Source organism: Campylobacter sp. CNRCH_2013_0671h, from assembly GCF_025773055.1.
In the GTDB taxonomy this organism is placed as follows: Bacteria; Campylobacterota; Campylobacteria; order Campylobacterales; family Campylobacteraceae; genus Campylobacter_D; species Campylobacter_D lari_D.
Genome location: NZ_JAKMTG010000006.1, coordinates 1 through 57,671 on the forward strand (window position 1 = coordinate 1; position 57,671 = coordinate 57,671).

At 30.2% G+C, this 57,671-nt stretch carries 51 protein-coding genes (1 of these 51 running past the window's edge); 38 read left to right on the forward strand and 13 right to left on the reverse strand.

Going from position 1 to position 57,671, the window contains the following annotated elements; all coding sequences use genetic code 11:
- Positions 1-35 precede the first annotated feature (35 nt).
- Both L8X97_RS05215 and L8X97_RS05220 read left to right on the forward strand, forming a co-directional pair.
- On the forward strand, positions 36-2,063 hold the full coding sequence (locus L8X97_RS05215) for a capsular polysaccharide biosynthesis protein (protein WP_263662799.1): 2,028 nt from the start codon (positions 36-38) through the stop codon (positions 2,061-2,063).
- Positions 2,060-3,238 (forward strand): capsule biosynthesis protein, encoded by a 1,179-nt coding sequence (locus L8X97_RS05220; RefSeq protein ID WP_263662800.1) that lies wholly within the window; start codon positions 2,060-2,062, stop codon positions 3,236-3,238. Before L8X97_RS05215 ends, L8X97_RS05220 begins: the two co-directional genes overlap by 4 nt.
- Here L8X97_RS05220 and L8X97_RS05225 read toward each other — a convergent pair.
- The gene (locus L8X97_RS05225; protein WP_263662801.1) at positions 3,235-4,743 is read right to left on the reverse strand and encodes an SGNH/GDSL hydrolase family protein; all 1,509 of its coding nucleotides are present in this window, start codon (positions 4,741-4,743) and stop codon (positions 3,235-3,237) included. The two genes, L8X97_RS05220 and L8X97_RS05225, sit on opposite strands and share 4 nt — an antisense overlap.
- Before the next feature lie 164 nt (positions 4,744-4,907).
- Between L8X97_RS05225 and L8X97_RS05230 the strand changes: the two genes are divergently transcribed.
- From L8X97_RS05230 to L8X97_RS05240, 3 genes are read left to right on the forward strand one after another with little or no spacing between them, the layout of a single operon-like run.
- On the forward strand, positions 4,908-6,038 hold the full coding sequence (locus L8X97_RS05230) for a DUF829 domain-containing protein (RefSeq protein WP_263662802.1): 1,131 nt from the start codon (positions 4,908-4,910) through the stop codon (positions 6,036-6,038).
- Positions 6,039-6,047: 9 nt separating this feature from the next.
- Positions 6,048-7,421 carry a cytochrome P450 gene (locus L8X97_RS05235; protein WP_263662803.1) on the forward strand — a complete coding sequence of 458 codons (1,374 nt, stop codon included), beginning with the start codon at positions 6,048-6,050 and terminating at the stop codon, positions 7,419-7,421.
- Positions 7,418-7,771: a membrane protein gene (locus L8X97_RS05240; protein WP_039627957.1), complete on the forward strand. Its 354-nt coding sequence runs from the start codon at positions 7,418-7,420 to the stop codon at positions 7,769-7,771. Before L8X97_RS05235 ends, L8X97_RS05240 begins: the two co-directional genes overlap by 4 nt.
- Here L8X97_RS05240 and nusA read toward each other — a convergent pair.
- The gene (nusA, locus tag L8X97_RS05245; RefSeq protein WP_039617565.1) at positions 7,768-8,859 is read right to left on the reverse strand and encodes a transcription termination factor NusA; all 1,092 of its coding nucleotides are present in this window, start codon (positions 8,857-8,859) and stop codon (positions 7,768-7,770) included. The genes L8X97_RS05240 and nusA overlap by 4 nt on opposite strands.
- A gap of 123 nt (positions 8,860-8,982) precedes the next feature.
- On the opposite strand from nusA, the gene L8X97_RS05250 reads away from it, so the two are divergent.
- The 6 genes from L8X97_RS05250 to L8X97_RS05275 are packed head-to-tail and all read left to right on the forward strand — an operon-like array spanning position 8,983 to position 13,172.
- Positions 8,983-9,225, forward strand: a complete 243-nt coding sequence (locus L8X97_RS05250) for an HP0268 family nuclease (RefSeq protein ID WP_070255886.1) — start codon at positions 8,983-8,985, stop codon at positions 9,223-9,225.
- Positions 9,222-10,520, forward strand: coding sequence for a tRNA (N6-isopentenyl adenosine(37)-C2)-methylthiotransferase MiaB (gene miaB / locus L8X97_RS05255; RefSeq protein ID WP_133319442.1), 1,299 nt, complete (start codon positions 9,222-9,224; stop codon positions 10,518-10,520). The genes L8X97_RS05250 and miaB overlap by 4 nt, the downstream gene beginning before the upstream one ends.
- Positions 10,504-11,127 (forward strand): lysophospholipid acyltransferase family protein, encoded by a 624-nt coding sequence (locus tag L8X97_RS05260; RefSeq protein WP_039617569.1) that lies wholly within the window; start codon positions 10,504-10,506, stop codon positions 11,125-11,127. The genes miaB and L8X97_RS05260 overlap by 17 nt, the downstream gene beginning before the upstream one ends.
- 5 nt (positions 11,128-11,132) lie before the next feature.
- Positions 11,133-12,098, forward strand: coding sequence for a hypothetical protein (locus L8X97_RS05265; RefSeq protein ID WP_263662804.1), 966 nt, complete (start codon positions 11,133-11,135; stop codon positions 12,096-12,098).
- Positions 12,095-12,649, forward strand: coding sequence for a hypothetical protein (locus tag L8X97_RS05270; RefSeq protein WP_220566268.1), 555 nt, complete (start codon positions 12,095-12,097; stop codon positions 12,647-12,649). The genes L8X97_RS05265 and L8X97_RS05270 overlap by 4 nt, the downstream gene beginning before the upstream one ends.
- Positions 12,633-13,172: a hypothetical protein gene (locus L8X97_RS05275; RefSeq protein WP_070255897.1), complete on the forward strand. Its 540-nt coding sequence runs from the start codon at positions 12,633-12,635 to the stop codon at positions 13,170-13,172. The genes L8X97_RS05270 and L8X97_RS05275 overlap by 17 nt, the downstream gene beginning before the upstream one ends.
- Here the strand turns inward: L8X97_RS05275 and L8X97_RS05280 are convergent.
- Positions 13,159-13,956: a membrane lipoprotein lipid attachment site-containing protein gene (locus L8X97_RS05280; protein WP_070255900.1), complete on the reverse strand. Its 798-nt coding sequence runs from the start codon at positions 13,954-13,956 to the stop codon at positions 13,159-13,161. The two genes, L8X97_RS05275 and L8X97_RS05280, sit on opposite strands and share 14 nt — an antisense overlap.
- Positions 13,957-14,028: 72 nt before the next feature.
- On the opposite strand from L8X97_RS05280, the gene lgt reads away from it, so the two are divergent.
- The 6 genes from lgt (at position 14,029) to L8X97_RS05310 (ending at position 22,404) form a co-directional block, all read left to right on the forward strand.
- A complete protein-coding gene (gene lgt, locus L8X97_RS05285) occupies positions 14,029-14,844 on the forward strand; it encodes a prolipoprotein diacylglyceryl transferase (RefSeq protein ID WP_133319437.1) in 816 nt (271 codons plus the stop codon).
- 77 nt (positions 14,845-14,921) lie between these two features.
- The gene (locus tag L8X97_RS05290) at positions 14,922-15,701 is read left to right on the forward strand and encodes a fumarate reductase cytochrome b subunit (protein WP_070255907.1); all 780 of its coding nucleotides are present in this window, start codon (positions 14,922-14,924) and stop codon (positions 15,699-15,701) included.
- The gene (locus tag L8X97_RS05295; protein WP_220566271.1) at positions 15,685-17,676 is read left to right on the forward strand and encodes a fumarate reductase flavoprotein subunit; all 1,992 of its coding nucleotides are present in this window, start codon (positions 15,685-15,687) and stop codon (positions 17,674-17,676) included. Before L8X97_RS05290 ends, L8X97_RS05295 begins: the two co-directional genes overlap by 17 nt.
- A complete protein-coding gene (locus L8X97_RS05300; RefSeq protein ID WP_012661078.1) occupies positions 17,669-18,394 on the forward strand; it encodes a fumarate reductase iron-sulfur subunit in 726 nt (241 codons plus the stop codon). Before L8X97_RS05295 ends, L8X97_RS05300 begins: the two co-directional genes overlap by 8 nt.
- Complete coding sequence (locus L8X97_RS05305; RefSeq protein ID WP_263662805.1) at positions 18,372-20,597, forward strand: dynamin family protein; 2,226 nt, start codon at positions 18,372-18,374, stop codon at positions 20,595-20,597. Before L8X97_RS05300 ends, L8X97_RS05305 begins: the two co-directional genes overlap by 23 nt.
- Positions 20,587-22,404 (forward strand): dynamin family protein, encoded by a 1,818-nt coding sequence (locus L8X97_RS05310; protein WP_263662806.1) that lies wholly within the window; start codon positions 20,587-20,589, stop codon positions 22,402-22,404. The genes L8X97_RS05305 and L8X97_RS05310 overlap by 11 nt, the downstream gene beginning before the upstream one ends.
- On the opposite strand, the gene L8X97_RS05315 is transcribed toward L8X97_RS05310, so the two are convergent.
- Positions 22,394-22,978 (reverse strand): NAD(P)H-dependent oxidoreductase, encoded by a 585-nt coding sequence (locus tag L8X97_RS05315; protein ID WP_263662807.1) that lies wholly within the window; start codon positions 22,976-22,978, stop codon positions 22,394-22,396. The genes L8X97_RS05310 and L8X97_RS05315 overlap by 11 nt on opposite strands.
- 94 nt (positions 22,979-23,072) lie before the next feature.
- Here L8X97_RS05315 and rrpA point away from each other — a divergent pair, with 94 nt between their 5' ends.
- Positions 23,073-23,402: a MarR family transcription factor RrpA gene (gene rrpA, locus L8X97_RS05320; protein WP_263662808.1), complete on the forward strand. Its 330-nt coding sequence runs from the start codon at positions 23,073-23,075 to the stop codon at positions 23,400-23,402.
- Entirely contained in the window at positions 23,399-23,851 is a 453-nt protein-coding gene (locus tag L8X97_RS05325) for a lipocalin family protein (RefSeq protein WP_263661085.1), read from the forward strand. The genes rrpA and L8X97_RS05325 overlap by 4 nt, the downstream gene beginning before the upstream one ends.
- Here L8X97_RS05325 and L8X97_RS05330 read toward each other — a convergent pair.
- Complete coding sequence (locus L8X97_RS05330; RefSeq protein ID WP_263662809.1) at positions 23,848-24,930, reverse strand: NAD(P)-dependent alcohol dehydrogenase; 1,083 nt, start codon at positions 24,928-24,930, stop codon at positions 23,848-23,850. The genes L8X97_RS05325 and L8X97_RS05330 overlap by 4 nt on opposite strands.
- Before the next feature lie 153 nt (positions 24,931-25,083).
- Here L8X97_RS05330 and hsdR point away from each other — a divergent pair, with 153 nt between their 5' ends.
- From hsdR to L8X97_RS05360, 6 genes are all read left to right on the forward strand, one after another.
- A complete protein-coding gene (hsdR, locus tag L8X97_RS05335; RefSeq protein WP_263662810.1) occupies positions 25,084-27,396 on the forward strand; it encodes an EcoAI/FtnUII family type I restriction enzme subunit R in 2,313 nt (770 codons plus the stop codon).
- Positions 27,397-27,406: 10 nt separating this feature from the next.
- Positions 27,407-29,071 carry a DUF262 domain-containing protein gene (locus L8X97_RS05340; RefSeq protein ID WP_263662811.1) on the forward strand — a complete coding sequence of 555 codons (1,665 nt, stop codon included), beginning with the start codon at positions 27,407-27,409 and terminating at the stop codon, positions 29,069-29,071.
- Positions 29,071-30,318 carry a restriction endonuclease subunit S gene (locus L8X97_RS05345; protein ID WP_263662812.1) on the forward strand — a complete coding sequence of 416 codons (1,248 nt, stop codon included), beginning with the start codon at positions 29,071-29,073 and terminating at the stop codon, positions 30,316-30,318. The genes L8X97_RS05340 and L8X97_RS05345 overlap by 1 nt, the downstream gene beginning before the upstream one ends.
- Before the next feature lie 87 nt (positions 30,319-30,405).
- The gene (locus L8X97_RS05350; RefSeq protein WP_263662813.1) at positions 30,406-31,434 is read left to right on the forward strand and encodes a virulence RhuM family protein; all 1,029 of its coding nucleotides are present in this window, start codon (positions 30,406-30,408) and stop codon (positions 31,432-31,434) included.
- Positions 31,424-32,926, forward strand: coding sequence for a type I restriction-modification system subunit M (locus L8X97_RS05355; RefSeq protein WP_263662814.1), 1,503 nt, complete (start codon positions 31,424-31,426; stop codon positions 32,924-32,926). The genes L8X97_RS05350 and L8X97_RS05355 overlap by 11 nt, the downstream gene beginning before the upstream one ends.
- The gene (locus L8X97_RS05360; protein ID WP_220566418.1) at positions 32,923-33,471 is read left to right on the forward strand and encodes a hypothetical protein; all 549 of its coding nucleotides are present in this window, start codon (positions 32,923-32,925) and stop codon (positions 33,469-33,471) included. Before L8X97_RS05355 ends, L8X97_RS05360 begins: the two co-directional genes overlap by 4 nt.
- Before the next feature lie 602 nt (positions 33,472-34,073).
- Here the strand turns inward: L8X97_RS05360 and L8X97_RS05365 are convergent.
- From L8X97_RS05365 to L8X97_RS05380, 4 genes are read right to left on the reverse strand one after another with little or no spacing between them, the layout of a single operon-like run.
- The gene (locus L8X97_RS05365) at positions 34,074-35,255 is read right to left on the reverse strand and encodes a molybdopterin molybdotransferase MoeA (protein ID WP_263662815.1); all 1,182 of its coding nucleotides are present in this window, start codon (positions 35,253-35,255) and stop codon (positions 34,074-34,076) included.
- A 1-nt stretch (position 35,256) separates the two neighbouring features.
- Entirely contained in the window at positions 35,257-35,703 is a 447-nt protein-coding gene (locus tag L8X97_RS05370) for a molybdopterin synthase catalytic subunit (RefSeq protein WP_263660539.1), read from the reverse strand.
- 3 nt (positions 35,704-35,706) lie between these two features.
- The gene (locus L8X97_RS05375) at positions 35,707-35,928 is read right to left on the reverse strand and encodes a molybdopterin synthase, small subunit (protein WP_039617593.1); all 222 of its coding nucleotides are present in this window, start codon (positions 35,926-35,928) and stop codon (positions 35,707-35,709) included.
- 10 nt (positions 35,929-35,938) lie between these two features.
- Positions 35,939-37,483, reverse strand: a complete 1,545-nt coding sequence (locus tag L8X97_RS05380) for a multicopper oxidase family protein (RefSeq protein WP_263662816.1) — start codon at positions 37,481-37,483, stop codon at positions 35,939-35,941.
- A 146-nt stretch (positions 37,484-37,629) separates the two neighbouring features.
- On the opposite strand from L8X97_RS05380, the gene nspC reads away from it, so the two are divergent.
- The 11 genes from nspC (at position 37,630) to putP (ending at position 51,970) form a co-directional block, all read left to right on the forward strand.
- Positions 37,630-38,793 carry a carboxynorspermidine decarboxylase gene (gene nspC / locus L8X97_RS05385; protein ID WP_263662817.1) on the forward strand — a complete coding sequence of 388 codons (1,164 nt, stop codon included), beginning with the start codon at positions 37,630-37,632 and terminating at the stop codon, positions 38,791-38,793.
- Between the two features lie 136 nt (positions 38,794-38,929).
- Entirely contained in the window at positions 38,930-39,859 is a 930-nt protein-coding gene (locus L8X97_RS05390) for a formate dehydrogenase subunit gamma (protein WP_039627999.1), read from the forward strand.
- 63 nt (positions 39,860-39,922) lie between these two features.
- Positions 39,923-40,603 (forward strand): molecular chaperone, encoded by a 681-nt coding sequence (locus L8X97_RS05395; RefSeq protein ID WP_263662818.1) that lies wholly within the window; start codon positions 39,923-39,925, stop codon positions 40,601-40,603.
- 175 nt (positions 40,604-40,778) lie between these two features.
- Positions 40,779-40,982 carry a twin-arginine translocation signal domain-containing protein gene (locus L8X97_RS05400; RefSeq protein WP_012661099.1) on the forward strand — a complete coding sequence of 68 codons (204 nt, stop codon included), beginning with the start codon at positions 40,779-40,781 and terminating at the stop codon, positions 40,980-40,982.
- A gap of 16 nt (positions 40,983-40,998) precedes the next feature.
- Positions 40,999-43,821: a formate dehydrogenase subunit alpha gene (locus L8X97_RS05405; protein WP_133319415.1), complete on the forward strand. Its 2,823-nt coding sequence runs from the start codon at positions 40,999-41,001 to the stop codon at positions 43,819-43,821.
- Between the two features lie 10 nt (positions 43,822-43,831).
- Positions 43,832-44,401, forward strand: coding sequence for a formate dehydrogenase FDH3 subunit beta (gene fdh3B / locus L8X97_RS05410; RefSeq protein ID WP_133319414.1), 570 nt, complete (start codon positions 43,832-43,834; stop codon positions 44,399-44,401).
- 55 nt (positions 44,402-44,456) lie between these two features.
- On the forward strand, positions 44,457-45,185 hold the full coding sequence (locus L8X97_RS05415) for a winged helix-turn-helix domain-containing protein (protein ID WP_263662819.1): 729 nt from the start codon (positions 44,457-44,459) through the stop codon (positions 45,183-45,185).
- A 48-nt stretch (positions 45,186-45,233) separates the two neighbouring features.
- Positions 45,234-45,812: a sulfurtransferase-like selenium metabolism protein YedF gene (gene yedF, locus L8X97_RS05420; protein ID WP_263662820.1), complete on the forward strand. Its 579-nt coding sequence runs from the start codon at positions 45,234-45,236 to the stop codon at positions 45,810-45,812.
- Complete coding sequence (gene selD / locus L8X97_RS05425) at positions 45,809-46,840, forward strand: selenide, water dikinase SelD (RefSeq protein ID WP_263661073.1); 1,032 nt, start codon at positions 45,809-45,811, stop codon at positions 46,838-46,840. The genes yedF (L8X97_RS05420) and selD overlap by 4 nt, the downstream gene beginning before the upstream one ends.
- 138 nt (positions 46,841-46,978) lie before the next feature.
- Positions 46,979-50,476: a bifunctional proline dehydrogenase/L-glutamate gamma-semialdehyde dehydrogenase gene (locus L8X97_RS05430; RefSeq protein WP_263662821.1), complete on the forward strand. Its 3,498-nt coding sequence runs from the start codon at positions 46,979-46,981 to the stop codon at positions 50,474-50,476.
- Positions 50,477-50,488: 12 nt separating this feature from the next.
- Positions 50,489-51,970 carry a sodium/proline symporter PutP gene (gene putP / locus L8X97_RS05435; protein WP_220566430.1) on the forward strand — a complete coding sequence of 494 codons (1,482 nt, stop codon included), beginning with the start codon at positions 50,489-50,491 and terminating at the stop codon, positions 51,968-51,970.
- 24 nt (positions 51,971-51,994) lie between these two features.
- Here the strand turns inward: putP and gltS are convergent, their stop codons facing one another.
- Positions 51,995-53,185, reverse strand: coding sequence for a sodium/glutamate symporter (gene gltS / locus L8X97_RS05440; protein WP_133319408.1), 1,191 nt, complete (start codon positions 53,183-53,185; stop codon positions 51,995-51,997).
- Entirely contained in the window at positions 53,182-54,054 is an 873-nt protein-coding gene (locus L8X97_RS05445; RefSeq protein WP_263661071.1) for a formimidoylglutamase, read from the reverse strand. Before L8X97_RS05445 ends, gltS begins: the two co-directional genes overlap by 4 nt.
- A 255-nt stretch (positions 54,055-54,309) precedes the next feature.
- Here L8X97_RS05445 and L8X97_RS05450 point away from each other — a divergent pair, with 255 nt between their 5' ends.
- Together L8X97_RS05450 and L8X97_RS05455 are read left to right on the forward strand one after the other, a co-directional pair.
- The gene (locus L8X97_RS05450) at positions 54,310-55,821 is read left to right on the forward strand and encodes a BCCT family transporter (RefSeq protein WP_220566432.1); all 1,512 of its coding nucleotides are present in this window, start codon (positions 54,310-54,312) and stop codon (positions 55,819-55,821) included.
- Positions 55,808-56,935 (forward strand): mandelate racemase/muconate lactonizing enzyme family protein, encoded by a 1,128-nt coding sequence (locus L8X97_RS05455; protein WP_263662080.1) that lies wholly within the window; start codon positions 55,808-55,810, stop codon positions 56,933-56,935. Before L8X97_RS05450 ends, L8X97_RS05455 begins: the two co-directional genes overlap by 14 nt.
- A gap of 21 nt (positions 56,936-56,956) precedes the next feature.
- On the opposite strand, the gene yedF (L8X97_RS05460) is transcribed toward L8X97_RS05455, so the two are convergent.
- Together yedF (L8X97_RS05460) and yedE are read right to left on the reverse strand one after the other, a co-directional pair.
- Positions 56,957-57,184 carry a sulfurtransferase-like selenium metabolism protein YedF gene (gene yedF, locus L8X97_RS05460; protein WP_133319404.1) on the reverse strand — a complete coding sequence of 76 codons (228 nt, stop codon included), beginning with the start codon at positions 57,182-57,184 and terminating at the stop codon, positions 56,957-56,959.
- Positions 57,181-57,671, reverse strand: the end of a protein-coding gene (gene yedE / locus L8X97_RS05465) for a selenium metabolism membrane protein YedE/FdhT (RefSeq protein ID WP_263662822.1). The gene runs 718 nt beyond the window's last position; 491 of the gene's 1,209 nt are visible here — the last part of the coding sequence; its start codon lies off the right edge, out of view; it ends in the stop codon at positions 57,181-57,183. The genes yedF (L8X97_RS05460) and yedE overlap by 4 nt, the downstream gene beginning before the upstream one ends.

The window sequence follows — 57,671 nt, forward strand, 5'->3', positions numbered from 1 at the left end:
AATGAAAAAGTTAATATGATTGTAAAACAGTTGTTATGAAATTTTACACTATATCAAAAAAACTAAAAGAAAATGTCAAAAATTTTTACAAAATAACTCTGTATTATGCCCATAAAAACATCACAAAAGAAGATGTTTTTATAGGTTGGGGTAGAAAAAAGTCAGGTTTAAAAGCTGTAGAACTAGCTAAAAAATATAATGCAAGATTTTTGCTTTTGGAAGATGGCTTTTTGCGTTCATTAAATTTAGGTGTAGAAAATAGCCCAAGTTTTTCTATCGTCAAAGACGATATAGGAATTTATTACGATGCGACTGCACCATCTAAGCTTGAAAAGATTTTAAATACTTATGAATTTAATTCCAAAGAGCTAGAGCAAGCAAAAAAAGCCATAGAGCTTATAAAAAAAGAAAAACTTAGCAAGTATAATAATAATCTTTGCGTGCCAAAAGATCTTTTTAGTACTAACGAAGAACGCGTATTGATTATCACTCAGGTAGCAAATGATGCTTCATTAAAATTTGGTTTAGCTGATAGTTTTTCAACTCAAGATATTATAAATGAAGCTATCAAAGAAAATCCAAATGCTAAAATATACATTAAAATTCATCCTGATGTATTAAGTGGTAAAAAACAGAGTGATTTTGATGTACAAGATTTACCAAGCAAATGTGTAGTTATAAAAGAAAATTATAATCCTATAGAATTATTAAGCTATTTTAAAAAAGTTTACACTAAGACTTCTGGTATGGGTTTTGAAGCTTTGATGTTAGGGTGCGAATGTGTGTGTTATGGCGTGCCATTTTATGCAGGTTGGGGTTTAACTCAAGATAAGTTAGAGTGCAAAAGAAGGCTTAAAAAAAGAACTTTGGAAGAGGTTTTTTATGCTACTTATATTTTATATAGTGAGTATTTTAATCCTTATTTAAATCAAAAAAGTGATATTTTTGACACTATTCATACTTTAGCAAAATATAAAAAGATAGAACAAGCTAATTCAAATACTTTGTATTTTTTAGGTTTTTCTAAATGGAAAAGAGAGTTTGTAAGACCTTTTTTTGAAGCTAAAAATAATAAAATCATTTTTTTAAACTCACTTGATGAACTTTATGAAGCGAATTTAAATCCTGAAGATAAAATTTTCATTTGGGGTAAAAAGTATGATAAAACTTTACTAGCTAAAGATTTTAATAATGAAATTTTCTTAGTAGAAGATGGCTTTTTACGCTCGGTTTTTTTAGGTTCAGATCTTACACGCCCTTTTTCTTTGATAATAGATTGCAAAGGCTTGTATGTTGATCCAAACAAGCCAAGTGATTTAGAAGATATTTTGCAAAATCATGAATTTGATGAGAGTTTAAAACAAAGAGCTAAAAAGCTCATCTCTACCATTACACACAATAAATTTTCAAAGTATAATGGTTTAAAACATGAAAAATTAAATTTTAATACCAACAAAAAAATCATCTTAATCCCAGCTCAAGTAGAAGATGATGCTTCTATGATCTTAGGTGGTGCAGGCTTTGATACCTTAAAACTTTTACAAAGTGTAAGAAAGGCCAATGAAAACGCCTTCTTAGTTTTTAAACCTCATCCTGATGTTTTAAGCGGTAATCGTAAGGGTTTAAAAGATAAAAGTATTATTTTAAAATATTGCGATGAGATTATAGAAAATGTCAGTATAGATAGTGCTATCAATGCGAGTGATGAAGTACATACTATAACCTCCACAAGTGGTTTTGACGCTCTTTTGCGTGGTAAAAAAGTAGTGGTGTATGGTAAGCCTTTTTATGCAGGTTGGGGTTTGACAAGCGATTTACATGAAATTCCAAGACGCACAAGAGTGCTTAGCTTAGAAGAGCTTGTTGCTGGGGTTTTAATCCTTTATCCAAGATATATCCACCCAAAAAGTAAAAATTTATGTGAAGTTGAGCTTGCATTAGATATAATGCTAAAAATGCAAAAAGATTATTTTTCTAAATTTTATTTGCGTTGGTTTATAGATATAAGAATTTATATATTAAGAAAAATAAGAAGATTGATAGAATTTATTTTGATTAGATGAATTTAAGTAAAAAGTTAAAAAAATTTTCTGGTAAAAATGTTTTATTGCTCCAAGGGCCTGTGGGAGGATTTTTTCGTAAAATTGCTACAAAAATTCCAAAAGCTAAGGTTTATAAAGTAAATTTTAATGGTGGAGATTTTTTCTTTTATCCTTTTAAAAGCATTAATTACGCTAAAAGTTTAGCTGATCTTGAAGACTTTTATAAAAAGCTTTTTGAAGAAAAACAAATTCAAGTTATCATTATGTATAATGATTGTAGAAAAGTTCATGAAGTAGCCATTAATGTTGCTAAGCAAATGGGTATTGAAGTATGGATTTTTGAAGAAGGTTATATAAGACCAAACTTCATTACTTTTGAAAAAGATGGAGTAAATGCAAACTCCACTTTACCAAGAGAAAAAGAATTTTATCTAAGTCAGAAAAAATTTGATAAAGATTTTAAATTTAAAACTTTCTCAAGCACTTTTAAAAATATGGCCTTTGCTTCATTTTTATACTGGCTTTTTGCTTTTTTATTTTCTTGGTATTTTAATAATTCTTTACATCATAGAAGTTTAAAACTATTTGACTTTTTACCTTGGCTTTGCTCAGTATATAGAAAAAACAAATACAAAATCACAGAAAAAAGTTTAAACGAAAAAATTCTTTCCCTAAAGCAAAAGTATTTTTTGGCTATTTTACAAGTGCATAATGATACTCAACTCTCCCATCATTATAAAAAAACTACAGAAAAATTTATAGAAGAGGTGATTATCTCTTTTGCTAATCATGCCAAAGCAAAGTCTTATCTAGTTTTTAAGCACCATCCTATGGATCGTGGCTATAGGGACTATACTAAACTTATAGAAGATTTGAGCTTAAAATACAATGTCGAGGGTAGAATTTTATATGTACATGACTTACACTTACCTACACTCTTAATCAATGCAAGAGGCACTATAGTGATAAATAGCACAGTAGGACTTTCTGCTTTATATCATAATAGTCCTTTAAAAGTTATGGGAAAAGCCTTTTATGATGTTGAAGGTTTGACTTATCAAAAAAGCTTGCATACTTTTTGGAAAGAATGCAGGGCATATAAGCCTGATGCTGTTTTGCACGCTAAATTTAGAAATTATGTGATATATAAAACCCAAGTCAATGGGAATTTTTTCAAAAATACTAGTTTAGATTAAATTTTCTTTTTATAGTTTTTTGCAATTTTTTTTAGTTTAAAAGGTAAGCTTAAATAGCCTATTTTAAAGGGAGTTCTTGAAGCTTGCAAAAGCGCATTGCCTAAAAGATAAGGCAAGTGTGTTTTGGCTATTTGAGCGTGTTTATAGTCTACATAAGCTTTTAGTGGCGGTAGATTTTTTTGATCTTTTTGATTTTTAAAATGCTCTTTTTTGATTTTTCTTAGTTCAAAAGGTATTTTAAAGCAATCTAAATAACTTTTGCTATTTTTCATGATAGCTTCTCCAAGCTTATAGCTTAATCTTTCTTTTATCCTTAAACTAGCTCCATAAAGTTTATTGTTTTGGTGGATAAATATCTCATATTCATTTTTTAAGTCTTTGTGGTCTAAAAAACGCAAAAGATTATGATTTTGACTTTGTAAAAATGTTTGCATATCAAGTTTTTTTAGTTCATGGTATTCTAGCACTAATTCTTTATAAAATGCTATAGGTGGTATCAAAAGCTCACAAGCATTTGTAAGTTGAATTTTACATTCAATTTTTTTATTATTATCATTTTCTAAAAGTAAAATTCCTATTAAGTCCACATAATCAAGTCTTGGTGTTTTTTCATTTGCTATGCTTAAGCCCGAACTTTCCTCACTTTGCTTGATAATTTGTGTATTAACATACAAAAAGGTTTGCTCATCGCAAATTGCTTTTTCATTTTGTATATCTTGAAAAGTATTGATAAGTCCAAAATTTTTTACTAATTTAAAAGATGAGTTTTCAATGCTTATAGATGATATAGCATGGGTTGATAAACTGGCGTGATTCCAAGTGTGTATGCCTAAGATTTGATAGTTTTTTAACTCTTTTGGAAAAATGATTTTTTCATTAGCTTTGATCTTTGTAGTTTTTTCACAAAAAAATGAGTTTTTATGCTCTATTTTAGTTGAATTTGAGGGCGTAAAGATATGAAATTTTCTTTTTGAGCAAATGATATTTTCTTTAGATTTTTTAAAGCTGTGTAAATTTTTAATGATGTTTTTACCAAGCTCTTGCATAGCTAGTGGCATAGGGTGGAATTTATAGTTTTGATCAAAATCATAAAGATTATTTTTTTGGTAGTAAAGATCTACATCGATTAGATTAAAACCATAGTGAGTACAATTTTTCCTATGAGCTTCATTGATAGCTTTTGATTTATCATTACAAGCTGGTATGGGGAGTATAAGCACTATAGTAATTTTGTTTGCTTTGTAAAGTTCTTCGTAAAAATAATCAATATTTCTAAGTATAATATTTAAACTCATAGGGCTTAAATAATCATTGATATTTGATTCACTGATGAGAAAATCACTTTTATTTATAGTTTTTTCATGGCGTATTAATTCATAAAGATTTTGTAAAGAAGTACTAAGTCCTAAAGCGTAATTATGTAATGTAATGTCTTTATTTTCAAGACCTATCCTAAGACCATTTTTAACTACACTATTACTACCACCTAGTAAGATTACATCCATAAGTTCTTTCTTTATTTTTTTAATTTTTATTTATTTTATAAAATATTTTTTAATGAATAATTTCAGAGTAAAAACCCCTCATTTTATCTTTAAATAGGTATTTGACAAAGATAACAACTTTAGCTATATTTTTAAATTCAGTATTAAAATTACTTAGGATGTTGATGGAAAAAATATGCCAAAAAAGAGATGTTTTTTATATAGCTGGTTATGATCCTAGAGGATATAGGCATTATTATGCTATGTTTAAAAAAAATTTAGCCGAGCAAAATAAACTTTTAAATTATGATTATACTTTATCAAAAGCTCAAGTTAATATTTATCCTTTTTGGCAAATTCAAACCCCATATACAAGTACTTCTTACACCTTTTTAAGCTGGAATGATATAGTCAAAAAAAACTGGTCAGAGGGTATAAAAGATGCCTTGAGTGATTGTTATAGTTTTTTTAGAATTTATACCATCACAGGGCTTTTTTTAAAATTTGGTAAAGAATCCCCGCACCAACTTATCACAGGTTATTATCCATTTTTTTATGTGCTTTTGAGTTTGATTTTTACTTTAGTTTGTGCTTTTGGAAGCTTATTTTATTTGCAAAATTTTCATATTATTTTAGGAATTTTAGCTTTTGTTTTATCGTTAGTGTTTTTACCAAAAATGCTTTATAAATTAGGCAAGAAATTAGCTGTTTTTTGGATAGCTAGAATTTGTTCTTTTTGTGCAAACTGGGAGAAAAATTCCCAAGGTGAGCTTGAGTTAAGAATGGATGATTTTGCTAGGGTTATCTTTGAAAAACTAAAAGAAAATGTAAATGATAAAAACTATGAGCTCATCTTAAGCGCACATAGTGTAGGAACAGTACTTTGTATAAATGTTTTAGCAAAAGTGCTTAGAAAATGTGAAAAAGAAAATATTTCTTTTGAAAATTTAAAGGTTTTAACTTTAGGCGAGTGTATACCTTTGGTAAGCTATCAAAAAAGATCTTTTGAGTTTAGAAAAGACTTAGAGTATTTGGGAAGTAAGAATTTAATATGGTATGATTTTACTTCTATTATTGATGGGGCTTGTTTTGCACAAGTTGATTTTATACGCACAAGCGGAGTGAAAACACAATTTAGCCCAAAATACCTTTCGGCTAAATTTCATACCTTATATAAAAACAAAGATTATAAAAAAATCAAAAAAGACAAATATAACGCACATTTTTTATATTTATTTGCCACACAAATTCAAGGAGTATATAACTTTTTTGAATTTATTATAGGTAAAAATAAATTAGAAGAAAAAATCAAATAGGAGGAAAACATGGGTCAGTGTCCTTTTCATCCAAAGCCTTATAAAAATAAAGCTTCTACATTAACTACTTTTTTACTAAAAAGAAGATCTTGGCTTGATGGGCTTTATGAGCGAAGCTATAAAATGATGATGGGTAGAGTAAAAATGCCCGGATTTGATCTATATGTAGTAAATGATCCAAAAGAAGTTAGACGCATTATGGTAGATGAGGTTAGAGAATATCCAAAAAGTCAACTTTTGCATGAGCTTTTGGAGCCACTTTTGGGTATAAGTATTTTTACAACTAATGATAGAGTATGGGAAAAGCAAAGAGAACTTTTAAGACCTTCTTTTGAAATGACAAGGATTTCTAAGGTTTTTAATTTGATGAGTGAAGCAGCTTCTGATATGATGGCAAGATTTGCAAGGTATGAAGATAAAGCGATTATAGAAGTAGATGAAGCTATGACTTTTGTGACTGCAGATGTGATTTTTAGAACTATTATGTCATCAAAACTTGATGAGCAAAAAGGTAAACTTGTTTTGGATGCTTTTGTAACTGTGCAAGAAGAAACAGTTAAAACAGCTATGCGAAGAATGTTTCGTTTCCCAACTTGGCTTTCAAATCTTTTAGGTGAGAGAAAAAGACTTAAAGCAGGTGGAGTTATACGCAAGGTTTTATCAGATATTATAAAGCCAAGATATGATAATGCCCTAAATGATCAAGGAAAATATGAAGATATTTTATCATCATTGCTTATGGTGGTAGATGCAGATACTAATGAGAGATTTTCTTTTAATGAAATTTTAGACCAAGTTGCCATGCTTTTCTTAGCAGGCCATGAAACCACTGCAAGTTCACTAACTTGGACACTATATATTTTAAGTATTTCTCCAAATGAGCAACAAAAAGCCTATGAAGAAATCATGCAAGTTGCGGGTGATGAAGAGTTTAAAATAGAACATATTAGAGCAATGAAATATCTTACAAATGTGTTTAAAGAAAGTTTAAGACTTTATCCACCAGTTGGCTTTTTTGCTAGAGAAGCAAGAAATGATAACAAAATGAGAGATAAGCTTATTAAAAAAGGTTCAGGTGTAGTGGTAGCTCCATGGCTTATTCATAGACATGATAGTTTTTGGGAAAATCCACATGAGTTTGATCCAAGTCGCCATGAAGATAAAAGCAAGATTAAAAAAGACACTTATATGCCTTTTGGTATGGGAGAGCGTGTGTGTATAGGGCAGGGTTTTGCTATGCAAGAGGCTATTTTGATTTTAGCTAATATTTTAAGGACTTATAAGTTAGAATTAGAAGAAAAATTTGTACCTGATATAGTAGGAAGACTAACTATAAGATCAGCAAATGGTATGAATATAAGATTTATAAAAAGGCAAAAATGAAAGAAAAATTAGCAGGAACTATACTACTTTGCGCTATCGTTCCTTTAGCGGTGATTAGTTATCTTTTTATTGTTATAGTGGGTACTTTTGGTAATCCTGCTAGGGTTAGACAAGGTGTGAGAGCGCTTGATCATTTTGTCAATGCTACTTTGTTTAATGGTTATGCTTGGGAGTCTTTATCGTCTCATGCTTGGAGAGAGCGTGATAAAAGATGGGCTAAAATAGTTATTAAAATCACAGATTTTTTTGATAAAAATCACTGCCAAAAGGCAAATAAAAGAGAACAACCTATAGTGGATTTAGTTTTAGAAAGAAAGCTTACCGAACAAACTGTCGGTAAGCAGCTTTAATTTTCTCCAAATAAAGCTTTAAGGTTTTTAAACGCTTCTTCTTGGTTATTAGTTTTATCTTCATTATTTACTTCATTAAGTTCTATCTCATATCCAAGAAGCATGCTAGCTAGGCGTATATTGATACCACTTTTTCCTATGGCTTTGCTTTTTTGCTCGCTATTTAGCGTTACAATAGCCTTTTTATCTTCAATACTAACTGAGTTTATAATGGCTGGAGCTAAGCTTCTTGTGATTAAAATTGCCATTTCATTAGAATACTCAATGCAGTCAATATTTTCATTTTTTAATTCTTTGCTTACAGCATTGATTCTAACTCCTTTTATACCCACAGTTGCTCCTACTGCATCAACACTCGGGCTATTAGCTTGCAAGATGATTTTTGCTCTCTCGCCTGGAATTCTTGCACTTGCATAAATATTTATAAGACCATCTTTGATTTCAGGAACTTCAGCTTTTAATAAAGCTTCTAAAAATTTAGGGCTAGTTCTACTAAGCTCCATTCTCATACCCGATTTATCAATATATACATGTCTAATAACAGCTTTAATCACATCGCCTACTTTAAATTTTTCACCTTTGATACGATTTTTTCTAGGCAAATATGCACGAAACTCATCAATTTCCACATAAGTATTTTCTTCACTATCTACTCTTACTACGCTACCAAAAACCATATGTCCTACCATTTTTTGGTATTTTTCATAGATTTTTTCTTCTAAGAGTTTTTGAATGTTATATTCTAATTCTTTATGTAAGATATTTACAGCAGTACGGCCTAAATTTTCCAAAGAACATTCATAAGTTAGCTCATCGCCAATTTCTACATCTTTAGCTTCAGCCCTTGCTTTACTTAAAGCGATAAAATGCTCATTTTCATTTTCTAATCTTTCATCATTATCAGCTACTACGATGATTTTTTGATAAAGTTGCAAATTTTTACCCGAATCAACAAAAAATTCATATTTATCGCCATAAATTTTCTTAGCAGTATTAATAAGTGCTTTTTTAACTCTTTCTCTTACATCTTCTATTTGTAAATTTTTCTCATTAGCAATGGATTCAATTATATCTGTGATTTTTTCCATAATGACAATACAACCTTAATTTTGGATTTTAAAAGTTTGAAGAATAAAATTATATCTTTAATAAGTTTAATTAAAAGTAAAATTTGCTATAATTTCAGATTAAAAAAACTTGAGGATGATGATATGGACTTAAAAATAGCAAGAACCTCTGTTGATGAAAAGCCAAAAAGTATAAGTTTAGAAAGTATTGAAAAGGCTGTGGATAAAGAAGGTCAAAAATTTTTCTATTTTGATAAAGATAATGCCCATAAGCAATTAATCGCTTTGGTGGAGCATTTTGAAAAAAAAGGAAAATGTGTTTATCATAGAACAATCAAATATGGTTTAGATGATGCAGATTTTATGTATGAGGTACATATTCTTTGAGTAAAAAACTTTTTATACAAACTTTAGGTTGTGCTATGAATGTGCGTGATTCAGAGCACATGATAGCCGAACTTAAAGAAAAAGAAAATTATGAATTAACTCAAGATGCAAAAGAAGCAGATTTGATTTTAATCAATACTTGCTCGGTGCGTGAAAAGCCTGTACATAAGCTTTTTTCAGAAGTTGGAAGTTTTGAAAAAATCAAAAAAAATGGAGCTAAAATAGGAGTTTGTGGTTGCACTGCTTCACATTTGGGAGATGAGATTTTCAAGCGTGCTCCTAATGTGGATTTTGTTTTGGGTGCTAGAAATGTTTCCAAAATCACAAAGGCCGTAAATACTCCAAAATTTTTAGGTAATGATATAGATTTTGATGAGAGTAATTATGCTTTTGCAGATTTTAGAAATAGCCTTTATAAGACCTATATTAACATCTCCATAGGTTGTGATAAGCATTGTACTTATTGTATAGTGCCTCACACAAGAGGAGATGAAATTTCTATACCTTTTGAGATTATTAAAAATGAAGCATTAAAAGCTGTTTCTAAGGGTGCTAAAGAGATTTTTTTGCTAGGACAAAATGTTAACAATTACGGCAAAAGATTTTCTAATGCACATGAAAAGATTAATTTTTCAGATCTTTTGGAAAAGTTAAGTGAAATTGAAGGTTTAGAGCGTATCCGCTTTACAAGCCCACATCCATTGCATATGGATGATAGATTTTTAGAGGTTTTTTCTAAAAATCCTAAAGTTTGTAAGTCTATGCATATGCCTTTGCAAAGTGGTTCAAGTGAAATTTTAAAGGCTATGAAACGCGGATATACTAAAGAGTGGTATTTAGATAGAGCATTGAAACTTCGTTCTATGTGTAAAGATGTGAGTATTTCTACTGATGTGATTGTGGCTTTTCCAGGTGAGAGTGATAAAGACTTTGAAGATACCATGGATGTGCTTGAAAAAGTGCGATTTGAGCAAATGTTTTCTTTTAAATACTCTAAAAGACCATTAACTAAAGCTGCAACTATGCCAAATCAAATTCCTGATGATATAGCTTCAAAACGCTTGAGTGTTTTACAAGCAAGACATACAGAAATTTTAGATGAAATTGTTGTAAAACAAAAAGATAAAGAATTTGAAGTTTTATTTGAAGAATTAAGAAGTGAAGGTTTTGTAGCAGGTAGAAGTGATAATAATTTTTTGATTCAAGTTAAAGGCAGTGAAGAGCTATTAGGACAAATGAAAAAAGTAAAAATCACCAATCCTAGGCGTATGGTGTTAAATGGCGAAATCCTTTAAGATTAATCTTTTAGCTTTTGGAATTTTTTTATTACAATGGCTGATTTTTTTAACTTGTAGAAAGGTTTATTTAGGGCAAAAGCTTCCAAAAAGATCATGTGTGATACTTTTTTGGCATGGGCGTCTTGCTCTAATGCCTTTTGCTTATCGTAAAATGGGTATTAAAGGAAAAAAAGCTTATGTGATGATTTCACACCATAAAGATGGAGAAATCATTGCTAGAAATATTGCTTTTTTTGGTTTGGATACTTTAAGAGGTAGCACAAGCAAAGGTGCTTTGGCTTTATTGAAACAATCTTTTAAAATTTTAGATCAAGGCGATGATGTGATTATCACTCCAGATGGGCCAAGAGGACCTTATCATAGTGTTTCAGATGGTTCTGTGATGATAGCTTTAAAAAAAAATGCTCCACTTTTTTTGCTAAATTATGAAGCAAGTTCTTTTTGGGAATTTAAAAGTTGGGATAAAATGATTTTACCTAAGCCTTTTTCTAAGATTACTTATAGATTAAGTGAAGAAATCAAAATACAAAATTTGAATTTAGAAGAAGCTAAAGTATTGATAAAAGAAAAATTTGATATGATAAGTCAAATAGATAAAGGATAAACACTATGTTATCTTTTTTTAGAAAGTATATTTTACAACTTTTAGTTTGTATTTGCTATGATGAAAAACAATACATTATAAGATGTCATACTTGGAAAAAATCCCAACCAGTTGATACTTTTGAAAAAAGCTTTGAAGATAAAGAAAAAGCCATAGAATATGTAAAAAATTTAAGTAAAGACTTTCAAATTTATTATATTTGTACTTTTTTTACACCTATTGCTCAAGGTGTAGTGCCAAGTTCAAATTTTAAAGAGCTTTCTAATTTTGGAGTAGAAGCAAATAATGTTAAATGTATTCCTTTTAATAATGCTTTGTTGTATGTTTCCAATCAATCTTTGAGTTCTTATAAAGAAGATTATGAGGCTTTTGGTGGTTTAGATTTGCTTTACTCGCCTTTTTCTTTGCTTTATCATTGTATAGCAAATAGAGGTTTTGAAGAAAAAATAGGCCTTTATGTGTATAGATATCATGATTTTGTTGCGATGTTAATTTGTAAAAATGAGATTATATTATTTGGAAGTTATTTTAATATAGCTAGTCAAAATTATGACGAAGTTGATTTTTTTGATGACATTAAAGAAGAATTTGATTTGCAAATTGATGATGAAAGCCAAGAAGAAGAAAATGAACAAAATTATGATTTAAAAAGTTTAGAAGAGATAAGTAAAGAACTTGATAAGCTTGAAGATTTAGATGAGAATGAAGAACAGCTTCCTATGGAATCTTTAGAAAATTTTAGTTCAGATATGAAAATGATAGAATACATCATTTCAAGTGTAAAAGAATTTTATCATAATCCTTTGTATGATAATAGTTTTTTAGAAGAAATTGTAATTTTTGATGAGGAAAGTTTTAGTGCAACCTCGCTAGATTATTTAGAAAATGAGCTTTTTATAAAGCCAAAAGTAGAGCTTATAGATACTTTAAATTTGATGAATGAGCTTGTAGTTAAGGATTTGAAGCTATGAGATATAGTTTAATAAAGCCTAAGATAAAACCAGTTTTTAATCTTTTTACTAGAATTTGGATTTATTTTACTAGTATTAGTGTGTCTTTGATTTTTGTGGTGTTCATTGTTGTTGTTTTTAAAAGCTACTATGCATCTGTGCAACTTGATGATAAGAAAAAAGAATTGGCTCAAATCATAGCTCAAATTAATTCCAATAAACTTAAATATCAAGAATTAGTAAGACAAAATAATAAAGCAGAAATGATTTTAGGGGATTTAGAACAAGAACGAGAGAATGGTAAAAATAAAGTTTTATTAAAAAGTATTCAAAACCTTTTTACTTTAGTGCCTAAAAATATATCTTTAGATGAGGTTTTAATGGAAGATAGGTCGCTTATTTTAAGAGGTATTACACCTACTAAAGAAATGTTTGCCTTGTTGTTAGAAGCCCCATTAAGAAGTATTTTTTCAAATTCTCAAACAAGCTATTATCAATTAGAAAATGGGTGGTATCGCTTTGTTAGTGTAAATATTACTATACCAGAGGAAATGTATGAACAAAAAAGATAAGAGCTTAGAAGAAGCTGATATATTAAAGATATTGATTTATTCTTTTTCATTTGTTGCACTTTGTGCAATATTGATTTTATTCTTAATTGTACCTTTTTTGAAGGATTATAAAATCGAACATTCCAGATTAGCTGCTCAACAAATTCAAAATACCAAAGCATTAAATGAATTACAAGCTTTGGAAAAGGTTATTAGAGATTTTCAAAGTACAAACGCGCAAAATTTAGCTCAAATCAATGCGGAATTTTCTCAAAAAGAATTAATGGATTTTATGAAAAATTATTTTGATGATGTCAAAATAAATCTTATTCCTATTAAAAAAAGACAAGAATATTTAAAATATCAATTTGGAGTTAGCGTAAAGATGAAAAATCCACAAGCTTTTTATTCTTTTTTAAATGATTTACAAAGATATAAAAATTTAATAGAAATAAGTACGCCTGTTGAATTTAAATCAGAAGAAAAACACATTGACCTTAAATTTAGAATCAAAGTGTTTCATGCTTTAGCTATTCAAAAATAATTACTTCATTATTTTGATAAGGAGAGATTTTTTCTTCCTTTCTACTATCTTGTTTTATATCTTGAGCTTCTAAATTTTCTTGTGCTTTTGATTCTTCCTTGATTTCTTTTATATTGGTTTTTAAACTAGAAGTGATTTCTTTGTAAAAAGCAATAAAAACTTTATCAATTTCCAAAGCACTAGCTGCAAGACTTTCATTTACTTGGGTTGGGACAGCACTATAAACTTGTCTAAAACTTTCTATACTTGCTTGACCTTTTATAGGATAGTTTAAAATAATAGGATCGTTTAATTTTGCAGAGCTTGTTGTGCTTTGGAAGGTATCTTCTTGATGCAAATTATTTAAATGACTTTGAGCTTCTAAAATAATCATAAAAGAAGATTCTACACTATCGCCTCCAAGACTTGAATTTCTTGTAACTTTATCCTCATATAAGTTAGCACTGATGGTAATATTAAAAACATAATCAGGATTTTCATTATCTATAGTATATCCTTTACTTTCTAATAGTGCTTTACTATCTTTAAATAGCTGTTTTTTTAGTAATTCTAGGCTTTTATTGATTCTTTGATTTAGGGTAGATTGTTCAAAATAAGAACTATAAAAAGTATTTTTAATAATTTCTATTTCATTGATTTTAACTTTTGGGCTATTTTCTTTTGTATTGTTATGTTCTTCAAAAGAACTTTTAAAACTTGGCATAGAAATATAATAAGTTTTTTGATTACCAGTGCAAGCACTTAAAAATAAAATTATGCTAAAAAATAATAATATTTTTTTCATTTTCTCTCCTTGTTATTTTTATAATTATACAATTTTTTGCTATATTATGTGTTTTATTATAAAGGCTTTTTTATGGAATTTTGGCAAAATATTTATGCAAATTTTGATGTAGTGGCTTTTGAAATTTTTGGTTTAAAAGTGCATTGGTATGGTATTATGTATGTATTAGCCTTACTTGTTGCTTTAATGGTTGCAAAATACTATGCTATTAAAGACAATATGGGAATTTCAAAAGCTATGCTTGATAGTTATTTTATATGGGTTGAAATTGGTGTAATTTTAGGTGCAAGATTGGGTTATATTTTAATTTATGATGCAAATACTTTATGGTATCTTACGCATCCTTGGCAAATTTTTAATCCTTTTTATAATGGAGAATTTGTAGGAATTAGAGGTATGAGTTACCATGGTGCTGTTATAGGATTTTTAATAGCAACTTATGCTTTTTGTAAAAAAAATAAACAAAATTTATGGAAATATTTAGATTTGGTTGCTATTAGTGTGCCATGTGGTTATATTTTTGGGCGTATTGGAAATTTTTTAAATCAAGAGCTATTTGGTAGAGCTACGGATGTACCTTGGGGTATTTATGTAGATGGGGTATTGCGTCATCCTTCGCAACTTTATGAAGCATTTTTAGAAGGTTTTATAGTTTTTATCATTTTATTATTGATAAAAAAATATAAAAAATACAATGGAGAGCTTATTGCTTATTATACAATTTTTTATGCTTTAGCGCGTTTTGTTTGTGAGTTTTATAGAGAGCCTGACTTTGGTATAGGCTTTGTTGCTTTTGGTATGAGTATGGGTCAAATTTTAAGTATTATAATGTTTTTATTAGGACTAATTTTATCTTTTTATTTAAGAAATATTAAAAAAAATTTATAAATTTTTATTTTTTTTAAGAATAAAAGTTCTATAATTGCTCCGATATTATAAATTATCAACTTTTTAAAGGAGTAAATATGAGCCAACTCATTGAAGGTTTTTTAGGCAAGAGTGTTGATGGCAAAAAAAGCAAAATGCCAGCAAAACTTGACTATATTCAAAGTGCAACAGGCTTGATTTTAGGCTTGTTTATGTGGGCACATATGTTTTTCGTTTCTACCATTTTGGTTAGTGATGATTTTTTTGATTCAGTAGTTCACTTTTTGGAACTAAAATTTATCATTGATAGCCCTATGATGAGCTACATCACTTCTTTTTTAGCCGCCTGTGTTTTAGTGATTTTCTTTGTGCATGCAGGTCTTGCAATGAGAAAATTTCCTATCAATTTTAGACAATATCAACTTTGTAGAACACACTTAAAATATATGAATCATGGTGATTCTTCTTTATGGTGGGTTCAGGCTGCAACTGGTTTTGTAATGTTTTTCCTAGGTTCAGCGCATTTGATTTTTGTTATAACTAATGCAGATAAAATCAGTGCTGATATGTCAGGCGATAGAGTGGTAAGTCATTTTATGTGGTTATTTTATATTGCCTTATTAATCTGTGTTGAGTTGCATGGAAGTATTGGTTTATATAGATTATGTGTAAAATGGGGTTGGTTTGAAGGTAAAGATGCAAAAGAAAGTCGTAAAAAACTTAAAAAAGCAAAATGGTTTATTAGTATTTTCTTCTTAGTTTTAGGTGTATTAAGCTTAGCTGCTTTTGCAAAAATAGGTCTTAATAATTACCAAAACAACTCTGTAGCGCAAATAGTAAAAACTTATGATGGAGCTAAATATGAACATACAATATAGTGATGCTTTAGTTATTGGTGGTGGTCTTGCAGGTTTAAGAGCTGCTATTGAAGTTGCAAAAAGTGGTCAGAGTGTAACTTTATTAAGTATTTGTCCAGTTAAAAGATCTCACTCAGCTGCTGTACAAGGTGGTATGCAAGCAAGTTTAGGAAATAGTGTAAAAGGCGAAGGTGATAATGAAGATGTGCATTTTGCTGACACAGTAAAAGGATCTGACTGGGGCTGTGATCAAGAAGTAGCTAGAATGTTTGCGCAAACTGCTCCAAAAGCGGTTCGTGAGCTTGCTGCTTGGGGTGTGCCTTGGACTAGAGTTACAAAAGGACCTAGAACTGTTGTTATAAACGCTCAAAAAACTACTATCGAAGAAAAAGAAGAAGCGCATGGTCTTATAAATGCAAGAGACTTTGGTGGTACTAAAAAATGGAGAACATGTTATATAGCTGATGCAACAGGGCATTGTATGTTATATGGTGTGGCAAATGAAGCGATTAAACATCAAGTTAAAATTATTGATAGAATGGAAGCAGTAAGATTAATTCATGATGGTAAAAAATGTTTAGGAGCTATTGCTAGAGATTTAACTAATGGAGAATTAATTGCTTATGTTGCTAGAGGAACTATGATTGCAACAGGTGGTTATGGTAGAATTTATAAACAAACTACAAATGCTGTTATTTGTGAAGGTACAGGAGCTGCTATTGCACTTGAAACTGGACTTTGTAGACTTTCAAATATGGAAGCAGTGCAATTTCATCCAACTCCAATCGTGCCAAGTGGTATCTTGCTAACTGAAGGTTGTAGAGGTGATGGTGGTATCTTAAGAGATGTTGATGGTTACCGCTTTATGCCTGATTATGAGCCTGAGAAAAAAGAACTTGCAAGTAGGGATGTTGTAAGTCGTAGAATGATGGAGCATATTAGAAAAGGAAAAGGGGTAAAAAGCCCTTATGGAGATCATTTATGGCTTGATATTTCTATCCTTGGTCGTGCTCATGTTGAAAAAAATCTTCGTGATGTTCAAGATATTTGTAAAACATTTAATGGTATTGATCCTGCTGATGAGGGTCCAAAAGGCTGGGCGCCAGTTTTACCTATGCAACATTACTCAATGGGTGGTATTAGAACAAAACCAACCGGTGAAAGTCAATGGCTAAATGGTCTTTTTGCATGTGGTGAGGCAGCTTGTTGGGACATGCACGGATTTAACCGCTTGGGTGGAAATTCATGTTCAGAAACTGTTGTTGCAGGTATGATCGTAGGGGATTATTTTGCACAATATTGTAAAGAAAATGGTTCAGAAATTGATACAAACATCGTTAAATCTTTCCTTTCTAAAGAGTATGATTATTTAAAATCTCTTGTTAGCAAAGAAGGAAAACATGATGTATTTGAAATCAAAAACAGAATGAAAGACATTATGTGGGAAAAAGTAGCTATCTTTAGAACAGGTCAAGGTCTTGAAGAAGCGGTTAAAGAACTTGAAGAGTTATATCATAAATCACTTGATCTAAAAGTGCATGATAAAGAATTAAAATGTGCAAATCCAGAGCTTGAAGAAGCTTACAGGGTTCCAAGAATGCTAAAAATTGCTTTATGTGTTGCTTATGGCGCGCTTTTAAGAACAGAAAGCCGTGGGGCTCATTATAGAGAAGATTATCCAAAAAGAGATGACTTAAATTGGATGAAAAGAACAAATACTTACTGGGTAGAAGGTGAAAGTATGCCTAGAGTTGAGTATGAAGATCTTGATATTATGAAAATGGAAATTCCACCTGCATTTAGAGGTTATGGTGCTAAAGGAAATATCATTGAAAACCCATTAAGTGAAAAACGCCAAGCTGAAGTTGATGCGATCCGTGAAAAAATGGAAGCAGAAGGCAAAGGTAGATATGAAATTCAACATGCTTTAATGCCTTATGAATTACAAGCTAAATTTAAAGCACCAAATCAAAGAATAGGAGTTGATTATGAGTAGAAAATTAACAATAAGAGCATTTAAATATAATCCATTAAGTAAAATTTCTAAGCCTCATTTTGTTACTTATGAGCTTGAAGAAACTCCATTTATGACGATTTTTGTGTGCTTAACTCAAATCAGAGAAAAAATGGATGCGGATTTGAGTTTTGACTTTGTATGTAGAGCAGGGATTTGTGGAAGCTGTGCTATGATGATCAATGGTAAGCCAAAACTTGCTTGTAAAACATTGACAAAAGACTATCCAGATGGCGTTATAGAGCTTATGCCTTTGCCTGCATTTAGACATATTAAAGATTTGAGTGTTAATACAGGTGAGTGGTTTGATGGTATGTGTAAGCGCGTTGAAAGCTGGGTGCATAATGAAAAAGAAACAGATATTTCTAAACTTGAAGAGCGTATTGAGCCAGAAGTTGCTGATGAGACTTTTGAACTTGATCGTTGTATAGAGTGTGGAATTTGTGTTGCTTCTTGTGCGACTAAGTTGATGAGACCTGACTTTATCGCAGCTACTGGGCTTTTAAGAACAGCTAGATATTTACAAGATCCACATGATCACAGAACTATAGAGGATTTTTATGAATTAGTGGGTGATGATGATGGTGTATTTGGATGTATGTCTTTACTTGCATGTGAAGATAATTGTCCAAAAGAACTACCTTTACAAAGTAAAATTGCTTATATGAGAAGACAGCTTGTCGCTCAAAGAAACAAATAATCCTAGCCCCCAAGAAAAGGGGGCACTTAAAACCTTACTAAAACAAATTTGGCAAAATCATAGTGTTTATCTTGATACAAATACACTTTTTGATGAAAGTTTAATTGACGCTCAAAAAGCAGCAATTGTTTTAAGTACTAATCTTGATAATTATGAAAGATTTAGCGCTTTAAATGAATTTAAAAATTTGATGAAAAGTTTAAATTTACGCTTAGATCTTTATGGTATACAGTATGCACAGGTTTGTTTTATTAATGCTTTAAATTTGGGAATTTTAGATAAAAACGAGCTTTTAAAAGCCTTGGAAAAACTTCAAAAAATCACCGATAATACTTTAATATGTGCTTTTGTATCTAAACAAAAAGTTATTCAAAAAGATTACAAGCAAGAAGTTAAAAACTCACATCAAACACTAGATCTCATTAATCAAAACTTACAAGAGCTTTGCGAGGATGAAAAAGCTCAAAAACTTTTACAAGAAGCTTTGGTTAAATTTAGTAATATTGATTTTTCTATCGCGGTAACGGGTGTGGTAAATGCAGGTAAATCAAGCATGCTAAATGCGCTTTTAAAAAAAGATTTTTTAGGTGTATCTAATGTGCCTGAAACTGCAAATTTGAGTGTTTTAAAATACGGCAAAGATCAAAAAGCTAAGATATATTTTTGGAGTGATGAAGAATGGCAAGATATTTTAAAAAGCTCTAAAGATAATCAAGACATGCAAGAACTTATAAAACAATTAGAGCAAAATTTTAATCTAAATGAATATCTTGAAAAAGAAAATAAAAATATAGAAATAAAAATTGAAGAATTAAAAAATTATACTAGCGCAAAAAACAAAATCTCAGCACTTATTAAAAAAATAGAGCTTTTTTCATCGCTTGATTTTTTAAAAGATAATGTTTGTATAGTTGATACCCCAGGACTTGATGATGTTATTATCCAAAGAGAGCTTTTAACAAAAGCGTATATAAGCAAGGCTGACTTTTTAATCCACCTTATGAATGCTTCTCAAAGTCTTAGTCAAAAAGATTGTGATTTTATTATAGAATGTTTGCTAACTTCAAGGGTAAGTAAGCTTTTAATTGTGCTTACTAAGGCTGACTTGCTTAGTCAAAAAGACTTGCAAGAAGTAATTAACTATACTAAAAATAAACTCAAAGAAAATTTAGCACAAAAGCAGCTTAGCCAAGAATTATTAGATAATTTAGATTTTGTGTGTATTTCTTCAAAATTAGCTAATGATTTTTATCAAAAAAAAGGTGGAAATTTAGAACAAAGTAATATTTTAACGCTAGAAGAACTTATAGCTAAAAGTTTATATGATAAAAACAAAATTGCTCTAAGTGCTTATAAAAAAGAATTATTATTACATTTAGAAAAAATAGAAGAAAAAATTAAATTTTCTAATAAAATGCTAAATTATGAAAGCTTTGAGCTTGATAAGCAAAATCAAACTATTATCAATAATTTTAAAGCAAAAAAAGAAAAATTAATGCAAGTAAAAGCAGAACTAAGTGCTATTTTTAACACAAAAGATGAAAATACTCAAGAAATTTTAACACTTTTGCATTTACTAGCTAAGAAATTAAAAGAAAAACTTATAGATGAGCTAAAATATAATCAAAATAATAAAATCAAAAACAACACTCAAAGACTAAATACTATCATTGATACGACTTTAAAAGATGGAATTTTTGATCTTTTAAGAGAGCTAAAACAGCAAAGTGAGTATAAAATTAATGAGCTTAAAACCACACTAAGTGTGAAATATGATTTTTTAAAAGCTATTTTAGAGCAAAATTGTGATGATTTTAAAAGTAAGGTTGAAACAAAAATAGAAAGTATTTTTACCAATGATCTTTTTATGACATTAAAAGCAGGACTTTTAAAAAATTTAGAATCCACGCAAGATATTTATAAACTAGAAAGCTCTTTAGAAAATCAAATTTTAGAAAAATTACAAACATTTAATATAGAAAAAATCGCACTAGATTTAAAAAATAATCAAGAATTTTTTACTAATTTAGAGCTTAGTTTGAATTTATACGAAAAAGAGCAAGAAGAACAAATCAAAGACTTAAAAGACTTGATTTTACAAATAGAACAAAATGAACAAAATTCCAAAGAGTTTTTAGAAAAAAACAATACAAAATTACAAAGTTTAAAGACTTTAAAAACGGAGCTTTTAAATGCAAAATGATTTGATTAATGATTTTTTAAAAGCTTATGAAAATGCTTATTGTAAAAGCTTTGATGATAGTTTTGAAGGAAAAATCTTAGCAATCAAAAATGCATTTTTAGAACCAAGCTTGCATTTAAATGATGTCTTTTTAAAAGATCTTGAAATGATTATAGCTAGCTATAAAAGAGCCATTAATGTGGCTATCATAGGGCAATTTTCCAGCGGTAAATCCACGCTTTTAAATTTAATTTTACAAAAAGAATGCCTGCCAACAGGCGTGGTGCCAGTGACTTTTAAGCCCACTTTTTTACGCTATGCTAAGGAGTATTTTTTAAGAGTTGAATATGAAGATGGCAGTGATGAGATTGTTGATATAGATGAGCTTTCTAAATTTAGTGATCAAAGAAATGAGCTAAAAGAAACTAAAAGTCTGCACCTTTTTGCACCTATTGAGCTTTTAAAAGATATCACACTTATAGATACCCCGGGTTTAAATGCAAACACCACCGATACGCTAACTACTTTTAAAGAGCTTTCTTTTATGCATAGTGCTATTTGGCTTAGTTTGATTGATAATGCAGGCAAAAAAAGTGAAGAAGATGCTATAAAGGCAAATGCTAAGCTTTTAGAGCGTGGTGGAATTTGCGTGCTTAATCAAAAAGATAAGTTAAGTCAAGATGAGCTAGAAAATGTTTTAAATTACGCTCATTTAGTTTTTGATAAGTATTTTGAAAAAATCATCGCAATTTCATGCAAAGAAGTAAAATTTGATTTGCAAAAGTCAAATTTACCTTTACTTTATGAGTATTTAAAAGAACTTGATTATGAGTGCATTAAAAAAGATTTTATTAAAGAAAAACTTAGTAATTTATGCGAGCTTTTGTTAAATCAATATGATTTGTTTCAAAATGCACTAGAGCAATTAGAGCTTAAATTTAATACTGTTTTGCAAACTTTCAAAGCAAGCAAGCTAGAGCAAAAAATCAAAATTCTAAATCATAATTGTTTGGATAAATTAAAACTTGTTGGAGAAAAAATTGCTCAAGAAATTTTAAAATTTATCAAAGAAAAAGATAGTAGTTATTATAAAGAAGCTAAGGGTTTATTTAAGAAAAATCTTTATGAAAAAGTTGCTTATAAAGCACCATATCTTTCAAGCGACGATGCGTTTTTGGCTATGTTTTATAACTCTGAAGCAATGAATAAGGAATTTAAAAGATTAAAAAATGAAATCGCTTTAGAATTTAGTCAAATTAAAGATGATTTTTCCTTATTTTTTACTCATTTAGAAGAGCAAATTTTGCTTTTTAAGGCTCAATTTTCAAATTTACAAAAAGAAAATGCCTTAGAAAGTGAAAAAGAATTTGCTAGTTTTAGAAGCTTTGCTAGTGCTAGCGAAGAACTTTTTTTAAAAGATTTTAAGCAATTATTATTTAAAAGCCAACTTGAACTTGATCTATTTTTAGAAAAGCTTAATCTAAAGGCTTTGGCAAATTATGAGAGTGCTACTAAGCTTACTTTAGGATTTTTTAGTGCTAAAATGAATGCGAGTAAAGAATTTTACGAGCTTGATAGTACCGAGTTTAGCTTGTATCATCCAAAAGCAAGTGAAGTGCACCAAAGAGTATTAACCGAGCTTAATGTATATGAATTTGAAGATTTGCTTTTAAATAAGCCTGTGGTTTTAAAAATTTATAAAAATTATATGCAAAGTTTTGTTGATTTTATTGAGACTAAAAGACAGATTATTTTGAATTTAAAAAGTGAATTTGAGGCTAAAAAATCAATGATTTCTAGCATCAAATCCCAAATTTCTAAGCTTTAAAAATTTTTTCTAAGTGCGTTTTATAATTTGTGAAATATTCTTGTACTTGAGGATTTTTGATTACATCATTTGCTATGAAAGTAGGCAAAGCACTCATTCCTAAAAACTCATGTGCTTTGTGAAAGTGTAAATACACTCCATCAACTCCGGCTCCATTAAAGAATTCATTCTCATCATCAAAAGCTTGCATTGGAGCATTCCAAGTTAGCGAAAGCATGTATTTTTTATTTTTTAAAAGCCCACCTGTGCCATAATTCTTAGTAGGTTCATTATGACTTCTACCATCGTTTTTATAAAACACTCCATGTCCTGCTGTGAAAACATCGTCAATGTATTTTTTCACTATCCAAGGCTCTCCCATCCACCAACCAGGCATTTGCCAAATCAAAACATCAGCATTTAGAATTTTTTCTACCTCATCGTTTGTGTTATAACCTTGATCTATGTGTGTTTGTTGGGTTTGTAAACCAAGCTCTTGTAAAGTCTTAAGTGCAAGCTCATGCAAGCTTGTGTTTAATCTTCCTTTGGAGTGTCCAAATTCTTTTGCACCATTTAATAATAATACTTTTTGCATATTTTTCCTTTTTATGTTTTTTAAAATTATAATTTAACTATAATTTTATTTCAATACTGAAATTTATGTAAGATACTATATAAAAGGAAAGTATATGGAAGAAAAGTGCGATTTTACGGAATGCGGATTTAATTATACTTTATCTTTGATTTCGGGAAAGTATAAGATGAGCGTTTTGTACTGTTTATTTCGCTATGAAGTAGTAAGATATAATGAACTTAAAAGATATCTTGGTAATATTTCTTTTAAGACTTTAACACATACTTTAAGAGAGCTTGAAAATGATGATTTAATCACGCGTAAAGAATACCCACAAATCCCTCCAAAAGTAGAATACCGCCTTGCTAAAAAAGGTCAAGGTTTAATCCCTATTTTACAAGCGATGTGTGATTGGGGTGAGGCAAATCAAAAGGAAGAAAAATGATAGAATTATTAGATGGTATAAATTTAGAAAAATACATGGGTACATGGCTAGAAATGGCTAGAAAACCTGCGTTTTTTCAAAAAACTTGCAAAAGTGCTAAGGCAGAATATGAGCTAGAGTATGAAGGCTCTACGCCTATAATCAAAGTCAAAAATATATGCACTAAAGAAAATGGAGAAATCTCTCAGGCAAATGGCAAAGCTAGGGTAAAATCACCAAGATCTTTAGCGGTTAAATTTAGTATTTTTATGAATGTTTTTAACAAGCCAAATTATGAGATTATTTACATTGACACAAGCTATCAAGTTTCTATCGTAGGTAGTCCTGATAAAAAATATTTATGGATTTTATCAAGAGAGATTTTAGCAAAAGAGCAAATAAACTCTTTGCTTGAAATAGCCAAGCAAAGAGGTTTTGATACTAGCGATGTGATTTTTGATGAGTATTAATCCTGCTCACTCATATCGATTACATAGCGGAATTTGGCTTTTCCTGAAGTGAGGTTTTCATAAGCTTTGTCAATCTCACTTGGCTTGATGAGTTCAATTTCAGGATAAATTCCATGTTCTAAAGAAAAATCAAGCATTTCTTGAGTTTCTTTAATGCCCCCAATAAGCGAGCCATATACTTTTTTACCTGCTTTATGTACAAAGTGAATGATGTTAATGCTAGGGCTTACTTCATGTGGAGGTAATCCTACTATAGCCATCTCACCACCAAATTTTAGCAAATCCATATAAGCTAGCGGATCATAAGGGGTCGGTATGGTAGAGATGATGAGGTCAAATCTTTCTTTTACCGCACTTTTATCTGTACTAGTATAAAGATTACTCACACCCATAGCTAAAGCTTGTGCTTTTTTGTTTTCATTTCTTGCAAAAACACTCACTTTTGCACCCATTTTCACAGCATATTTTACTGCCATCATACCAAGCCCACCAAATCCTGCTACGGCTACACTTGAGCCTTCTTTAATATTTGAAAATTTAAGCGGTGAGTAGGTAGTAATACCCGCACACAGCAAAGGCGCTATCTTTTCAAGTGGTGCATTTTTTGGTACATTGATAGCAAATTTTTCACTTACTACGATGTTGTTTGAGTAGCCTCCATAGGTGTTTTCATTATCATGAAATACATCTTTGCAGTTATAAGTGTAGATGGTTTTTCCATTTTCGCAAAATTGCTCTTGAGATTTTTTGCATGCTTCGCACTCTCCGCATGAGTTTACCATGCACCCAACCCCAGCATAATCGCCTACTTTAAATTTACTCACATTTTCACCCACTGCGATAACTTCTCCTGCTATTTCATGGCCAGGTACGCAAGGGTAGGTTGCCTCGCCCCATTCGCTTCTTGCAGTGTGTATGTCACTATGACAAATTCCTGCGTATTTGATAGCGATTAAGATGTCGTTTTTACCTACTTTATGGCGTGTAAATTCAAAAGGGGTGAATTTAGAATCCTTGCTAAGCATGGCATAACCTTTACTTTTAACACGACCATTTTCTAAAAAGATTTTTGAGTCCATTTTCTCTCCTTTGTGGTTTTTGAAATTATATTAAAGCTAGGTTTTTATTGCAATAGGGAAAATAAAGTAAGATACTATACTCAAGGTGCGTTTGTGGGTTTTGGTTTGATTTTTATGGTATAATTATTTAAATTTTTTATCCATAAGGAAGCCATGGAACTTAAGCATTTTTCAGAAGATGATACTAGAGTTAAACTCATAGATGTAAAACTTCATACTAGCTCTTGGAGTGAAGAAAATATCATAAGAAATTATTATTTTACCGATGGATGTAAGCTTATAGGAAATAAAAGAGGCGAAAGAAAATTTGCAGATTATTTGTTGAAATTTCAAAACAATAATCTTGCTATCATAGAAGCTAAAAAACAGAGCAAAGATCCTTTAGATGGCCTGTCTCAAGGCATAGAATATGCCAAAATTTTAAATGTAGCATTTGTATACAGCACTAATGGCGATAAAATTTATGAATACAATCTAAAAACTTCAAGCGGTGAGTATATAGAAAAATTTCCAACCCCAAATGAGCTTTTTGCTAGGATTTATGGAAATTTAAAAGAATGGCAATACAAGCTTTTATCACAGCGAGAATTATACATACCCCAAAAAGAATTAAGATATTATCAAAAGATCGCAGTTGATAAAGTCATAGAAGCTTTGATTAACGGTAAAAATAGAATTTTACTCACTCTTGCTACAGGCACAGGTAAAACCACTATAGCCTTTGCTTTGTGTTATCGTTTGCTTGAAGCTAGGTGGAATAAAACAAATCAAGACAAAAAACCTAAGATATTATTTTTATGTGATAGGGTGAGTTTAAGAGATCAAGCTTTAGGAGAGTTTAATCCTATAGAGGGAGATTGCGTGGCAGTGAGTGCGCAAGAGTTGAGAAAAAATAATGGCAGAGTGCCTACAAGTGCAAATGTGTTTTTTGGAATTTATCAAAGTCTAGCTTCAAATTCAAAAGAACAAGAAAATGTTAATGAAGAACAAGAAAGCAAATTCTACTTACAATACCCCAAAGACTTTTTTGATCTTATCATCATCGATGAATGCCACAGAGGTGGAGCGAATGAAGAAGGTAGTTGGGCAGAGGTGCTAGAGTATTTTTCATCGGCTACGCATTTAGGGCTTACTGCTACGCCTAAAAAAAGCGATAATGTAGATACTTATAGGTATTTTGGTGGGAGTGTATATGAGTATAGTCTTAAAGATGGTATAGAAGATGGCTTTTTAACTCCCTATAAAGTTAAGCGTGTTACGACTACGCTTAGTGAAGGCTATGTGTATAACCCTGATGATATCATAGAAGGTAAGTTAGAAAAAGGCTTTTATAAGATCAATGAATTTGAAAGAAATATTCACTTACCTCAATACAACGACTTTCTAGCTAAAGAAATTTTAAAGCTCATCAGCCCTATGGATAAAACCATTATATTTTGTGCTAACCAAGCCCACGCAAGTGAAGTAAAAAGAGCTATTGATAAATTTAAAAGTGTAAAAAGAGATGACTACTGCGTGAGGGTTACAAGTGATGAGGGTAAAATAGGGCTTGAGTACTTAAAGCAGTTTCAAGATAATGACAAAAGTTACCCTGTGATACTTACTAGTTCTAAAATGCTAACCACAGGAGTAGATGCTAGAAATGTCCGCAACATAGTGCTTTTGGCAAATATAGGTTCTATCATAGAATTTAAGCAAATCATCGGAAGAGGCACTAGGGTGTATGAGGGAAAAGATTTTTTTACTATACTAGATTTTACCGGAGTAACAAGACTTTTTTATGATCCTAAATGGGATGGCGAGCAGATCAAAGATGAAGAAAAAACCGAGGTAAAAACTATACAAAACAAAAGAGAGCAAAGCAAGCCTAAAGAAGCAACCAAGCAAAAAGAAGTCACCGTGCATTTAAAAGGCACCAAACTAAAAGTGCTTGATATAACGACAAGTTACATAGGAGATAGCGACAAGCCACTTAGCACAAAAGAATTTTTGGAATTTTTAGTAGGAAAGCTAGCAGAATTTTATGATGATGAAGTAAAGTTACGCGAGATTTGGAGTAACCAAGCAAGTAGGAAAGAATTTTTACAAAAACTTGAAAAAGACCGCATAAGCGAGCAGGTTTTGGAAGAATTGACAGTGATTTTTGAGCAAAAAGACTGCGATGTGTATGATGTGTTAGCACACTTAAGCTTTAACAGCGAGATAAAAACACGCCATGAACGCGTGCTAAATGTAAAAAATAGTGCATTTTTAAAACGCTTCCAAAAAGAAAAAGCCTTAAAGCTTGTGGAATTTTTACTAGATAGGTATCAAGAGTATGGTATAAAAGACTTTGATAGCGGGTTAAAAACACTTATAGATCTTAGCTCTTTAGGTAGTGTAAAAGAGCTAGTGAGTGAATTTGAAGGTATGGAGAATTTAAAACAATGCATTGATGATTTACAAAGGGAGATTTATTTAAATTAAAGGAGAGAAAATGAGCAATAGTTTTTTAAATACAGAAACTTTAACTTTTAATGATTTATTTGGTAAAGATAGAACTTATAGTGTTCCAAAATATCAAAGAAATTATTCTTGGAGTGAAGATCAATGGGAGGATTTGTGGTGCGATATTGAAGATTTAGAAAAATCAAACTATCCACATTTTATGGGTTCTATAGTATTGCAAGAGACTAAAGATGCTAAAAATATAGATATAATTGATGGGCAACAAAGATTAACCACCTTAAGTATTTTTATGTCCGCGATAATATTTTATATAGATAATTTGGTCAAAAAAGATAAGGATAAAACAGATAATGAAAAAAGGAAAGAAATTTTTAATAAAAAATATTTAGGTTATGAAAGTTCTACCACATTAAAAATAGTTCCAAAACTTACTTTAAATAATACTAATAATAATTTTTTTACTCACTATATTATTAATCAGAATACTCCAGATAAACCAACTCTAGCAGATGAGGATAATTCTAATTATTTATTATATAAAGCATTTGATTTTTTTCAAAAAAAAATTAAAGAAAAATTTCAAGAAGAAGATGGAAAAACAATTGCGGAATATGTGGAAATGATAGGAGAGCAATTAAAGTTCATAGTGATTATAGTTCAAAATGAATTAGATGCTTATGTTTTATTTCAAACCCTAAATGCTAGAGGAGTAGAATTAACAGCCGCTGATTTATTAAAAAATTATTTTCTAAATTTACTTAAAAATGAATCAGAAATTTTAAATCAAGCTAATTTAATGTGGGAAAACATAAATAATAAAATTTCAACAGAAAAAATACCTGATTTTCTAAGAAGTGTTATAAATTCACAAATAGACTTAGTTACAAAAAATAGACTTTTTAAAGAGGTTAAAAAAAATATAAAAACTTCAGAAGAGGCTTTTAATTTTATATCTAAACTTCATAGTTTGTCTTCTTTATATCTTGCTTTGCAAAATTCCAATCATAGTTCTTGGAATGATTTTGCAGTGCAAGATGTAAAATATTATATTTATATTTTGGAATTATTAAGATTTAAATCATCTTTACCATTATTGTTAATTGCTAAAGAAAAAATAACAAGTGATCAAGACTTTGTAAAAATTTTAAAAGCTTGCACTATATTATCTATTAGATATTCTATTTCAAAAACTAGAACAAATAAATTGGAATCTAACTATAATAAAATTGCTTGTAATATATTTCATAACAAATATAAAAATACAAAGGAAATTATAGATGCATTAAAATTAATCGATATTGATGATAATGATTTTAAAAAATCTTTTTCTATATACTCTAAAAAAGCAACTTCAGGGAATGATGCAAAAATAGTTAAATTTTTGCTTGTTAGTATTGAAAGACACTTGTCTGGAGGCGTTTGCGATGAGCAAATTGCAACAATAGAGCATATACTTCCATCATCTTTAAATGATGAAAAAGTCCATAAGTTAGGAAATTATATTTTATTAGAAAAAAAATACAACCATGAATTAAAAAATAAAAAATTCGAAGAAAAAATTTCTATATATAGCAAGTCTAACTTTAAATTACCGAGATATATAGCGGAGAATTTTAAAACTTGGGATACGAAAAGTATTGATCAGTATCAAAATTTTTTAGCTAAGCAAGCTTTAGCTTTATGGAAAATTTAATGACAAATTTACCGCAGGGTTGGGAAGTTAGAAGGCTTGAGGAAATTACAAATATTAAAGGAGGCAAAAGACTTCCCAAAGGTGAAAAATTATTAGATGATAATACAAAATTTACCTATATAAGAGTTGCTGATTTTCAGGATAATGGCACTGTAAATTTGAAAAATATTAAATTTATCAATGAAAATGCTTATAATATACTAAAAAATTATAAAATTTATGATGATAATTTGTATATTAGTATTGCTGGAACTATTGGAAAAAGCGGTATTATCCCCAAAGAATTAAACGGATCTATTCTAACGGAAAATGCTGTAAAGCTAGAATATATACAAAACAATATTTCCAATAAATTTATGTATTTTTTTACATTATCAAATATGTTTAAAACGCAAATACAAATTTCTACAAAAATAGTTACTCAACCAAAATTAGCGATTACAAGATTAAAGCAAATCGAAATCCCTTTACCACCACTTAAAGAGCAAGAAAGAATAGTGGGGATTTTAGATGAGAGTTTTGCAAAGATAGATGAGAGTATTAAAATTTTAGAGCAAGATTTGCTAAATTTAGATGAGTTAATGCAAAGTGCCTTGCAAAAAGCTTTTAACCCCTTAAAAGATAATGCTAAGGAAAACTACAAACTCCCACAAGGTTGGGAATGGAAAAGTTTAGGGGAAATATGTTTTATTACAGATGGAACACACAAAACACCTAATTATATAAAAACAGGGATTCCTTTTTTATCTGTTAAAAATATCTCTAAAGGTTTTTTTGATTTAAGCGATGTCAAATACATTTCACTAGAAGAGCATAACAAGCTTATAAAAAGAGCTGAGCCTGAATTTGGAGATATTTTAATTTGTCGTATTGGAACTTTGGGAAAAGCTATAAAAATTTCTTTAGAATTTGAATTTAGTATTTTCGTTAGCTTAGGGCTTTTAAAACCAAAAGTTAAAATTATAAGTGACTATTTGGTTTATTTTTTAAATTCTTGTTTTATTGAAGGATGGATTGATAATAATAAAGTTGGTGGTGGAACGCATACTGCAAAATTAAATTTAAATATTTTAGAAAAATGTCCTATTGCACTTCCCCCATTCAAAGAGCAAAAGAAAATCGCTTCTTATTTAGATGAGCTTTCTTCTAATGTAAAAAATTTAAAACAAAACTATCAAATGCAGATAAAAAATCTACAAGAGCTTAAAAAGTCCTTGCTAGATAAAGCTTTTCAAGGAAGATTGTAAATGTTAAAATTTTTATCAAATTTTAACATATGGACTAAATATGCTAAAAAATTTTGATTTTTTTAGCATATTTTTTGAAGGATAAAAATGCAAAAAAATATAAAACGAAATCTTGCTATGGATTTTTTAAGTTTTAGTTTAGAAAATCAAGAAGATTTTTTAGAAGTGATTTATAAAGATGATGATATATGGCTTAGCGTGGCTTTAATGGCCAAACTATTCGAGTGCTCTAGTGATAATATTTATCTACACCTTAGTAATATCTATAAAGAAAATGAACTTGATAAAAATTCAACTTCCGAGGAATTCTCGGTAGTTCAAAAAGAAGGAAAAAGAGAAGTTAAAAGGAAGATAGCATTTTATAATCTTGATGTTATTATAAGTGTAGGGTATAGAATAAATTCTTATAAAGCCACAAAGTTTAGACAATGGGCTACAACAATCTTAAAACAATTTAGCATTAAAGGATATGTATTAGATAAAGAGCGTCTGAAAAATGGTAGTGTGATAAATAAAAACTATTTTGATGAGCTTTTAGAAGAAATCAGAGAAATAAGAGCTAGTGAGAGGTTGTTTTATCAAAAGATAACTGATATTTATACAACAGCGATTGATTATGACAAAAATGATGAATTGACTAAAGAATTTTTTGCTAGTGTGCAAAATAAACTCCATTTTGCTACACATGGACACACTGCAGCAGAGCTTATAAAACAAAGAGCAGATCATAAAAAAGAAAATATGGGACTTTATTCATGGAAAAATGCTCCTGAAGGAAAAATTTTGCAAAGCGATGTGGTGATTGCTAAAAATTATCTTAGTCAAGATGAACTTTTGGAGTTAAATCGTATAGTTAGTATGTATCTTGACTATGCTGAAGATAGAGCAAAGAAAAACATAGCTATGACTATGCAAGATTGGAAAGATAGATTAGATATTTTTTTAGAATTCAATGAAAGAGAAATTTTAAAAGATAATGGCAAAATAAGTAAGAAATTAGCAGATGATTTTGCTAAGGAAGAATTTTATAAATTTAGAGTTATTCAAGATAAAAACTATAAGTCAGATTTTGATAAAGCTATTTTAAAAGCTTTAAAGGATAAAAATGCAAAATAAAATCGATAAAATTACGGATATTCTAAGACGCGATGATGGCATAAGCGGTGCTATGCATTATAGTGAGCAGATTAGCTGGGTGCTTTTTTTGAAATTTTTAGATGATTATGAAGAAGAGTTAAAGCTAGAAGCTGAGCTAGATGAAAAGCCTTATAGGGCTATTTTGCAAGAAAAATTTAGTTGGAGGGCTTGGGCAGCACCTAAAACAAGTGAAGGAAAGCTTGATGTAAAAAACGCTTTAAGTGGAAGTGATTTGCTAAGCTTTGTGAATGATGAGCTTTTTCCATACCTAAAAAGTTTTAAAGATAATGAAAATTTCAAAAGCATAGAGTATAAGATAGGTGGAATTTTTGAATTTATAGACAACCGCATAGCTAATGGCCATACTTTAAGAGAGGTTATAAATTTAGTTGATGAGCTAAGTTTTAGCAAAGAAAGTGATGTATTTGCTTTGGGTGAGGTTTATGAGAAGCTTTTAAAAGACATGGGAAGTGATGGGGGAAATAGCGGGGAGTTTTATACCCCAAGACCTTTGGTTAGAGCTATGGTGGAGGTGCTAGACCCTAAAGCAAAAGAGAGAATTTATGATCCTGCATGTGGGAGTTGTGGATTTTTAGTAGAGAGTTTTTTGCATATTCTCTATGAAGATAGGGCAAAAAAGAAAAAAGCAAATTTGAGTGTGGAGGAACTTGAATTTTTACAAAATGATGCCTTGTTCGGTAAAGAAAAAACTCCACTTAGTTATGCAATGGGTGTGATGAATATGATTTTACATGAGGTTAAGTCCCCAAATATCATCAAAACCAATACTCTAAATAAAAAAATCACAGACATAACTGAAAATGAAAAATACGAAGTGATTTTGGCAAATCCTCCTTTTGGTGGTAAAGAAAAAGATCAAATTCAAAATAACTTTCCTGTAAAATCAAACGCTACTGAGCTTTTGTTTTTACAACATATTTTAAAGTCTTTGAAAAACAATGGAAGATGTGCCATAGTAGTGCCTGAAGGGGTGCTTTTTCAAAATTCAAATGCCTTTGTGAGTGTAAAAAAAGACTTGCTAGAAAATTTTAATCTTGAATGTGTTTTAAGCTTGCCAAGTGGGATATTTTTACCTTATAGTGCGGTAAAAACTAATGTGCTTTTTTTCTCTAAAGGGCAAAGAAGCATTTGTGGTGAAAATGATGAAAGTGTGTATTACTATGAGCTTGTACCACCTTTTAAATTGACTAAAAATAAACCTTTAGAATACACGCATTTGCAAGAATTTTTAAAATGTTATAAAGAAAGAAAAATCACGGCTAATTCTTATTTGGTAAGTAAAAAAGAACTTGAAGAAAGAAATTATGATTTAAGTGCTAAAAATCCAAATACAAAAGAAGAAAAAACCTTGCGTGAAGTGAGTGAAATTTTAAGCGAGTTAGAGCAAAATCAAAAACAAGCAAAAATGCTTTTTGAAAAAATTCAAGCTAGTTTAAGAGGTAATAAATGATAGATATAAAAAAGAAATCTAAAAATGTGAGGGTTATAGCCCTTTTTTCTTTAACTTTTTATTTATGTTCTTTTATGCCTTATATGGGTTTTTTAAGTGTAATTAGCGCGACATTATATATGATAGTTTTATATCAATTAAAAACTTATACTAGTGCTAAGAATTTGTTCAAGAATTATTTTATAACACTTTTTATTTTATTTTTTTATTTTATTTTACTTTATTTTATGATTTTATTTTTTTATTATGTTTTTTTAAATGAAGAATATTTTTTATTAATGTTTTTTACTCCGTTTTTGTTGGCTATACATATTTTATTTTGTTTGCTATATTTTAAATTCTTAAAAAGAATTTTTTATGAGATAGCTAGAGTAGCTAATCAGTTTTATTTTATAAAAGTTTGTAAAATGTATTTTTATGGTTTTTTAACATTGCCTATTTTAATAGGATTTGTATTTTTTGTTATAGGATTTGTTTATAATGTCTTAGCTTGGTATAATTTTAAAGAATTTAATAAAAGCGAATTTATTAAAAATCAAGATTAAAAAATCTTTTTTAAAATTTAATAAAAGTTAAAAATTTATACCTTGTCATTAAAAATCTTTTTTATATCTTTGTTATAGCTAATATCAAAAGCTCTATAAATATCAAGCGAGCATTTTTTTATAGCATAGTCGATTTATAAAATGATTATAAACTTCCTTTACATCCCATAGTTTTTGCTTTAGAAAAATCAAAAATATCAACTTTTTCCATTTTTGGTATGTGTTCATCAAGAAAGTATAAAATTCTTTTCTTAATTTAAAAAAATCATTTAATTTTTTATCTATTTTATATCCTTGTTAAATTTTGCCTTAAATCATCAATTTTTAAAAATGACTAATCGGCTCTTGCGTTTTTTTTGATATTATCGTCCTTCGATTTTAATTAAAGGAGAAAAAAATGGCTATTACTTTGGCTTAAAGTTAGTGGTTCATGGGTAGAAGTTTATGATGGAAATAGGAGGCTTTATAGTAAGTCAGTAAATACAAACAAAGGTGATGCTTTGATAGGATTTATAGGTTCTAGTGTTAGTATAAAAGAAGGGGTAGTTGGATTGTAACTTATGATGAAAAAGGACAACGCATAAGCTCTCATCCAGCGTAAATCAAGGCATAAAAATTATATCAACCAAATCATTTTCTTTTATATCATCATTTGCTATCATTAATGTAGCTTTGTGGTTAAGGTTGTTGATGATGGCACTTGAGCCTTGTTTTTTGCCTTTTAAATTGGCATAAATTTTTCCATCTTTAAATTCCACATTACAAGCTACAAATTCTAAATGCGAACTTTTTTTCTTATAGTCAGTATTTGCAAATGCTTTAAATACATAGTCTTTTTCTTGTAAAAGCCAAGCATTTAAAAGTTCTCTTACATATAAATTAAACATTACCATAGCCGAGTATGGAAAACCCGGCAGGGCAAAGATGAATTTATCTTCAAATTTGGCTATTTTGATATGTTTTCCAGGTTTTACATCGACTTTGTCTAAGATGATTTCATACTCTTTAACAGCTTGTTTTAAAAAGTCAAAATCCCCCATGGAAACTCCACCGGTGGTAACTAAAATATCACACGCATTAAGTGCTTGTTTTAAAACACTTGGGGTTTTTTGCATATCATCTTTTAAAAGTGGAAAAATTCTAGCTTCAGCACCAAGTTTTTTTGCCATATTAGCTATGGCTACATGGTTTGATGAGCGAATTTGTGCAGAGTGCTCTAAGCTTTCGCCTAAGTCTTTGATTTCACTTCCACTACTTAGCACGCCTATGATAGGTTTAGCAAATACACTAATGTGAAAATATCCAAGCTCAGCTAAAAGTGCTATCTCGCTATAACCTAGTTTTGTGCCTTTAGTGAGTAAAATTTCGCCCTTGGTGTAGTTCTCACCCACCTTTCTCACAGCAAAGCCTTGTGGAACTTTTTCTTTTATATAAACTACACTGTTTTTAACTTCGACTTTTTCCACAGGTACTAAGGTATCACAACCCTCACTCATTAAAGAGCCTGTAAAGGTTTTAACACATTCTTTATTTTGTATTTTAAAGCTTGGGAAAATTCCAGCAGGTACTTCACCTATGATAGATAAAGGCTCATCTTGCTCACTAAATTTAATCGCATAGCCATCCATAGAAGCAGTGGGAAATTGAGGGTTGTTAGTAGAAGCTTCGATGTCTATGGCTAAAATTCTATCTAAGCACTGTGTTAAAGCGATGTTTTCTATCTTTTCATATGTTTGTATGTGTGAATGAAGTATGTCTAAACTTTGGTTATAAGAAGTTAGCATTTTAGTCCTTAGTGCTTAAAATTCCTGCTCCTTGAAGTTTCAAAGAGCGTTCTTTGGCATAAATTTTTTCGCCATTAATGATATCATATTTCCATATAGGTGCACTTGCTTTAAAATCTTCTACAAAATCATTAATTAGTTTTAATCCTAATTTTCTTTGCTTGCTTAAAACCCCAGCAAAATAAGAACTCTCATGCACCTTAACTTTACCGATAGAGTGAGCAAACATCAAGCTTACATTTTCATTTACAAGTTTTTGGCACCATTTTTCAAACCAAGTTTTTAATAAAGGCTCATATATATCAAAACTTAAAGCCTCAATCTCATCTTCAGCCCTCACTATACCGCAAAATGTGATTAAAGCTCCGCAGTTTTTATCTTTAGCATATTCATACCATCTAGCATAAATGCTAGGAATTTCTAAGGCTCCTTGATGTAATTCAAACATAACTCATCCTCCACAAACCGGTGGTAATAAACAAATTTTATCCCCATCTTTTAAGGTAGTTTCATCATCAAAAACCATTTCATCATTTAAAGCAACCGCACAAAGCTCAAGCCATTCTTTTAAGCTTTCATCTTGCCCTAAAATTGCTTTTAATTCTTTAAGATTGCTTACATTTAGTTCTAAGCTTTCTTTGTTAATTGGCCCTAGAAATTCAACTTTTACCATTTTTTTACCTTTATTCTTTTATTTCTAAAATTCCCATCATTCCAAGATCTTCATGCTCTAAAATATGGCAGTGAAACATTCTAATACCGGTAAATTTTTGACTCATTCTAAGTCTTAATTCTTCTCCAGGTCTTACATTAATCGTATCTTGCAATGCTCTGAATTTTGCTTTTGTTATTTTACCCTTAAATTTAGAAGATATGAGTTCAAATTGTGTTCCATGTATATGGAAAGGATGATCCATATGCGATTTGTTTTTTATTACCCATTCTTCTACTTCATTTAATTTTGAGGTTAAATCCGTTCTATTCATATCAAATGTTTTACCATTGATTAAAAACATAGAGGCAAGGCTTTTTTTGATTTCTTCTTCACTTTTTTTACTAATACCATGCATTTGCATATGATCTTCGCTCATAATCACTTCTTTAAAGCTTGTAGCTTCTTTTAAAGGTGAAAATTCTCGTAGCTTTTCAGGTATGTTTTCTATAGTTTTTTCTACTTTAAGATCAGCCAACATAAGAGTGTAAGGTTCTTCTTTAACAAGCATTTTATCGCGGTCATAATAAGTACTTTCAAGTTTAAATTCACCCTTACTTGCTTTGATTAGCACTTCTACTCTTGAAGCAGGACTTAAAAATAATTCATCTAATTCAACACCTTTTTCTATAAGCCCTCCATCAGTTCCTACTAAAATAAATTTAGCACCTTTAATGCGTAAATTTAAATATCTTGCCGCACAAAAATTATAAATACGAATTCTTTGAGCTTTGTCAAGTGTTATTTTTGGTTTTAATTGTCCATTGATAAGAACTAAATTTCCTTCTCTACCATTTAGCCAATCAAATAAATTATTATCAGGAATTTGTGCGTTTTTATCTAAACGCAGATCACTAATCACCCAATCTTGTTCTTGTAAATGCGACAACGCATCTTTTTTAGCTTTTACTACAAATACCCCTGCTAAGCCTTTATAAACTTGCTTTGCTGTGGTGTAGTGTGGGTGTGGATGATACCAGTAGGTTCCTGCTGAATTTTCTCCAAGTTTAAAGCGATAAATTCTTTCTCTGCCAGGCATGATAGGATCGTGTGGGTTGCCATCTTGCTCAGGTGGTATGTCAAGTCCATGCCAGTGGATAGTAGTTGGCTCTTTTAAACTATTTTTTACCAAAATTTCTACAGTGTCGCCTTCATAAACTTCTATTTTAGGTCCAGGTATAGAGCCATTGTAAGTAAAGCATTTTGTTTTTTTACCTTTAACAAGCTCTATTTGACTTTCTTTGATTTCTATACTTGATCTAAAGAAATTTTTCTTTGTGCTTGTGTTTTTTAGAAGTTTTAAATTTGCTAATGTTTGTCCGCTAGGAAAGTCTTTTTCATCGAGTAGTTTAATGTTTGGGTTTTCTAGTTTGATAAAAGAAGTATCGATTTCTTTTGTATCTTTTTGTGTATGTTTTGAGTGCATATTATGATGAGAATGATCCCCCATTGCATAAGCGCTGCTAATACTTGCTAAGCCTAAAGCATTAAATTTTAAAAATAACCTTCTATCCATTAAATTTTTACTCCTAAATTAATTTTTGATTTGGATTTTGATTATAGCTATTGTTTGATTAATGATTGTAAATTATAAAAACAAGATATAATTTTAATATGATTTGTTATACAAGTGGTTTTAAATCAAAAAATTAAGGACAAATAATGCTAATTAAAAATCATTTAGATAAAGACTTTCAAACTCCTGCTTATATTTTAGAAGAAGACAAGCTTAGAAAAAATTGTGAGCTTTTGGCTAAAGTGAGTGAGCAAAGTGGAGCAAAAGTCTTGCTTGCTCTAAAAGGTTTTGCTTTTTCAGGTGCTATGGATATAGTGGGTGAGTATCTATCAGGTTGTACTTGCAGTGGGCTTTGGGAAGCTAAATTTGCAAAAGAATATATGAATAAAGAAATTCATACTTTTTCACCTGCTTTTAAAGATGATGAAATAGATGAAATCATAGATCTTTCACACCATATAGTATTTAATTCTTTTAATCAGTTTAAAAAATTTAAAGATAAAGCGAGTAAAAAGTCTCTTGGTTTGCGTTGTAATCCAGAGCTTTCAGTGGCTCCAAAAGAACTTTATAATCCTTGTGGTAGATTTTCAAGATTAGGAATTCGTGCGATTGATTTTGAAAATGAAGATTTAAGCGCTTTAAGTGGGCTTCATTTTCATGCTTTATGTGAAGAAAGTGCGTATTCTTTAGAGCTTGTGTTAAATGCTTTTGAAGCTAAATTTTCAAAATTTATTAAAAATATGAAATGGGTTAATTTTGGTGGGGGTCATCATATTACCAAAGAAGGTTATGACACGCAAAAACTAATTGATCTTTGTAAAAAATTTAGCGATAAATACGGTGTGCAAGTGTATCTTGAGCCAGGTGAGGCTGTGGGTTGGCAGTGCGGGACTTTAGTTGCAAGTGTAATAGATATAGTAGAAAATGAGAAAAAAATAGCTATTTTAGATACTTCAAGCGAAGCTCATATGCCAGATACTATCATTATGCCTTATACAAGCGAGGTTTTAAATGTTAGAATTTTATCAAGTCGTGATGGGGAAAAATATAGCGAGTTAAAAGAAAACGAATTTGCTTATTTACTTGGTGGTAATACTTGCTTAGCAGGGGATATCATGGGCGAGTATGCTTTTAAACAAGAGTTAAAAATAGGACAAAAAATAGTATTTTTAGATCAAATTCATTATTCCATAGTTAAAAACACTACTTTTAATGGAGTAAGACTTCCAAATTTAATGTTCTTAGATAAGAATGAAAATTTATCTATGATAAGAGAGTTTTGTTATGAAAATTATTCAAAAAGAAACTAAAAATTGAGTTTTTTTGTAGTTTTTTGCAAATTTATGTTTTTTAAATAAAACTTTTTTTAAAATAAAAATGGAAACTGAAAATTAACAAAACTACAATGCTAAGCTTTTTCTAGCGTGTAATGTTTAGGAGTAATTTATGCATAGAGTTATACTAGCTCTTTTAGCCTGTTTTAACTTTCTATTTGCTCAAGAAAATTTTGAAGTTAAAAATACTCAAATTTGGGATGTGCAAAGAGTGATGAATATAGAAAGTTATCAAAATTTTGGTGCTTTGTGGACTAAACTGCAAGGTGAGTATATTGCAAGTGCTGTTTTGATTATACTTATAGTGGTAATTTCAGCTTTTGCTTTGCATTATATGGTCATAGGTCCAAAGAAATTTTCTCATGATGGTAAGAAAATTTACGCTTTTTCAGTATTTGAAAGATTGTTTCATTTTGTAGCAGCAATCTCTTGGATTATCCTTGTACCAACCGGACTTATTATGATTTTTGGATCGTATTTTGGCGGTGGATTTTTTGTAAGAATGTGTAAAAACTTACATGGTATTGCTACTATTTTATTTATCATTTCCATCATTCCTATGCTTTTGTGTTGGATTAAAAGAATGCTTCCTGCAAGTTATGATTTAAGATGGATGATGATAGTAGGTGGATATTTAAGCAAAGAGAAAAAACCTGTGCCTGCGGGTAAGTTTAATTTTGGTCAAAAATCTTGGTATTATATAGCTGTTTTTGGTGGCTTTTTGATGATAATCACTGGTGCGTTTATGTTTTTCCTTGATTTTAATTCTACTTCTTTGCAATCTATTTTTGGAATTTCTCATATAGATATTTTAAGAGCTTCAGCTATCATCCATAATATTTTGGGTATTTTATGTGCAGTATTTTTTGCTATTCATATTTATATGGCCGTATTTGCTATTAAAGGAAGTATCCACTCTATGATTAGTGGTTATAAAGAAGAAGAGGAAGTTTATATTTTACATTCTTATTGGTATAAAGAACTAAGCGATAAAAAACAAATCAATCCATCGTTTACTTACGATTCTAAAACAAAATTTTAAAATCTCACTTGATTTTTTTAAATTTTCCTTGTTATAATCAAATAAAAATAACAAGGAAAATTAATGATACAAGATATTGATCTTTCGCGTAAATATTTTTATGAATTTTTTTCAAAAGCTTTTAATTTTATCGATGAAAATGAGTTTAAAATTTGGCATGAGCAAGTTTTAGTTTTAGCTCAAAGTCCTTTAGATGATAGTTTAAAATTTGATTTTGAAAAACTTAGTGTATGTGATTTTGCAAGTTTTAAAGAAGAACAAAATGGAGTGTTTTTTGATTTTTCTTATGTGAATGTGCCTATTAGTGCTTCTTTTTATGATGAGGGTAGAGATGATGGCAAAATGAAGCTTCAAGCCTGTGAAATCATTAGAAAAACCAAATTTAGAAAAAAAGAAGATTGTAGGCAAAGTGAAGATGAATTTGGCTTTTTGTTTGCTTTTATGGCAAGTATTATTGAGCATGATTTAAAAGTTGCACAGCAATTATTTCGTTTTGTGATAAACCCTGTAATAGATGAGTTTATAGAAAAATTACAAATCCACAAAAACTCAAATTTTTACATTGCTATTGCCAATATTATGAAAGTCTTTTTTGCAAATGAAAGAGCTTATTTGGAAGTACAAGCACCTATAAAAAAAGAAGGTAAAAGTATAGCAGATGAGGCTTTACAAAGACTTCCTTATGAGTCAAGACTTCCTACTAAATTTAGCAAAACAAATATAGAAGAACTTAGTAAATTATAGAAATTAATATGTATTTTGTTACCAAAATACATATTATCAAAATCATCTTTTTATGAAAATAGAAATTAAATAAAATCTTAAGTGAAAATATGCAAAATTTATTTTGTTAAGTGTATAAATACTTTGAAAATAAGTATTTATAGTTATTCTTTACTTTTATTTCAAAGGAGAGAACATGGAGGCCAATCAAAGAAGGGATTTTTTAAAAAAATCTTTGAAAATTGGTGCTTTAGGGGTAGTAGCTGGGGCAAGCGTGAATGCTTTAGCTAAAGATGATTACCAAGAGCAAAATACCGTAGTTTTAGGAAAAAGTACTAAAAAAGAAGTGCTTTATAAAAAAACTATGCATTGGGAAAAATACTACAAAATAGCTTATTAATTAAGAAAGGAAGAAGATGGCATTAGCAAGAAGAAATTTTCTTAAGCTTGCTGGTATTGCTGGTCTTGGAAGTGCGGCTTTTGGTAGTGAAAACAAAGCTATTAGAGCTGCAAGTGAACAAGAAGTAGCAAATCCTTATCCAGATTCTAAGATTGTTAGAACAATCTGTAGTATCTGTAGTGCAGGCTGTGGAATTAAAGCAGAAGTGCAAGATGGAGTTTGGGTGCGTCAAGAAAACGCTATAGAACATCCTATTTCTCAAGGATCACACTGCTGTAAAGGGATAGATCAAATCGATCTTACTAAATCAAAGCAGCGTATTAAATATCCTATGAAAAAAGAAAATGGCAAATGGGTACGTTTAACTTGGGAACAAGCTATCAATGAAATTGGTGATAAAATGCTTGAAATCCGTAAAGAAAATGGACCTGATAGTGTTATGTTTTTAGGTTCGGCTAAATTTAATAACCAACAAGCTTATTATTTTAGAAAATTTGCAGCATTTTGGGGTACTAACAATATAGACCACGTTGCTAGAATTTGACACAGCGCAACAGTCGCCGGTGTGGCGAATACATGGGGTTATGGCGCTATGACAAATCATTTTGGTGATGTGACTAAACACTCAAAAATGATGATTATTTTTGGTGCAAATACTGCTGTGGCAAATCCTATCGGATTTAAACACTTATTACAAGCAAAAGATCGTAATAATGCTAAATTGGTAGTTGTAGATCCTGTATTTACAAAAACTGCAGTACATGCTGATGAATATGTAAGAATTCGTCCAGGCACAGATATAGCTTTAGTTTATGGTATGCTTCATTTGATCTTCAAAAACGGTTGGGAAGATAAAGAATTAATCAAAACTAGAACTTATGGTGTTGAAGAAATAAAAGCAGAGGCTGCTAAATGGACTCCTGAAGTTGTAGAAGATGTAACAGGCGTTCCAGCTGCTCAACTTGAAAAAATTACAAGAATGCTAGCTACAATCAAACCTGCTACGCTATTTTGGGCTTTAGGTATTACTCAACACTCGGTAGGTAGCTCCAACACAAGAATTCTAGCTATCTTACAACTCGTTCTTGGTAATATAGGCAAACCAGGTGCAGGAACAAACATCATTAGAGGTCATGATAATGTTCAAGGTGCTACTGATATGGGCTGTTTGGCTGATACTTTACCAGCTTATTATGGGCTTGATGATAATGCGTGGAATCATTTTGCTAATTTTTGGAATGTAGATAGAGAATATTTAAATTCAAGATTTTATTCTAAAGAATGGATGCATGAAAAAGGTTTTTCACTAGCAAAATGGTGGCAAGGCGTTTTACATGAAGAAAAAACTTATTCTAACTCACCTATCCGTGTGCTTTGGGTGCAAGGAACGGGTATTACTTCTATGGCGCATACGGTAAAAATTCAAGAAGCGCTTAAAAAACTTGATATGATTGTAATCGCTGAACCTTTTGTAAATGAAGTAGCAGTTTTAGCAGATCGTTCCGATGGTATTTATATTATCCCTGCTTGTACTCAATTTGAAACAGAAGGTTATGTCACTGCGACTAATCGTGCTATGCAATGGCGTTCTCAAGTAGTAAAACCAATTTATGAAAGCAAAGAAGATCAAGAGATTATGTTTGCTTTTGCTAAAAAATTCGGCTTTTATAAAGAATACACTCGCGGTATGAAAATGGAATTGAAAGATCATAAGCTTGTACAAACAAGAGATGATAATGATGATAATTTTATATGGCCTGATGATGCTACAAGAGAAATGAGTAATGGTCTTTTAAGTATAGGCTTAAGAGGTATTTCAGCTGAACGCTTAAGAAAACACCAACAAAATTGGGAACATTTTGATCCTGATACTCAAAGAGGTCTTGGTGGTGAAGTTAAAGGCGAATACTATGGCTTACCTTGGCCTTGTTGGGATGAACAACATCCGGGAACTTCTATATTATGGAATACTGATGTGCCTTATGAAGAAGGCGGTATGGGCTTTAGAAACCGCTTTGGTTTGGAGCATGAAGGACATTCTCAATTAGCAGATGATGCCTTTACTCCAAAAGGATGTAAAGTTAAAGGTGGTTACCCACAAATCACTAAGGCAAATATTGAAAAAGTATTTAATATCAAACTAAGTGATAGCGAAAAAGAATTAATGGGCGCTAGCTGGAGTACAGATATTTCAGGTATTATTTTAGAAAAATGTAGAGAAAAGAGTGCTTGCTGTTTAGGTAATGCAAGAGCTAGAATGAAAGTTTGGGAATTTGCAGATCCTATTCCGTTACATAGAGAGCCTATTCACTCACCTCGTTGGGATTTGGTTAAAAAATATCCTACTTGGGGCGATCAAGAGAAAAACTTCAGAGTTGAGAGTAAATTTATCAGCGAGCAACAAAAGAAAGATTGGAGTAAAGAGTTTCCAACTATCATTTCAAGTATGCGTTTAGTAAATTTAAGTGGTGCAGGTATGCTTGAGAGAACTAGTAAATATCTTGCTGCAATCACACCTGAAATGTTTGCTAATGTTCACCCTGAACTTGCCTTAAAATATGGTATAAATGATGGAGATATGATGTGGATTCATTCACCGCAAGGTACTAAGATTAAAGTAAAATGTGTGCATAATCATTCTGTTACACCGGATAGAATTTGCTTGCCTTATAACTTTGCGGGTATTATGCAAGGAGTGGATTTAAGTTATAATTATCCTGAAGGCACTAGACCTTATACTATAGGTGAAAGTTCTAACACGGTTACTAACTATGGTTTTGATATAAATACGCAAATTTCTGAATTTAATGCAGGACTTTGCAGACTTGAAAAGGCTTAAGGGGTAAGTTATGGCTAGAATGAAATTTTATGTAGATAATAATCGCTGTATTTCTTGCTTTGCTTGTCAAGTGGCTTGTTCAAGTGCGCACGAAGTGCCAGTGGGGATTAATAGAAGAAAGGTAATCACTCTAAATGAAGGCATAGAAGGAAAAGAGTTTTCAACAACTCTTGCCTGCCAACACTGCACAGATGCTCCATGTGAGCAAGTTTGTCCTGTAAAATGCTTTTATATTAGAGCTGATGGTATTGTTTTACATGATAAAAAAACTTGTATAGGTTGTGGGTATTGTCTTTATGCATGTCCTTTTGGTGCTCCACAATTTCCAAGAGATGGTGCTTTTGGTATTAAAGGTCAAATGGATAAATGTACTATGTGTGCAGGTGGTCCTGAACCTACTAACTCTCATGAAGAAAGAGAACTTTATGGACAAAATCGTATCGCAGAAGGTAAAGTGCCTATGTGTGCTGCGGTTTGTTCTACAAATGCACTTTTGGTTGGTGATGCAGCTGAAGTTAGTGCAATGTACAGAAAAAGAGTTTTGCTTAAGGGCCAAAATTTAGGACTTGATGCAAAATAACCCAAAGGGTGTTTACAGGCACCCTTTTTTACTACTTATAATCCAAGGTTAATTCATGGAAGAATTAAATTTGCAAATTCAAAAAAATCTTGATGAAAATAATAAACTTACTTGTAAAAAAGCACTAGAGTTTTTAAAACAATACTCCAAAGAAGATTTTCAAGCTAGTATAAAAGAATTAGGCGTAAAAATTTCAGATTGCGAGTTAGGTCAATTTGGAAAGTTAAATAAAAATATAGCAAAAAGTGAAATTTTAGAAAAATTAGAAACGAAACTAGATTCTAAGCGTCGCATATCATGTAAAGATGCTTTAGAATGTGCTAAAAACTTTAATATGGCTGATATGAGAGCTACACTTAAAACTTATAAAATTGATGTTAAATACTGCGAACTTGGTTGTTTTGAAGAAAAAAAAGGTAAGAAATTTCATATAAAAAGCAAAATTTGGGTAGAAAATCCTGATGGAGAATTACTTTTTGGTAAAGGGAAAACAGATATTTTAGAATTAGTTGGAGAATGCGGAAGTATTTCCCAAGCGGCTAAACAACTAGGGATTAATTATAAAAAAGCTTGGCTTTATATACAGGATTTAGAAAAAAATATGAAAGAAGAATTGCTCATTGCTAAAAAAGGAAGGGGAAGTCAATCAGGTAGTAAGCTTACTCCTAGAGCTTATGAGCTAATTCAAAATTTTAAAATTTTACAACAAGATGTAGAAGAATACACTAATAAGCGCTTTAAAGAATTATTTTTCAAGAAAAATCAAGAAAAAGATAAAACTTAATTTGAATACAAGTTATAAAAATATATCATTAAGTAAAAAAGGTAAAAAATGAAAATTGATTGTAGAGATTTAGCTTGTCCGCGTCCTGTGATAGAGACAAAAAAGGCTTTAGAAGAGTTAAAAGAAAATGAAAATTTAGAAATTCTTTTAAATTCTCAAGCTTCTAAAGAAAATGTAATGAGGTTTTTAAAATCTTTAAATTTGAACTTTAGTGTGAAAGATGTAAATGATGAAAGTATTATTAGCATTATAAAAGATGGTGATATAGTTCAAATTCAAGAACAAAATTTACAAGAATATAACGTGTTGTTTTTAAAAAGCGATAAAGTAGGCGAAGGGGAACTTGGGAAAAATCTAATGCTAGGTTTTTTAAAAACCTTAAAAGATTTACCTAATAAACCTGTAAAAATCCTTTGTGTTAATGATAGTGTTTTAATGAATACTGATTGTTCTCATATGGCTTTTGAAGCTATGAAAGAGCTTGAAAATTTAGGGGTTGAAATTTATAGTTGTGGGGTATGTTTGGAATTTTTTGGTAAAACTAAAGAGCTTAAAATAGGTAAAATAGGTAATGCTTATGAAATTTTAAATGAACTTTTTGGAAAGGCAAAGATTATCTCTTTATGATATATAAAGACCAAAAACTAACTCAATATGTAAAAGCTGCGGGTTGAGCTGCCAAACTAGACTCGGTGGGTCTTAACAAAATTCTTGGCATTTTAAAACCGCATGAAAACATTTTAAGTGGTATTGATAATAACGAAGATGCAAGTGTTTATAAGCTAAATGAGGAATTAGCTTTAGTGCAAACACTTGATTTTATCACACCTGTGGTTGATAGTGCGTATCATTTTGGTGCTATAGCTGCTGCCAATGCTTTAAGTGATGTATTTGCTATGGGTGCTGAGGTGATTAATGCCTTAAATATTGTAGGCTTTGATACTTGTCATTTTAACAATGAAATTTTACTTGAAGTTTTAGAAGGTGCTAGAGCTAAGGTTGAAGAAGCTGGTGCTGTGCTAGTAGGTGGCCATACTATAGAAAATGATGAATTTATTTTTGGTCTTAGTGTGACAGGTGTAGTTCATCCTAAGAAATTTATAGCTAATAATAGTGCAAAAGATGGTGATGTTATTTTACTTACTAAGCCTATAGGTAGTGGCATTATTAGCACTGCTATCAAGGCTGGTTTGCTAGAAAAAGCAAAGATTTTAAAAGCAATAGAGCAAATGAGTTTTTTAAATCTTTACGCAAGTCGTATTTTAAAGGGGTTTAAAAGTCTTAGTGCTTTAAGTGATGTTACTGGTTTTGGCCTTTTGGGGCATTTAAAAGAAATGTTAAATGAAGAGATTATGATAGAAGTGTATAAAAATGAAATTCCTTTAATGGATGGAGTTTTGCCAATGGCTAATATGGGGATAATCCCAGCAGGAGCTTATAAAAATAAAGATAGCCTAAAAATTTGGGTTGATAATTTAAATGAAAAAGATGAAGATATAGTGTATTTTGATCCTCAAACTTCAGGTGGACTTTTAGCTGCAATGAGTGAAAAAGATGCAAATGAGGCTTTGAAAATTTTGAAAGATTACAATATAGAGGCAAAGATTATTGCTAGATGTGTAAGAAATACTCATAATTATTTATTATTACGCTAATATTTTATTTACAATTAAAAATATATGTTTATATTTGTTACTTTTTTACATAAAAAAATAAATTATAAATAAATATATGTTGATTTTTGTGGCTATTTTTGTATCATAAAAGATATTAATTACTAAATGGAGGAAGAAATGATACAAAAAGCTTTGCAATTAGCTGAAGAATTAGAAAGAAAAATAGAAAGTAATATCTCTCAAAGTGAAAAAGAATTTCACGCCAAAATGCAAAAACTTTTAAACAATCCTAAAAATAAAGTGATGTTGATTGAACTTTTAGATCGCTCTTTTAGATGTAAAGATAAAAGTGCGAGTTTTGAGCTTATAGAGCATACTTTAAACAAATATGGTATAGCAGATTTTTTCAGTGCTTTTGAAAAATTTTTGCTTTTTTCATTTTTAAATTTTGGAAAATTTGCACCAACTCTTAGTGTGCCATTTTTCATTAAGCATTTAAGAGAAGATACTAAAGCTATGGTTTTAGATGCAAATCCTAGTGTTTTAGAGCCTCATATGCGTAAAAGAAAAGATGAAGATAAAATTACCTTAAATGTAAATTTAATTGGTGAAGAGGTTTTGGGTGAGGCTGAGAGTGCTTATAGAGTAAAAAAATATGAAGAAGCATTAAAAACAAGCTATATTACTTATATTTCAATTAAAATCACTACCATTTTTTCTCAAATTAATATCATTGATTTTGAATACTCTAAAGATGAAGTGGTAAAAAGATTGGATAAATTATATGCTCTTGCTTTAGAAGAAGAAAAAAAGCAAGGTGTGTCTAAATTTATCAATCTTGATATGGAGGAATTTAGAGATTTAGAATTAACCGTTGAAGCTTTTATGGAAAGTATTGCAAAGTATAATATTAAAGCAGGTATCGTTTTACAAGCTTATCTTCCTGATTCTTATGAATATTTGAAAAAACTTTTTGCTTTTTCAAAAGAAAGAGTTTTAAAAGGTATGAAGCCTATAAAAATTCGTTTTGTTAAAGGAGCGAATATGGAAAGTGAAGAAACTATAGCTTCGCAAAGAGGTTGGGCTCTACCTACTTTTTATAAAAAAATTGACACAGATAGTAATTATAAGAAAATGCTTGATTTTGTCTTAGAAGGCGATAATTATAAATATATTAATATAGGTATTGCGAGTCATAATTTATTTGAAATTGCTTATGCTTATACTAGAATTTCACAAGCAGGAGCTTTATCATCTTTTACTTTTGAAATGCTTGAAGGTATGAGCTTGCAATGCTCTTATGAGCTTTCTAAAATGCATGATCTTATACTTTATGCACCGGTGTGTGATGAAGCGCATTTTAATAATGCCATTGCTTACTTAGTAAGAAGACTTGATGAAAATACTAGTGAAGATAATTTCATGAGATATTTTTTCAACCTTAAAATTAATGATAAAAATTGGCAAATGCAAAAAGAATTATTTATAAAATCTTTAGAAGGCGTTGCTAGTTTGGATAATTCTACCCATAGAACTCAAGATAGAAATAATGAAACAAAGGCTATTAGTTCTTATGAGAGTAAAGAATTTAAAAACGAACCTGATACAGATTTTATCTTAAAAGCAAATAGAGAATGGGCTAAAAATATAAGAACTAAATATGAAAATTTAGAAAATTATGATGTGTATCCGGTTGCAAAAGAAGAAATTAAAAACGAAAATTTACAAGTAATAGAAGTTAAAGATAAAATCAAAAATCGCACTATAGGTAAAGCACATTTAGCAGGCCAAAAAGAGATTAAATATGCTTTAGATGTAGCTAAGAGCTCAAATTTTAGTGATTTAAGTCATGATGAAATTTATAAGATTTTAGCAAAAACTGCTCAACTTGTTAGAGATCGTAGAGGAGATTTAATAGGTATAGCAGCTTTAGAGGTAGGAAAAACTTTCTTAGAGATTGATCCTGAAGTTAGTGAGGCTATAGACTTTTTAGAATTTTATCCACATTCTTTGGAAAAACTAAAAGAGCAAAATCCAAATACTACTTTTAAAGCAAAAGGCATAGGTGTGGTAATTGCACCATGGAATTTTCCAGTAGGTATTTCAGTAGGAACCATAGCAGCACCTTTGGCTGCAGGCAATAAAGTAATATATAAGCCATCATCTTTATCTATGCTAACAGGTTATATGCTTTGTAAATGCTTTTGGGATGCGGGAATTCCAAAAGATGCTTTGATTTTCTTACCTGCTAAAGGTAGCGATATATCAAAATACTTGCTTGTTGATCAAAGTGTGAAATTTTCAGTATTAACCGGTGGAGAAGAAACTGCTTATGCAATACTCAAAGCTAATCCAACCTTACTTTTAAGTGCTGAAACAGGCGGTAAAAATGCAACTATTGTTTCTAAATTTGCTGATCGTGATAGTGCGATTAAAAATATCATTCATTCAGCATTTTCAAATTCAGGTCAAAAATGCTCTGCTACTTCTTTACTTGTTTTGGAAGAAGAAGTTTATGAAGATGAGGAATTTAAAAAGACCTTAGTAGATGCTGCTAGTTCTATGGCGGTTGGAAATCCATTTGTATTTAAAAATAAACTTGGAGCTTTAGCAGATAAACCAGATGTAAAACTGCAAAAAGCATTAGATGAGTTAGCTCCATATGAAAGTTGGGCTTTAAAACCTAAATTTGTAGATGATAATCCTTATCTTTTAACTCCAGGGATTAAATATGGTACTAAAAAAGGTGATTTTACGCACATGAATGAGCTTTTTGCACCAATCTTAACTGTAATGAAAGCAAAAGATTTAAAAGAAGCTATTGATATAGTAAATTCTACAGGTTATGGACTTACAGCAGGATTTGAAAGTTTAGATGAGAGAGAATGGGAGTATTTTCACACTCACATAGAGGCAGGAAATATTTACATTAATAAACCAACAACAGGAGCTATAGTTCTTAGACAGCCTTTTGGTGGTATTAAAAAATCAGCCATTGGTTTTGGTAGAAAAGTTGGAATTTATAATTACATCACTCAATTTTTAGATATAGAGCAAAGTCAAGCTGATCAAAATGTTTTAGATAATGAATTAGTATCAAATTTAAATGCTTTAAGCTTGGATTTAAATGAAAAAGATAAAGCCGATTTTGAAGTCGTTAAAGCTATAGCAAGAAGCTATGCTTACCATGCAAAATATGAATTTGCTAGTGCAAAAGATTATGTCAATATAAGAGGTGAGGATAATATTTTCTCTTATACAAAGGTTAAAAATATTGCTTATAGAGTACATCAAGATGATAGTTTAAAAGATATTTTAGGAGTTATTTTAGCAGCTAGTGTGTTAAATATTGATCTTATTTTAAGTTATGATGAGCATGAAAAAATAGATCTTGTGCAAAAGATTAATCAAAAAATTAGTTCAAAAACTTTATTCCTTAAAGAAAGTAAAGAAAATTTCATTAGCAAAATAGTTGATTATGAAAGAATTCGTTATTTTGCTCCATTAGATGTTAATGATGAAATTTTCATAAAAGCAGCAAGTTGCGCAAAAATCATTGCCAATACTAAGCCTTTAATGAACGGACGTTTTGAGTTGCTTTTATATCATAATGAAAAAGCTTTAAGTATATCTTTCCACCGTTATGGAAATTTAGGCATTCGTGCTTTAAAATAAAAAGGAGAAAAAATGGAGGTTGTGCACATTAATACTCAAATTGCGATAATGTTTGTCGCATATTCAGCATTAATGCTTTTTATTGGATTTTATTTTTATAAACAAAATAAAAACTCAGAGGATTATTTTTTAGGTGGTCGTTCTATGGGGCCGGTAGTTTCAGCACTTAGTGCTGGAGCTTCTGATATGAGTGGTTGGCTTTTAATGGGTTTACCAGGAGCTTTATATGTAAGTGGTTTAGCTGAAAGTTATATTGCAATAGGGCTTAGTATAGGAGCATTTTTAAACTGGGCTTTTGTAGCAAAAAGACTTAGAATTTATACTAGTGTGATTGCAAATTCTATTACCATACCTGATTATTTTGAGACAAGGTTTGATGATGATAAGCATATATTAAGAGTGGTTTGTGCTATTGTTATTTTGATATTCTTTACTTTTTATGTTTCTTCAGGACTTGTAGGTGGAGCAAAGCTTTTTGAAGCAACTTTTGGAATCCAATATGATTATGCACTTACTACAGGAACTGTGATTATAGTTGCTTATACATTTTTGGGTGGATATAAGGCAGTTTGTTGGACGGATTTGATTCAGGGTTTATTAATGATGAGTGCCTTGATTATCGTACCTATAGTGATGATTTATCATTTGGGTGGCTTTAGTGAAGCTGTTAATATAGTCAAAGAAATTAAGCCAAATACTTTTTCTATGGGGGAAGGATTAAGCTTTTTGGGTATAGTTTCAGCGCTTTCTTGGGGGCTTGGGTATTTTGGTCAGCCACATATTTTGGTGCGTTTTATGTCTATAAGATCAACTAAAGATATTCCAACTGCTACTTTTGTAGGAATTTCTTGGATGGTTATATCTTTAATTGGAGCTTGTTTGATAGGTATTTTAGGTATAGCTTATGTGAGTAAATTTGAGCTTAGTTTGCAAGATCCTGAAAAGATTTTTATCGTAATGTCGCAATTGCTTTTCAATCCTTGGATAGCAGGTGTTTTATTAAGTGCTATTTTGGCAGCCATTATGAGCACAGCAAGTTCGCAATTGCTTGTTTCAAGTTCAACTATAGCAGAGGATTTTTATAAAAGAATTTTTAACAAAGAAGCGTCCAATAAAACAGTGATGACTTTGGGTAGATTTGGTGTTTTAGCAGTAGCTGTGATAGCTTTTATTATTTCTACTGATAAAAACTCAAGCGTATTAAGTATAGTAGCTTATGCTTGGGCAGGGTTTGGAGCAAGTTTTGGTTCTGTAATGCTCTTTTCGTTATTTTGGTCAAAAATGACTAGATATGCTGCTATTGCAGGTATGATTACCGGTGCAGTTGTAGTTGTAGTATATAAAAATTTCTTAGCAGAGTGGCTTGATTTTCCTATTTATGAAATCATTCCAGGATTTTTAGCTGCTTCTGTTGTGATTATTTTAGTGAGCATGGTAACTAAAGTTCGCCCAGGAACTAAAGCAGCTTATGAAACAATGCTAAAACATCTCTAATACTCTCGCAATATGCGAGAGTAACTATGAAAAAATATTAATCAAATAAGTATTTAAAGGTATTGCAACAATATCAATTAAAACAGCACCGCATAAAGGTACTATTAAAAAAGCTTGTCTTGAAGTTAAATTATATCTAGAACAAACTGCATTCATATTTGCTACTGCATTTGGTGTTGCACCTAGACCATGTCCCATAAGTCCGGCACACATAATCGCACTATCATAATTTTTTCCGCATAATCTAAAAACTATAAAAATTGTAAAGAATAGTAAAGCTAAAACTTGCACAATCAAAGTAATAAAAAGAGGTGTAGCAACAGCACTTAGTTCGTTTATTTTTAAATTTATCATAGCCATAGTTAAAAAAATACCAAGGCTTAATTCACTTATAGTATCTATTGTATATTGATTTAGCTTGAAAATATTAAAAGAATCATTAATATTTCTTACAACAATAGCAACAAGCATGGCACCAACATAACTAGGCAAAGAATAGCCGCTATATTGTGTAAATTTGGAACTTAAAAAAAATCCAATACACATAATACATAATATTAAAAATAAAGATTTTAAAAAATCTTTATAATTTGCATTGTGAATTTCATGCTTTAGAGGATCTATATCTTTAATATCTTGATTAGTTGTGATTTTTAATTTGTGTTTATTTATAAGATATTTTGCTACAGGACCTCCGAGCAAAGACCCTGAAATCAGTCCAAAGGTTGCCGCTGCCACTGCTAAAACTTTAGCGTTATTTAAGCCACTTAATTCTTCAACCATACCTCCAAAAGCTATAGCATTTCCATGTCCTCCTTCCAAAGAAACAGCACCACATAAAATTCCATATAGTTTATTTAAATCGAATAAACTCATCATGGAAATGCCGATAAAATTTTGCATTAAAGCCATAAACCAGCAACAACCTAGATAGATTAAAAGTACTTTTCCTCCTACTTTTAAGAGTTTAAAACTTCCACTTAATCCTATTACGGTAAAAAAAGCCACCATTAAAGGAGTTTGTAAACTTGTATCAAAATCAACTTTAATCTCAATAAAACTTAAAATCCAAATGATTATACTGATTAAAAATCCACCTATAACTGGCGCGGGAATGCAAAATTTTTCTAAGATTAAAAAGCGTTTTTTCAAAAACATACCAAACAATAAAACCCCGATACTAATAGCTAATACACTTAAACTATCAAATTTCATATCATTCCTTTACTTAATAAAAAATATGCTAGATAAGCAGCGATTTTTGCAGTGTGATTGTCTATATCAAATTTAGGATTAAATTCACAAATATCTGCTAAAGCAACTTTTTTGCTTTCAAAAATAATTTTTATCGGAGTTAAAATTTCTTTTAAATTGATACCAAAAACAGCAGGGGCGCTTACAGCAGGAGCTATGCTTTGTGAAAATACATCCATATCAATACTTAAATAAACAACTTCATTTTGTTTTAAGAAGTTTTTAATGACTTCTATACATTTTTCAAATTCAGTATCTAAAACATAACTTGCTTTCATATTATCCATAGTTTGAAAAAGTGCTTTTGTGTTAGATAATTTACTTGCACCCAAGCAAAGATAAGAAAAATTATAATTATTTTCTTTTGCATATTCATAAGCTTTGTAAAAAGAATTTCCAGAAGTATGTAACTCCTGAATTCTTACATCAAAATGTGCATCAAAATTTATAACTCCTACACTTTTTTTGTAATCTAAAAGCGCTTTAATACAAGCTAAAGATGTTTCGTGTCCACCTCCTAAAATTACACCATAATGATTATTATGTAAAATTTCTAAGCACTTGTGATAAAGTAGTTCATCGCCTAATTCTAGGGTATCAAAATTTTCAATATCTCCTAAATCATCAAAATCAAAATCATCATGTATAGCAAAATTTGCCATATTCTTTCTTATAATTTTTGGTGCTAATTCACTTCCAATTCTACCATTATTTCTCTGCACGCCCAATGATGAACAAAAGCCTAATAATTTATTATTTGAAGAGTGATTTAAACATTTAAATAATCGTTTATGGATAATTTCATCACCATCATTTCTCCCTTGCCACATGTATTCCTCCTTTTTTGTGTTTAATTTCAATGTAAGATATTTTTTTAAATATTTTTGTATTTTGAGAAATAACATTATTTATTTGTGTATTTTAGTAGCAATAATTTATTGATTAAATAATTTTTTATTATAGTAAAAAATATTTGAAAATACTAAGGTATGGCTTTTAATGCATTTATGATAAAAGTTTCTTTAAGTTTTATTTTAAAATAAGAAAATACTATATATTTACTACTTGAAACAAAAAGGAGATTTATGCAAAAAAATAATCAAAAAACTTATGATTTATTTTTGATAGTGACATCTATCTTGGCGGTTTTTATGGTGATTGTAATTTTACTTATAAATCCTAGTAAAGCTTTAGAAGTAGCAAATTTTCTTTTTAGTAAGCTTACACATATGTTTGGCTCATTTGTTCAACTTTTTGAGTTTATTTGTGTAGTTTTTATTTTCTACTTGGCTTTTTCTAAAATAGGTAATATTAAATTAGGCGATGGGATAAATCCTTATTCAAATACTGCTTGGATTTTTATGTTTATTTGTGCAGGACTTGGATCTGCTACTATGTATTGGGCATTTATGGAATGGGCATATTATTATTTAGCACCTGGATTAAATATTACTCCAAAATCTACAGAAGCTTTAAGAAGTGCAACTTCTTTTGTGTATTTGCATTGGGGTATTACGCCTTGGGCTGTATATGCTTTAAGTTCTATTGCAATGTGTTTTCATTTTTATATTTTTAAAAATAAAAATTTAAAAATTTCAAGTTTAATAGCAAATATCTTGCATATTAATCAAAATATAGTGCTTGATAAAATCATCGATGTTGTGTTTTTATTTAGCACTTTTGGTGGACTTGTGCTTACTACAACCCTTTCTATAATTACAATTAGTGCTGGACTTTCTGGAATTTTTGATATTAATGATGGTTTTTATTTAAAATTTATTCTTTTAGCTATTGTTACAGCTGTTTTTACCTTTTCTAGTTTTGTTGGATTATCAAGTGGTATGGCAAAACTTGCTAAAATATCTTGTATCTTGTGTTTTGTGTTTGCAATATTGGTATTTATTTTAGGAGATAGTGTATTTATATTAAATAATATAATAAATAGTATAGGGGTATTTTTTAGTAATTATGTTTCAATGAGCTTATATAATGATATTGCTGGTGTAAGTAGCTTTAATTCTGATTGGACAGTTTTTTATTGGCTTTATTGGATTACTTACACTCCTGCTGTTAGTATTTTTGTGACAAAAATTTCTAAAGGAAGGACCATTCGTCAAGTAATTTTTGGTCTTATTGTAGGTGGATGTATTGGGACTTGGTTTTTCTTTGGAGTTTTGAGTTCATATGCAATAGATATTTTTCAAAGTGGAATCTTAGATGTTCCAAATTTTATTAGTTCAAATGCTGGAGAAGCTGGAGTGGTAGCATTGATAAAAACACTACCATTTGGTACTATTTTTGCTCTTTTTTATTTCCTGCTTATGATGGTATTTTTGGCTTCTCATATGGATGCTACTGCATTTACTATTTCTTGTGTAAGCACAAAAATAGATAGTGAAAATCCTAGTAAATATTTAAAAGTTTTTTGGTGTATTATGCTTGGATTAATTCCTTTAGCAATGCTTTATATAAATGCAGATTTAAATACCTTAAAAGTTGCAGTTGTTTTGAGTGCTGCTCCTTTTTTGGTAATACTTGCTATTAGCTTTTATGGGCTTATTAAATGGATAAAAAGGATGGATAATGAAAATTACTAAGGTTGAACCTATATGGTTAAGGACAAAAACTTTTGATGAGTCTTGTGAGTGGGGTGAAGATGCCTTTATATTAAGAATTTATACAGATAATAATCTTTATGGAATAGGAGAAAGTGATAGTGCTGCAGCAGTTTTAAAGATAATGTTTGAGCAACCTAGTACTCATGGATCTTGCAGAAATTTAAGTGAAATTTTAATAGGACAAGATCCAAGAAATATTAAGAAGATTATGGATGATTTGATTGAGGGAAGTGCGTATTATGGACTTAGCGGAGCATTAATTTGTGCTTTAAGTGCAATAAATATTGCTTTATATGATTTACTTGGAAAAATTTATGGTGTAAGTGTAGCTACTATACTTGGTGGAAAAAGAAAAGACTTTTTAAATGCATACGCTACTTTTATTCCGAGTAAAAATATGGAAGAAAATATTTCTAGAGTAAAATACTTAAAAGAAGAAGGTTTTAAACTATTAAAATTTGGTGGTGCAGGCTTTGGTAATAATGCATTATCTGATAAAGAGATTATCAAGAATATTAGAGGTGCAGTGGGTGATGATATTAAACTTAGTATTGACTTAGTAGGGCTTTGGAAAAATTTTTCTTATGCAAGAGAAAGATTTTTGGAAATTGAAGAATATAACTTAGAGTGGATAGAAGAACCAGTTAGTGCAAATAATTTTTATGATTATGCAAGACTTAGCGAACACTTACCTTGTAAGATTACGGGTGGAGAGAGTTTTTACACGCTAAATGAGTTTGAAAATTTTATTAAAAAGTCAAAAGTTTCTATTGTGCAACCTGATATTACTAGATGCGGTGGTTTTGACACTATGTTAGAAATTGAAAAAATATCTTTAAAATATGGTTGTGATTTAGTCCCGCATGGTTTTTCTACAGGAATTTTACTTGCTGCTACGGTGCAGTTTCTAGCAAGTACTAAATATTGTAATTTGATAGAGTATTCTCAATCAACAAGTGTGCTTTTTACTCATTTGGTGAAAAATTTAATCCCTTGCAAAGATGGTATAGTTGAAGTCAATGATGCCGTGGGTATAGGAGTGATATTGGATGAAAATTTAATAGAAAAATATCGTATAAATATAAAGATTTGAGTAAATACTCAAATCTAATTTTTAAGGTTTTTGAATTAAAAATCTAAGCGTTGGTCCATCTTGATCTATCTCTAAAATTTCAAATCCGCGATTTTTCGCATCTTGAGGTATAGAATTAATACTTTGTGGGCAATCACATAAAATTTCTAAGACCTCACCTGATTTTAATTCTTTTAATGCATCAATGGTAGCTATAGCAGGATATGGGCATGCCTCACCTTCTAAATTTAAACTATAATGAATAATCATATTTTTCCTTTGTTGTGTTGGAAGAATAATCTTTTAAATTTTAAAACAAACAAAAATAAAATAGCAAACAAAGCTAAATTGATTAATAAGCCATTAAAATAACCAAAATCATTTAAAAGATGAATTTTTATACCATTTGTTAGTATTTTTGGGAAATGATCATAATTTAAAGCTAAGATCATAGTACCGATGATATTGGCAATACCCACTATAATAAAATGACTTTGTCCCTCGCAAGCTCTATATATCCAACCACACTCGCATCCTCCGGCAAAAACTATTCCAAATCCAAATAAAAAAGCACCTATAGCAAGGTTTGGTGATATTTCTATTACTTTACTAGTATGCCCTTGTAATATAAAAGCAAAAGCTATTAAACAAGCTATGATCATACCTATTAAAGCGCCTTTTATAGCATTGTCTCTACCAAATAAAAATAAATCTCTAAAGCAAGAAGTGAAGCAAATTTGAGCCCTAGAAATGATAA

What these genes read in the sequence shown, in the direction of transcription:
- L8X97_RS05315 (WP_263662807.1), bottom strand. Translation starts at nt 22,978, where the DNA reads ATGCAAAAAGTATTATTATTAAATGGTGCAAAAGAATTTGGACACTCC.
- L8X97_RS05275 (WP_070255897.1), top strand. Translation starts at nt 12,633, where the DNA reads ATGAACAAAAAAGATAAGAGCTTAGAAGAAGCTGATATATTAAAGATA.
- L8X97_RS05375 (WP_039617593.1), bottom strand. Translation starts at nt 35,928, where the DNA reads ATGGTAAAAGTTGAATTTCTAGGGCCAATTAACAAAGAAAGCTTAGAA.
- L8X97_RS05395 (WP_263662818.1), top strand. Translation starts at nt 39,923, where the DNA reads ATGATACAAGATATTGATCTTTCGCGTAAATATTTTTATGAATTTTTT.
- L8X97_RS05300 (WP_012661078.1), top strand. Translation starts at nt 17,669, where the DNA reads ATGAGTAGAAAATTAACAATAAGAGCATTTAAATATAATCCATTAAGT.
- L8X97_RS05345 (WP_263662812.1), top strand. Translation starts at nt 29,071, where the DNA reads ATGACAAATTTACCGCAGGGTTGGGAAGTTAGAAGGCTTGAGGAAATT.
- gltS (WP_133319408.1), bottom strand. Translation starts at nt 53,185, where the DNA reads ATGAAATTTGATAGTTTAAGTGTATTAGCTATTAGTATCGGGGTTTTA.
- rrpA (WP_263662808.1), top strand. Translation starts at nt 23,073, where the DNA reads ATGGAAGAAAAGTGCGATTTTACGGAATGCGGATTTAATTATACTTTA.
- L8X97_RS05260 (WP_039617569.1), top strand. Translation starts at nt 10,504, where the DNA reads ATGGCGAAATCCTTTAAGATTAATCTTTTAGCTTTTGGAATTTTTTTA.
- L8X97_RS05350 (WP_263662813.1), top strand. Translation starts at nt 30,406, where the DNA reads ATGCAAAAAAATATAAAACGAAATCTTGCTATGGATTTTTTAAGTTTT.
- L8X97_RS05270 (WP_220566268.1), top strand. Translation starts at nt 12,095, where the DNA reads ATGAGATATAGTTTAATAAAGCCTAAGATAAAACCAGTTTTTAATCTT.
- L8X97_RS05430 (WP_263662821.1), top strand. Translation starts at nt 46,979, where the DNA reads ATGATACAAAAAGCTTTGCAATTAGCTGAAGAATTAGAAAGAAAAATA.
- lgt (WP_133319437.1), top strand. Translation starts at nt 14,029, where the DNA reads ATGGAATTTTGGCAAAATATTTATGCAAATTTTGATGTAGTGGCTTTT.
- L8X97_RS05280 (WP_070255900.1), bottom strand. Translation starts at nt 13,956, where the DNA reads ATGAAAAAAATATTATTATTTTTTAGCATAATTTTATTTTTAAGTGCT.
- fdh3B (WP_133319414.1), top strand. Translation starts at nt 43,832, where the DNA reads ATGGCTAGAATGAAATTTTATGTAGATAATAATCGCTGTATTTCTTGC.
- L8X97_RS05325 (WP_263661085.1), top strand. Translation starts at nt 23,399, where the DNA reads ATGATAGAATTATTAGATGGTATAAATTTAGAAAAATACATGGGTACA.
- L8X97_RS05355 (WP_263662814.1), top strand. Translation starts at nt 31,424, where the DNA reads ATGCAAAATAAAATCGATAAAATTACGGATATTCTAAGACGCGATGAT.
- putP (WP_220566430.1), top strand. Translation starts at nt 50,489, where the DNA reads ATGGAGGTTGTGCACATTAATACTCAAATTGCGATAATGTTTGTCGCA.
- L8X97_RS05290 (WP_070255907.1), top strand. Translation starts at nt 14,922, where the DNA reads ATGAGCCAACTCATTGAAGGTTTTTTAGGCAAGAGTGTTGATGGCAAA.
- L8X97_RS05240 (WP_039627957.1), top strand. Translation starts at nt 7,418, where the DNA reads ATGAAAGAAAAATTAGCAGGAACTATACTACTTTGCGCTATCGTTCCT.
- L8X97_RS05235 (WP_263662803.1), top strand. Translation starts at nt 6,048, where the DNA reads ATGGGTCAGTGTCCTTTTCATCCAAAGCCTTATAAAAATAAAGCTTCT.
- L8X97_RS05330 (WP_263662809.1), bottom strand. Translation starts at nt 24,930, where the DNA reads ATGGACTCAAAAATCTTTTTAGAAAATGGTCGTGTTAAAAGTAAAGGT.
- L8X97_RS05295 (WP_220566271.1), top strand. Translation starts at nt 15,685, where the DNA reads ATGAACATACAATATAGTGATGCTTTAGTTATTGGTGGTGGTCTTGCA.
- L8X97_RS05265 (WP_263662804.1), top strand. Translation starts at nt 11,133, where the DNA reads ATGTTATCTTTTTTTAGAAAGTATATTTTACAACTTTTAGTTTGTATT.
- L8X97_RS05400 (WP_012661099.1), top strand. Translation starts at nt 40,779, where the DNA reads ATGGAGGCCAATCAAAGAAGGGATTTTTTAAAAAAATCTTTGAAAATT.
- L8X97_RS05370 (WP_263660539.1), bottom strand. Translation starts at nt 35,703, where the DNA reads ATGTTTGAATTACATCAAGGAGCCTTAGAAATTCCTAGCATTTATGCT.
- L8X97_RS05445 (WP_263661071.1), bottom strand. Translation starts at nt 54,054, where the DNA reads ATGTGGCAAGGGAGAAATGATGGTGATGAAATTATCCATAAACGATTA.
- L8X97_RS05230 (WP_263662802.1), top strand. Translation starts at nt 4,908, where the DNA reads ATGGAAAAAATATGCCAAAAAAGAGATGTTTTTTATATAGCTGGTTAT.
- L8X97_RS05340 (WP_263662811.1), top strand. Translation starts at nt 27,407, where the DNA reads ATGAGCAATAGTTTTTTAAATACAGAAACTTTAACTTTTAATGATTTA.
- L8X97_RS05215 (WP_263662799.1), top strand. Translation starts at nt 36, where the DNA reads ATGAAATTTTACACTATATCAAAAAAACTAAAAGAAAATGTCAAAAAT.
- L8X97_RS05310 (WP_263662806.1), top strand. Translation starts at nt 20,587, where the DNA reads ATGCAAAATGATTTGATTAATGATTTTTTAAAAGCTTATGAAAATGCT.
- L8X97_RS05390 (WP_039627999.1), top strand. Translation starts at nt 38,930, where the DNA reads ATGCATAGAGTTATACTAGCTCTTTTAGCCTGTTTTAACTTTCTATTT.
- L8X97_RS05365 (WP_263662815.1), bottom strand. Translation starts at nt 35,255, where the DNA reads ATGCTAACTTCTTATAACCAAAGTTTAGACATACTTCATTCACACATA.
- L8X97_RS05250 (WP_070255886.1), top strand. Translation starts at nt 8,983, where the DNA reads ATGGACTTAAAAATAGCAAGAACCTCTGTTGATGAAAAGCCAAAAAGT.
- yedF (WP_263662820.1), top strand. Translation starts at nt 45,234, where the DNA reads ATGAAAATTGATTGTAGAGATTTAGCTTGTCCGCGTCCTGTGATAGAG.
- hsdR (WP_263662810.1), top strand. Translation starts at nt 25,084, where the DNA reads ATGGAACTTAAGCATTTTTCAGAAGATGATACTAGAGTTAAACTCATA.
- L8X97_RS05380 (WP_263662816.1), bottom strand. Translation starts at nt 37,483, where the DNA reads ATGGATAGAAGGTTATTTTTAAAATTTAATGCTTTAGGCTTAGCAAGT.
- L8X97_RS05450 (WP_220566432.1), top strand. Translation starts at nt 54,310, where the DNA reads ATGCAAAAAAATAATCAAAAAACTTATGATTTATTTTTGATAGTGACA.
- nusA (WP_039617565.1), bottom strand. Translation starts at nt 8,859, where the DNA reads ATGGAAAAAATCACAGATATAATTGAATCCATTGCTAATGAGAAAAAT.
- L8X97_RS05360 (WP_220566418.1), top strand. Translation starts at nt 32,923, where the DNA reads ATGATAGATATAAAAAAGAAATCTAAAAATGTGAGGGTTATAGCCCTT.
- L8X97_RS05220 (WP_263662800.1), top strand. Translation starts at nt 2,060, where the DNA reads ATGAATTTAAGTAAAAAGTTAAAAAAATTTTCTGGTAAAAATGTTTTA.
- yedF (WP_133319404.1), bottom strand. Translation starts at nt 57,184, where the DNA reads ATGATTATTCATTATAGTTTAAATTTAGAAGGTGAGGCATGCCCATAT.
- L8X97_RS05415 (WP_263662819.1), top strand. Translation starts at nt 44,457, where the DNA reads ATGGAAGAATTAAATTTGCAAATTCAAAAAAATCTTGATGAAAATAAT.
- L8X97_RS05225 (WP_263662801.1), bottom strand. Translation starts at nt 4,743, where the DNA reads ATGGATGTAATCTTACTAGGTGGTAGTAATAGTGTAGTTAAAAATGGT.
- L8X97_RS05455 (WP_263662080.1), top strand. Translation starts at nt 55,808, where the DNA reads ATGAAAATTACTAAGGTTGAACCTATATGGTTAAGGACAAAAACTTTT.
- nspC (WP_263662817.1), top strand. Translation starts at nt 37,630, where the DNA reads ATGCTAATTAAAAATCATTTAGATAAAGACTTTCAAACTCCTGCTTAT.